Below are 56936 nucleotides of genomic sequence, written 5' to 3'. Positions count from 1 at the left end.
GGGAAAGTCTCGACGTCGGCGGCAGCGGGGGTGATCAGGTAGATTTGGGGAGCCATGTGTCGGAAGCACTCAACGCGGTTGGTGTCTACATGTGTCGCGATTTGGGCGACAAAGAGGACAGTCTTCCAATAGGGGAAGGGGGACCGAGGCGCAAAACAAAACGCGCGCCGAGCCCGAAGGATCAGCGCGCGTTCTGGTGACGTTGGGACGTCGGACGCCGGATCAGGCTGCCTGGTCGAGCGCCCCATCCCATGTGCCCAGTGCGGCCAGGGAGTTCATGTGTGCGCGATGGGTGAAGGCGGCCTGCGCTGCAGGGAAGTTCTCGCGCCGTCCGGCCCAGGTGCGCAGGGCCACATTCTGCAAGGCGCGACCATAGGAGAAGGTCAAGGGCCAGGGCTTGCCCTGGATCTGGTTCATCGCCGACAGGTGAGCGGTGGCTTCTTCGTCGGTCTGCCCACCCGAGAGGAAGGCGATGCCCGGCACCGCGGCCGGCACATGTTCGCGGAGCACGGCGACGGTCCGCTTGGCGACCTCATCAAAGCCGGGACGCTCACGGGAATTGACGCCGGGCAATACCATGTTGGGCTTGAGCAGCATGCCGCCCAGATCGACACCGGCCAGGCGCAGTTCCTTGAAGGTGTTTTCGAGCACGTCTCCGGTGACGGCGGCGCAGCGTTCCATCGAATGGTTGCCGGGATCGCCATCGCCGACCACTTCGGGCTCGACCACGGGCACGATGCCGGCCTCCTGGCAGAGAATGGCATAGCGGGCCAGCGCATGGGCATTGGCGCGGATGTTGTTGCGGGTGGGGGCGACGTCGTTGATGGTGATGACAGCGCGCCATTTGGCAAAACCCGCGCCCAGTTCGGCATAGCGGTGCAGCCGCTGGCGCAGGCCATCGAGACCTTCGGTAATCTTCTCGCCATTATCGCCAGGCATCGGGAAGGCGCCACGGTCGACCTTTATGCCGGGAATGACATCGGCATCGGCAAGAATGGCGCGGAACGCGGTGCCGTCGGCAGCGTGCTGTTCGAGGGTTTCCTCGGTCAGGATGACGCCGGAGATATAGTTGGTCATGGCATCGGTGGAGCGGAACAGCATCTCGCGATAGTCGCGGCGCAGGTCCAGCGAATTGGGAAGATTGATCTTGGCGAAGCGCTTGGCGATGGTGCCTTCGGACTCATCGGCGGCCAGGATGCCCTTGCCGGGCTCCATCAGCTTCTGGGCAATGGAATTGAGCGATTTGGACACGGTGGCACCTCAGGAATTGAACCTGTCCCGAGATTAGACTTTCGTTTGCTGGGCTGCGATTAGACCTAGGGTTATTAGACAAAAGGCCTATCTTGTATGGAAGAATGTCGCGCGTTTTGACGGGAGGACTTGGTTCTGCGGCGATGCTGGCATAACCTTGAGTTCTCGATCCGGCGCTTGGCGTCCCTTCCACTCACCACCAGGATAGCAAGATGAGCACGCAACCCCACGTGAGCTTCAACGATGGCCGTTCGATCCCGCAGATCGGGCTGGGCGTCTGGCAGACCCCCAATGATACTGCGGTCACGGCTGTCGATACGGCCCTCAAGGCTGGCTACCGGCATATCGACACGGCAGCGGTCTATCAGAACGAGGAGGGCGTGGGCGAAGGCCTGCGCGTTTCGGGTGTGCCGCGCGGCGAGATCTTTCTCACCACCAAGGTGTGGAACGATGATCAGGGATATGACGAGACGCTGCGCGCAATGGATGCGAGCCTGAAGCGGCTTGGCACCAGCTATGTCGATCTCTACCTCATCCACTGGCCGTCAGCCTATCGCGGCAAGTTCGTCGACACCTGGAAAGCGCTGATCCGGCTGCGCGAAGAAGGCAAGGCGCTCTCGATCGGGGTGTCCAATTTCGAGGGCGACTACATCGAAGAGATCGTGGCCGCCACCGGCGTGACGCCGGTGATCAACCAGATCCAGCTCCATCCCCGGTTTCAGCAGCGGGCAATGCGGCTCAAGCACGAAAAGCTGGGCGTGGTGACCGAGAGCTGGAGCCCGCTAGGCCAGGGCAAGCTGCTGGACGATCCGGTGGTGGCCAATATCGCTGCCCGGCACGGCAAGAGCGCGGCGCAGGTGATCATCCGCTGGCATATCGAAATGGGGTTGGTGGTGATCCCCAAGTCAGTCACACCCAGCCGGATCGTCGAGAATTTCCAGGTGTTTGACTTCAGCCTCAGCGGCACCGACATGGCGGCGATTGCCGGGCTGGATGATCCACAGGGCCGCCTGGGCTCCGATCCGCTGACGGCAAGGTTCTAGGTCGTTTCACGCCCAGATGACGCCGTTCCCGGGCCCCTCCCCCTTGGGGGAGGGACCCAAAGGCGTCGCCGACACCACAAAGGCCACGGGCGACGCCAGGGTGACGGGCGCTACTTCTTGAGCGCGTCGACGCCGGGGAGGGGCTTGCCCTCCATCCATTCGAGGAAGGCGCCGCCGGCGGTTGAGACATAGGTCAGGGCGTCCTTGACCCCGGCATGGGCGAGGGCGGAAACGGTGTCGCCGCCACCGGCGACCGAGACCAGCTTGCCATCATGGGTGCGCTTGGCGACGTGCTTGGCCAAGGCGACGGTGCCGGCGTCGAAGGGGTTCATTTCGAAGGCGCCGACGGGGCCGTTCCAGACCACAGTATTGGCATCGTCGATGGCGCCCATGATGCGCTCTATGGAGGAGGGGCCGATGTCCAGGATCATGCCGTCGGGGTCGATGGCGTCAACGCCATAAAGGCGGGTGGGGGTATCGGCCTTGAAGTGCCAGGCGACAACGGCGTCGATGGGCAGGATGATGGCGCAGCCGCTGTCGACAGCCTTTTCCATGATGCGGATGGCGGTCTCGGCCAGATCCTTTTCGCAGAGCGACTTGCCGATGTTGACGCCCTGGGCGTGCAGGAAGGTATTGGCCATGCCGCCGCCGATGACGAGGCCATCGACCTTGGTGACGAGGTTTTCCAGCAGGTCGATCTTGGACGAGACCTTGGCGCCGCCGACGATGGCGACGACGGGCTTCTTGGGGGCGCCCAGGCCGGCTTCGAGTGCTTCCAGCTCGGCCTGCATGGCCAGACCCGCGGCGGCCGGCAGCAGATGGGCCAGGGCTTCCGTGGAGGCATGGGCGCGGTGGGCGGCCGAGAAGGCGTCGTTGACATACACGTCGCCGAGGCTCGCCATGCGCTTGGCTAGTTCGACGTCATTGGCTTCTTCGCCGGGATGGAAACGGGTGTTCTCCAGCACGAGGACCGAGCCGGCGGGCGCGGCGTCGATGGCCTTCTGCGCGGCCGAGACATCGGTCCAGTCGGTGGCGACAAAGCCGACGGGATGGCCGGTCTGGTCGGCGACGGCGGCACAGACCTGTTCAAGCGAGAAAGCGGCGTCGACCTTGCCCTTGGGGCGGCCGAAATGGCTCAGCAGGATGGCCTTGCCGTCATGCTTGACGATTTCGCGGATGGTGGGGACGAGACGTTCGATCCGGGTGGCATCTGTGACCTGGCCATCGGCAACCGGGACGTTGAGGTCGGCCCTGAGCAGGACGCGCTTGTTGGTGAGATCGAGCTCGTCGAGGGTCTTGAACGTGGCGCTCATGGGTCGTGCCTCCCGGTGAAAGATTTGCCGTGGCGTAGCAGAGCGGCGCCGAAGGGGGAAGGCAAGTGTTTCAAAAAAGCAGGTGATCAGACAGGCAGCAGGGTCGCGCGAAGCGCATGGCCGATGAGGAACAGCGGCAGGGCCAGCAGGCTGTGGCCGAGCAGTTTGGCCAGGTCATCGACCAGCACATGGCGGGCGAAGCCATCGCTGGGCCAGGCGGCCAATCCCACCCGACGGCGAATCTGGCGATCGCGCAACAGGACGACCAGAGCGGTGAGCGCGGGCGGGACAGCAAGAAGGCCCGGCTGATCGCCGAGGCCGAGCAAGACTGGCGCCATGGGCAGTCCGGCCATGATGCGGCGGGTGAGGTGGAACATGATGTTGCCCCCAACGACATGAACGGCTCGATTTCTAGGGTGATTTGATGACCTGGCCATGACAGGCCGATTTCCCGCAATCGGGCTTGACCCCGCCCTTGGGGCAGGCCGGATAAGGCTGGCGAACAACACCAGAGAGGTGAGTCGTGAAGCCGACCCAACGCAGTCTCAAACACGCCGACGCCGCCCGCATGCTGGGCATATCCAGCAAGGCGCTGCGCCTATACGAAGATCGTGGCCTGGTGGTGCCAGGCCGTACGGCCGCCGGCTGGCGGGTCTATGGCCCGGCAGAACTGGCGCGGGCAGAAGATGTGGTGGCGCTGCGCGCGCTGGGCCTGAGCCTGGGTGAAGTGGAGCGCGTGCTGGGCGGCGATGGTCGCGACCTTGGCGCTGCCCTTGCCAGCCAGCAGAGCGTGCTCGAGGCGCGCATGCAGGGGCTGGGGGTGGCGCTGGCGCGGGTGCGCGAGCTGCGTGGCGGACTGGCCCGTGGCGCCGCGCCGGACATGGCATTGCTGCGCCGCCTGGATGGCGGTGCGCAGGGGCCGTCGGTAGCGTTTGATCTGCCCTGGCCCTGGGGCGGGGAGCGGTTTGTGCTGCCGCAGCTGGCCCGACTGAGCTTCATCATCGGCCCCTTGGGGAGCGGCAAAACGCGGCTGTCGCAACGGCTGGCAGACGAGATCGAAGGCGGGCGATTCCTGGGGCTCGACCGCAATGACGATGGCGGCGCGGCAGCGCAGCAGCGGTTCGACGCAGAGCCGGACTTGCGCGAACGCATCCTGCGTGCCGAAGCCTGGCTGGCCGACGAGGGCGCAACGCCGGGGCCCGCCTTGCGCTCTCTGCTGGTGCATCTGGACGGTTCGCCCGGAGACACGGTGGTCGTCGACATGGTGGAGGAGGGGCTCGATGAAGCCACACAGATGGCGCTGATCGCCCATCTCCGCGCGAGCCTGGCCAGTCTGCCACGCCTGATGCTGATGACCCGATCGAGCGCTTTTCTCGACCTGGGCTCGGTGCGCGCAGACGAGGCCATCATCCTTTGCCCGGCCAACCACAGCCCACCCAGCCTTGTGGCACCCTATCCGGGTGCGCCGGGTTTTGAAGCGGTTGAGACCTGCCTGGCGCCGCCGGAGGTGCGTGCCCGCAGTGCCGGCATGCAGGTGGTGCTACCGGCAGGGGCCTGATCAGTCGGCGCGGGCGAAGAGGCCGGGATAGTCCAGCACCAGGCCATCGCTATCGACCTCGAGCTTGCGCTCAAAACTGCTCTCTACCGACTGATAGCGGAAATGGGTGTCGTCGAGACGGGTATAGATCTGCTCGTCCCGGCGGACCGCGAGCGTGTCGGTGTCGATCCAGGCCATGGCGAAGCGTTGCGGCTGGCCGACTACCCAGTCGCAGCGCCAGATCGGCAGCGAATTGGTGAGCGGGGTGGCCGAGATGTCGATATCGACGCAACCACGCAGGGCCGGAATGGGTTCGGCGCGGTCATCGGACCAGTTGGCCGCGCCGTCACAGAACAGTTCGAGCAGTTTGCCGTCGGTGCGCTCGATGCGCAGGGTTCGGACTCGGTCGGCCTCATCGAGCTTGATGCGGTAGAACAGGCCATAGTCTGGCGTGATCAGCGTGGAGCGGACGCGGGTGTCCCGTGGTGTGGCCACCACATGGGCATGCTCAATGCTCTGGGCTTCAAGGCTGCGCCAGCGAATGGATCGATCAAGGCTCATGGTTCGCGCCTGTCGTGAGGAGTGACGCCATCATTGCCAAAGCCGATGGCGCTGACAATCTCGGCCAGAAAAAAGGGCGCCCCATGGGACGCCCTTTTCCGATTGGTTCAACTTCAGCCTAGAGGGTCTTGCCCAGCGCAACGGCGGTGTCGGCCATGCGGTTGGAGAAGCCCCATTCATTGTCGTACCAGCTCAGGATCGACACGAAATTGCCGCCCATCACCTTGGTCTGGTCGAAGGCCAGGGTGGAGGAGTGGCTGTCGTGGTTGAAGTCGATCGAGACATTGGCCTGGGTGGTGTAGCCCAGCACGCCCTTGAGCTCGCCATCGGCGTACTTCTTGATCGCGGCGTTGATTTCCTCAGCCGTCACATCGCGCTTGGCGATGAACTTGAAGTCGACGCATGAAACGTTCGGCGTGGGAACGCGGATCGACACGCCATCGAGCTTGCCCTTGAGATCGGGCAGCACCAGGCCAATGGCCTTGGCAGCGCCGGTAGAGGTTGGGATCTGGCTCAAGGCTGCAGCGCGGCCGCGATAGAGATCCTTGTGCATGGTATCCAGGGTCGGCTGGTCACCGGTGTAGGAATGGATGGTGGTCATCATTCCCTTCTCGATGCCGAATTCCTTGTGCAGCACATAGGCGACAGGCGCCAGGCAGTTGGTGGTGCACGAGGCGTTCGAAATCACCACGTCGTCCTTGGTCAGGCTCTGGTGGTTGATGCCGTAAACGATGGTCTTGTCGGCGCCGTCGCCGGGGGCCGAGATGATGACCTTCTTGGCGCCGGCCTTGAGGTGGGCACTGGCCTTTTCCTTGGAGGTGAAGATGCCGGTGCATTCGAGCGCAATGTCGACGCCCATGGCGGCGTGGGGCAGGTTGGCCGGGTCACGCTCGGCGGTCACCTTGATCGGACCACGGCCGACGTCGATGGTATCGCCATCAACGGTGACGGTGCCGTTGAAGCGGCCGTGCACGCTGTCGAAGCGGAACAGGTGGGCATTGGTCTCGACCGGGCCGAGATCGTTGATCGCCACGACTTCGATGTCGGTGCGGCCCGACTCGATGATAGCGCGCAGGACGTTGCGGCCGATGCGGCCAAAACCATTGATGGCGACGCGAATTGCCATGGAAAGACGCTCCTTGGGAGGGTTTAGGAGAAGGGAGGCTTGGCTCTCTTACAACTGTGCGGTGACGGCTTCAACAATGGCTTTGGACGTAATGCCAAAGTGGGCATAGAGCGCATCGATCGGGCCGGAGGCGCCGAAGCTGTGCATGCCCACAAAGCGACCCCTGTCGCCCAGCAGCTTGTTCCAGCTCATCTCGATGCCGGCCTCGATGGCGACGCGCGCCTTGGCGGACCCAAGCACCTCTGCCTTGTAGGCGTCGGACTGCTTGGCAAACAGCTCCATGGAGGGAACCGAAACCACGCGGGCCGTGATGCCCTGCTCCTGCAGCGCTTTCATGCCTTCGACGGCGATGGCGACTTCCGAACCGGTGGCGAAGATCACCGCCTGGGCATCCTTGTCGCCGGCCAGGGTATAGGCACCCTTGGCCGACTTGTTTTCGGCCGTGTACTCGGTGCGCACCGTGGGCAGGTTCTGGCGCGAGAGGGCCAGGATCGACGGGCGGTCAGCCGTTTCCATGGCGATCTGCCAGCATTCGGCGGTCTCCACCGCGTCGGCCGGGCGGAAGACCAGCAGGTTCGGAATGGCGCGCAGGGCCGACAGATGTTCCACCGGCTGGTGGGTCGGACCGTCTTCGCCCAGGCCGATGGAGTCATGGGTCATGACATAGATGACGCGCTGTTCCATCAGGGCCGACAGGCGGATCGACGGGCGGGCATAGTCGGTAAAGACCATGAAGGTGCCGCCATAGGGGATGAGCCCGCCATGGAGCGCAATGCCGTTCATGGCCGCGGCCATGCCATGCTCGCGGATGCCGTACATCATGTAACGGCCAGCGCGGTTGGTGGCGGTGAAGGGCTGGGTGTCGGGCGTGTTGGTGAGGTTGGAATGGGTCAGGTCGGCCGAGCCGGCCAGCGCCTCGGGCACAGCCTTGGTGATGACCTCGAGCGCCATCTGGCTGGCCTTGCGGCTGGCGACCTTGGGCTTGTCTTCGGTCAACTTCTTCTTGTGCGCATCCATGGCGGCGGCAAAGCCGGACGGCAGGGCGCCGGACATGCGGCGGGTGAATTCGTCCTTGTGGGGCGAGGCGGCCAGGCGCGCCTGCCACTCGCCACGGACGTTCTGGCTGCGGGTGCCGGCAGCGCGCCAGGCGTCGAGGATTGCAGCAGGAATCTCAAAGGCGGGATAGGTGATGCCCAGGGCCGCCTTGGCGCCGGCCAGTTCCTCGGCGCCGAGAGGCGCGCCATGCACTTTTTCGGTGCCGGCCTTCTTGGGTGCACCAAAGCCGATGGTGGTCTTGGCGGCAATCAGCGTGGGCTTGTCAGAGGCCTTGGAGGCGAGCAGGGCCTTCTCGATGGCGTCCTGATCGTGGCCATCGATCTCGATGGTGTTCCAGCCCGATGCCTTGAAGCGGGCGATCTGGTCGGTGCTGTCAGCGTTGGAGACGGCGCCGTCGATGGTGATGGAGTTGTTGTCCCAGATCAGGGTGAGCTTGTTGAGCTTGAGGTGACCGGCCAGGGCGATGGCTTCCTGGGAGATGCCTTCCATCAGGCAGCCGTCGCCGGCCAGGCACCAGGTGTGGTGGTCAACCAGGTCGCTACCGAACTCGGCAGCCAGCTTGGCCTCGGCAACGGCCATGCCCACGGCATTGCCGACACCCTGTCCGAGCGGGCCGGTGGTGGTCTCGATGCCTTCGGCGTGGCCATATTCGGGATGGCCGGCCGTGATGGCGCCGAGCTGGCGGAAATTCTTGACCTGATCGATGGTCATGTCCTTGTAGCCCAGCAGATAGAGGCTGGAATAGAGCAGCATCGAGCCATGGCCGGCCGAGAGGACGAAGCGATCGCGATCCGCCCACTTGCTGTCGGTGGGGTCGAACTTCATCACCTTGGTGAACAGGACGGTGGCGATATCGGCGCAACCCATGGGCAGGCCAGGGTGGCCGGAATTGGCTTTTTCGACCGCGTCCATCGACAGGGAGCGGATCGCATTGGCCAAATCGTTCTGCTGGGCTGTGTTCGTCATCGGGCGTGCGCTTTCTTCAGGGCTGAAAATCTGGGGAGAAGAGGCGCCGTAAGCCTCCTCCCAAAGGCGGGTTCGAGGCATAACAGGTTCGGATTGACTGTCAATGACAGTGCGCATGCCACCCGTGCCTGGGCGGTTGCAATGCGCGTGGGTGTCAGGCAGGCTGGGCGGGCCGGAATCGCCGCGTGTTGAGGACCGTAGCAGCAATGAGTGACACGGAACTTCAAGATGGATTGACTGCCGCCCAGGAGCGGTTTGATCGAGCCATTGCGCGGCTTGAACAATCCGTGACCGGTTTGAGCAATCGTATCCGCCAGCGCGAGCGTATCGAGGTCGACGTGCAAAGGCTGGTGCATGAGCGCGGTCGGCTGGCCACGGAACTGGACAAGACGGCGGCGCGGGCCAAGCGGCTGGACGACAGTGCGCATGATGTGTCGCGACGTCTGGTCGAGGCGATGGAAACCGTGCGCGCCGTTCTGGCCAAGGCGGAGTAGGCGATGCCCGAGGTCAATGTCGAGATCAATGGCCGCAAATATCGCATGGCCTGCGAAGAGGGCCAGCAACAGCACCTGATCGGGCTGGCCGAGCGGTTCAACAGCCATGTCGAGCAGCTCAAGGGCGCCGTTGGCGAGATCGGCGACAACCGGCTGACGGTGATGGCCGGCATCGCGGTGGTGGACGAGTTGGCCGAGGCCGAGCGGCGCATCAAGGCCCTTGAGACCGAAGTGCTGGTGCTGACCCGCGCCGGACAGGAAGTGGCCGCCGAGATCGAAGCCCTGGAAGCCAGCTTTGCCACGCGGTTGTCCGATGCTGCCCGGCTGATCGAGGGCGTGGCGGAAACGCTCGACGATACGGCGCCCGTTCCGCAGAACTGAGATTCTAGCGCGACGCCGATGACAGGGTCTGCATGAAGGCCTGTTCGATATCCATGCGTTCGAGCATATCGCGCACCACGGTATCGTCGAGTTCGCGCGCGTCGCGGGCGGCGAGCAGCCGGGCGCGGCGCCCTTCGAGAAGCTTGGCGCCAAGCGCAATGGACATGGTGGTGTCGAATTCCTGCTCGGTCTGCTGACGTCGGGCCGCCAGGCGCTTGGCCATGAACTCGGTGAGCCGGCGGACTTCGGGATCGAGTTCGGTGGCCAGATAGGCATCAAGGGTCTGGCGGTCAGCCTCGTCGCTGAGCTGCTGGGCCAGTTCGCTCTGGTGGCGCATGAACTGGCGCTCGCGTTCGTCCTCGAGCTTGAGGGTGCGGATCAGCCAGGGCAGGCTGAGGCCATGCACGACCAGGCTGGCGATGGTGACGAAAAAGGCGATGGCCAGAATGGCGTTGCGGCCTGGAAATGCGGTGCCCGCGGCGGTGACGGCGGGAATACCAGCGGCGGCGGCGAGGGTGACCACGCCGCGCATGCCGGTCCAGGCGATGACCAGGTTCTCCTTCCAGCCCAGCGGGGGCGGCGGGAGGGGTCTTGAGCCCCTAGGACCTTTCGGGACATCTGGACGTGCCGCTAGGCGGTCCATCACCAGGCGGTGGCGCCAGCGGCCCAGCACGGCTGTGCCGAAGACCCAGGCGAAGCGCACCAAAGTAGCCGCGACATAGATTGCGCCAGCGGCCAGCAACAGCTTGCCCATGTCATAGCCGGCCAATGAGGCATCGGTGATGACGAAGCGGAGCTGCAGGCCGATATAGGCGAATACGAAGGTTTCGAGCAGCGTATCGATGGTGCGCCAGAAATTGCGCTCCTGAATGCGCTCGGCATAGCCCGACTTGGCCGAGAGATGGCCCAGCGCAAAGCCGGCTGCGACCACGGCGAGGACGCCGGAGGCATGGATCTCTTCAGCGGCGAGATAGGCCGCAAAGGGCACCAGTACGGAAACGGCGGTGGCCAGCGAAGGATTGGAGAGCCTGCGGCGGGCCAGCTGCGCCAATTGGCCGATGACGATGCCGACAATGATGCCGACGACGGCGGCATAGAGGAAATAGAGCGGCGTGCTGGAAATGAAGGCGTGGGTGCCCGAGACAGCGGCGACAGCGACGGTAAAGAGCGTCAGTGCCGCCGCATCATTGATGAGGCTTTCACCCTTGAGAACGGTCATCACCGCCGCCGGGAGACCAACCTGACGGCCGATGGCGATGGCCGCCACGGCATCGGGCGGCGCCAGCACCGCGCCCAGCACGATGGCGGACGCCAGCCCCATGCCGGGGACAATCAGCGCCGCGACGAGCCCGACCAGGGCGGCGGAAGCAAAGACCAGGAACACACCCAGGTTGACGATCGACCCCAGGCGCTTGGCAAAGCTGGCAAAGGAGAAGTCGCTGGCCGCCGAGAACAGCATGGGCGGCAGGAAAACGCCCAGGATGATCTCGGGCGCCAATTCCAGCCGGGGCACGCCCGGGATGAACGAGGCTGCCAGGCCAATGATGGCGACCAGAAGCGCCGGTTGCGCATTGCGTCGCTCGGCGAGGCCCGTGATCACGATGGCGACGATGATGACGACAAGAATATGGGCAAGCATGCCTGGCTCCGCGCTGATCGCAAAACTGTGGTGACAGGCGCCGCCAAAAACAAGCGATGTGTTTGGCGATACCCTATGCAGCGCGGCATGGACGCACTATATCTGGTGCGCTGCCCGGTGCGTGAGGATACCAATATCCCCGGGGCCTTAACGATTCTCAGGGAGCTGTCCCTGGCCGGACCCGTGGGTTCGGACATACGGCGCCCACCTACGTAAAGTAGGTTCCGGGATCGCTTATCCCACGGCCAGGGTGGCTCCTAATTCAAGGCGGTTTGCAGCGCGGCGCATGGTGGACGAGACAATCGAAAAGGCCAAAGCTGCGCTGCGGATCACCGCTCATGCCAATCGCGCGGCGCTGACCGCCGAGGAGCGGGCCGAGGCCGCAAAGCTGGTTACCCGCCATTTCTTCGACAGCGTGAACCTGGCGCCAACCGATGTGGTGGCCGCCTATTGGCGCATTCGCGATGAACTTGATTGCCAGCCGATCCTGATCGGGTTGATGGACAGCGATTATACCGTGGTGCTGCCGGTGGTGATGGGGCCCGACCAGCCGTTGGACCTGCGCGTCTGGGAGCAGGGCGCCTCGCTTTATGAAGCCGGCTTCGGCACGCTGGCGCCATCGGAACTGGCACCGCGCCGCGAGCCCGATGTGGTGCTGATGCCGCTGCTGGGATTTGACAAACACGGCACGCGCCTGGGCTATGGCGGCGGCTATTACGACCGGACACTGGCCGCCATGCACAAGACGCCGCGGCTGGTCGGGCTGGCCTTTGCCGTCCAGGAACTGGACGAGATCCCGCGCGAGCCGCATGATGTGCCGCTCGACACCATCATCACCGAAGCCGGTGTCCGTCACTTCGGCGCCAGCGCATGAAGTTATTGTTTCTGGGTGACGTCATGGGGCGGGCCGGCCGCGACGCGGTCAATGAACGCCTGCCGGGCATCATTGCCAGGTACGGCTTTGATTTTGTCATCGTCAATGGCGAGAACGCCAGTCATGGCAAGGGGCTGACGGAGCCGCATTTCAACGCCATCCGCAATGCGGGCGCCGATGTGGTGACGCTGGGCGACCATGCGTTCGACCAGCGCGAGACCATCAGCTTCATCGAGCGTGAGACCACGCTGATCCGGCCCATCAACATGCCACCCGGAACGCCGGGGCGCGGCGCCATGTTCATCGAGGGGCGCAATGGCCACCGCGTGCTGGTGATCAATGCGCAGGGGCGGGTGTTCATGCCGCCGATCGATGATCCGTTCCGCGCCGTCGAGGCGGCGGTGGCGGCCTGTCCGCTGGGCGAGCAGGCCGATGCGATCGTGGTGGATTTTCACACCGAGGCGACCTCTGAAATCCAGGCCATGGGGCATTTCCTCGATGGCAAGGTGAGCCTGGTGGTGGGCACCCATACCCATATTCCCACCTCGGATCATCGCGTATTGCGCGGCGGCACGGCGCTGATGGCAGATGCCGGCATGTGCGGGGACTTTGACTCCATCATCGGCACCGATACGGACGAGCCTCTCAACCGCTTCCTGACCGGAATCCCGAGCGGGCGGTTCACGCCGGCCGAAGGAGAGGCCACGCTGTGCGGCGTGGCCATCGAGACCGATCCGCGCACGGGATTGACCAGGCGCGTGCTGCCGTTACGGCTTGGCGGGAGCCTGGCGCAGGCCGAACCGATTTTCGACTAGCGCTGTTCGGGCGGCAGATGCCGCAGACTGTGGCTGAAGGCCATGACCTCGTCGCGGCTGAAGCGCAGGCTACGTCGGGTAGTTGAGGCTGGGTGATGGCGGAGGCCTTCGCCGGGACGCCACTCGCCCCGCGGGCGGATGGGGCGGGGCTGGAAGCCGCCACCGCAATTGGGGCAGACATTGTGCAGCACGGTGTCGACGCAGTCGGCGCAGAAGGTACACTCGTAGCTGCAGATGCGGGCATTGGTGGCGTCGGGCGGCAGGTCAATGTCGCAGCATTCGCAATTGGGTCTGAGATCGAGCATGGCTGGCTCCTGTTGGCTCGACTGACTTGTCGCATGGATTGCCGCTGGCTATGTCCTGACAACATCCGGAACGGACCGGTCGTTTTCCGGCGGAGAAGCCATGCGCGAACCCGATGCCATCGACAGAGCGATCCTGGACCTGCTGTGCACGGACAGCCGACAACCGCTCAAGCAGATCGGCGCGGCCGTCGGGCTGTCGGTGTCGAGCGTGCAGGAGCGCATCGCCCGGCTGGTCGCAGACGGGCTGATCGCCGGCTATTCGATCCGCCGTGGCGCGGCCCTGCGCGGGGCGCGGGCCTATATGCTGGTGACAACGCTGGGTGCCCAATGCGCCGTGGTGGCGCCGCGTCTGGCGGGCATTGCCGAGATCGTGCGGTGCGACTCGGTGGCAGGAGAAACCGACATGGTGCTGCTGGTCGAAGCGGCCGACGGCGTGGCCCTCCAGGCGGTGCGCGATCGGGTGGCGGCGACCGAAGGGGTGGTGAGCGTGGTAACCCTGCCGGTGATGGTCGAGCGCTTCGCGCGCCAATAGGCCTTGACCCCGCGGTTCGCCGCGGCTTCACAAGCGACGCGGCCTTGCCTATAACGCGCCACCAACACCGCATCCAGAATACGAGGGGAGTGACCTATGGCAGGGCATTCACACGCCAAGAATATCATGCACCGCAAGGGCAAGAGCGACGCAGCGCGCTCGAAAGTCTTCTCCAAGCTGGCCCGCGAAATCACCGTGGCCGCCAAGCTGGGCATGCCGGACCCGGCCTTCAACTCGCGCCTGCGCCTGGCTGTGGTTAATGCCCGCGCCCAGTCCATGCCCAAGGACAATATCGACCGCGCCATCAAGAAGGCCATCGGTTCGGACGGCGAGAACTTTGAAGAGATCCGCTACGAGGGCTATGGCCCTGGTGGTGTTGCGATCATCGTGGAAACGCTGACCGACAACCGCAACCGCACCGCGTCCAACGTCCGCTCGTACTTCTCCAAGAATGGCGGCGCGATGGGGGAAACCAATTCGGTTGGTTTCATGTTCGACAAGGTCGGCGAAATCACCTACCCGGCCGCTGCCGGCTCTGAAGACAAGATCATGGAAGCAGCCATCGAGGCTGGCGCCGATGACGTCGAGAGCGACGAAGAGGGCCACTACATCACCACCAGCTTTGAAGCGATGGTTGATGTCGCCGCCGCGCTCGAGAAGGTTCTGGGCGAGGCCGAATCGGTCAAGGCCGTGTGGAAGCCGCAGACCAATACCGCCATCGACGCGGAAAAGGGCGCGACGCTGATGAAGCTGATCTCGACGCTCGAAGAAGACGATGACGTGCAGAACGTCTATTCGAACTTCGAGATGAGCGACGAGGACATGGCCAAGCTCGAGGGCTGATCGCTCCAGCGGCCATGCCATGTTTTGAATGACAGGGGGCGGCGCCAGTGGTGCCGCCCTTTTGCTATGCGGCTGCTGCCGGCTTGGGTGCCTGTGTTTGCTCAGGAGGAGCGGGTTGTTCCGCAGGGGCGGCGATGTCGACCTTGGCACCGTAGAGACGCTGATCGGCAAGGCGATAGAGGCCAGCTAGGCTGGGCTCTTCGGCGCTCGTGGCGTAGCCAACCGAGACAGAGAGCGGGCAGGCCTGGCCCAGGGGCCGAAACTCCAGCGCCGCGATGGCCTGCTGGACGTTGCGGGCCATGGCGTCTGCTGCCGCGGCGTCGGCGCCGGCTTTGAAGATGCCGAACTCTTCCCCGCCCAGCCGACCAATCAGCGCATCCTCAGGAGCCGCATCGCGCAAGGCGGCGGCGATCAGGCGGAGAGCCTCGTCCCCATTGTCGTGGCCAAAACGATCGTTGACGCTCTTGAAGGCGTCAGCGTCCAGGATCAGCAGGGCGCCGCCCTGGGCCGTGTCGGAGAGGGCGCGCGTGACACCATGGGTAAAGGCGCCGCGCGTCAGACACTGCGTCAACCAATCGGTGCTGGCCATGTGGCGGAGCTGCGCATTGGCGTGGCGCAATTGCTCGTGCTTGAGCAGCAGCACAAACATCATGGGGCCGCCAAGCAGAAGCGGGGTCACGATGGCCACGATCAGGCCCTGGACATTGATGCCGTTGGAAAAGGTTTCCATGATGGTGTTGGTGACGACCACCGAAAGGGCGACCGAGGCGGCATTGGCCAGCCCAAAGATACGCCACAGCCTGAGCCAAGCCTTCCGTGGAAGGATGGTCTTGATTTCGCTCATGATTCGATCCTGCATTCCCGCGGCGAATGCTAGGTCTGCATGTTGAAGAATGTGTTGCCTGGAAAGGTGTATATTTTCTGACTGTGGGTTATCCTGCGATGGTGTTGCCAGTTTGTTCACATAGTGTAGTTAGGGTGAAGGGTGACGACCAAGGAAGACACATGTCCCTACCGACACGAATCATCGGCATTGACCCCGGGCTGCGGCGCTGCGGCTGGGGCGTGATCGAAACCCTGGGTAACCGGCTGACCTTCGTTGGCGCCGGCACCGTGACGCCGCCTGTCGATGGCTCACTGGGCGAGCGCCTGGCGATCCTGTTTGCGGGCTTGGGCGACGTGCTGGACCGGTTCGCGCCCGATGAAGCGGCGGTGGAAGAAACCTTCGTCAATGCTGGGGCGCGATCAGCTCTCATTCTCGGGCAGGCGCGGGGCGTGGCCCTGCTGACGCCCGCGGCGCGCGGGCTGCCGGTTGCGGAATATGCCGCCAATCTGGTCAAGAAGTCGGTGGTGGGGACCGGGCACGCCGAGAAGGGACAGGTTGCACTGATGGTCAAGACGCTGATGCCCCAGGCCGATTTCAAGGGTGCCGACGCGGCTGATGCGCTGGCCATCGCGATCTGCCATGCGCACCACCGCGTCGCCCATCAGCGGCTGAGGGCGCTGGCATGATCGGCAAGCTCAAGGGGCTGGTGGACAGCTTTGGCGATGATCACGTGCTGATCGATTGCGGCGGGGTTTGCTACGAGGCGCATTGTTCGAGCCGGACGCTGCAGGCGCTGCCACGGGTTGGCGAAGCCGCCGTGGTGTTCATCGAGACCATCGTGCGCGAGGACATGATCCGGCTCTATGGTTTTTCGAGCGAAGCGGAGAAGGCCTGGTTCAACCTGCTGATGACCGTCCAGGGCGTTGGCGCGCGCGTGGCCCTTGCCATCCTTTCCGCCCTATCGCCATCGGAACTGTCGAGCGCCATTGCGCTGCAGGACAAGGCGATGATCGGCCGCGCCAATGGCGTGGGGCCAAAGCTCGCCGTACGGCTGGTGACCGAGCTCAAGGGCAAGGTGCCGGCCACGGGCGCCGTCGACGCCGGCACGCTGGGACTACAGGCTGCCCTGGGCGAGGGGGTGGCGCCGAGCGCCATCAGCGATGCGGTTTCGGCGCTGACCAATCTGGGCTATTCCAGCGCCCAGGCCTCGGCGGCGCTGGCACGCATCGTTGCCCGAGAGGGTGATAGCGTGCCGACCGAGAAACTGATCCGACTGGGCCTGCGGGAGCTGAGCACTTGATGGTCAGAAACTGGTCTGCCCTTCTAGCCGCATCAGCGCTGTTGGCACTCTATGTCTGGACATTCGCCGTCCTGGCAACCCTGCCCGTTTTCGTTGCTCTCAATATGAGTTGGGACTACTGGATGGGAACGGGGGCCTTCGCCGTAATAGGTGCAACGATGGCAATTTGGGCAATACTACTGCTGTTTCCTATGTTTTTTTGGATCGTAGGTCTGTTGCTCGTGGACAGGTTGGGCATGTCGAAGTCATGGTGGCAGCAGGTGACCTTGTCTGGCATTGCCGGAGGCCTTGGTTTGGTTGCCTATATCTTGCTGAGCTTGCTGATTTTGCGGGACAGCGATGGCTTGGCCTATGGCTTTTACTTCCTCGGTGCTCTCGTGCCGCTGGCCTGCATCCTAGCGTTTCCTATCTTTGCTCTGCTGTTCAAACGGTATCATCGCGCGTTCCGACTGAGCGTGCTTTTCAAAGAAGATGCAGGTGGTTGAGCAGTTGAGCAATCTTACCTCCCCCGCAGCCGGGCGCGACGATCCGCTGGATGTGTCCCTGCGCCCGTCCGGATTTTCCGAATTTGTCGGCCAGGCTGCGGCGCGGGCAAACCTCGAAGTGTTCATCCAGGCAGCCAAGCAGCGCGGCGCGGCCCTCGATCACGTGCTGTTCGTTGGCCCGCCGGGCCTGGGCAAGACGACGCTGGCGCAGATCATCTCCAAGGAACTGGGTGTCGGTTTTCGCGCGACGTCCGGCCCGGTGATCGCCAAGGCAGGGGATCTGGCGGCGCTGCTGACCAATCTCGAAGACCGCGACGTGCTGTTCATCGACGAAATCCACCGGCTCAACCCCGCCATCGAGGAAGTGCTCTATCCGGCGATGGAGGATTTTCAGCTTGATCTGATCATTGGCGAGGGGCCGGCGGCCCGCTCGGTGCGGATCGATCTGGCACGGTTTACCCTGGTGGGGGCGACGACGCGGGCAGGCCTCCTGACCACGCCGCTGCGCGACCGCTTCGGCATTCCGGTGCGGCTCAATTTCTACACGCCCGAGGAACTGGTGCAGATCGTGCAGCGCGGCGCGCGGCTGCTGGGCATGCCCATGGCACCCGACGGGGCGATGGAGATTGCCCGGCGCTCGCGCGGCACGCCGCGCATTGCCGGGCGCCTGCTGCGTCGCGTCACCGATTTTGCGCTGGTGGATGGTTCGGGCGAGATCACCCGGTCCATCGCCGACAAGGCATTGCTGCGGCTCGATGTGGATGCGCGGGGGCTCGACCAGCTGGACCGGCGGTATCTGACGACTATTGTCGATTTTTATGGCGGCGGTCCGGTCGGGATCGAGACGATTGCCGCCGCGCTCAGCGAGCCGCGCGATGCCATCGAAGAGATCGTCGAGCCCTATTTGATCCAGCAGGGCTTCATCCAGCGCACGCCGCGCGGGCGCGTGCTGACGGGCGCGGCTTTCCAGCACCTTGGCCGGAGCGTGCCGCAGGGTTTTGTCGGCGTCCAGTCGAGCCTGTTCGAGGAGCCCGACGCGTGAGTGGACGGACACTGCTGAGCTTTGCGGCAGAGGACACGCGCTTCAATTTCCGCGTGGCGGGGGCGGCGATCCGGGACGGTCATGTGCTGGTCGACCGGGAGGACGATGACGACTATTGCATGTTGCCCGGCGGCCGGGTCGAGATGGGCGAAACGACGGAACTGGCCCTGGCGCGTGAGATGGCCGAGGAGCTGGCAATGCCGGTTGGTCTTGGGCCCCTGCTGTTCACCTATGAGAGCCTTTATGGCCGCGCCGGCGAGCGCTATCACGAACTGGGGTTCGTCTATGGCATCGAACTGCCCGACGATGTTCGGCCGGGCGGGGCTCAGCCTTTCCTGGTGCGGGAAGACGAAGGGCATCTGCTGCAGTTTTCGTGGCTGCCGCTCGAAGGGCCAGCACTGATCGCGGCACAGCTCAAGCCGTCCTGGCTGCCGGGGCGGCTGCGGACGCATTCGGGACGGACCGAGCATGTGGTGTTCATCGAGGGGCAGGGGATAGTGTCCCAGCCATGACGCAGCACCACTTCCCCGTCCGCATCTATTACGAAGACACCGATTTCTCGGGTAATGTCTACCACGCCGCTTATCTCAAATTCTTCGAGCGGGGGCGCACCGAGTTCCTGCGTGATGCGGGCATCCACCATTCCGAACTGGCAGAGCAGGGATTGGCCTTTGCGGTGCGGTCGATGGACATCCAGTTCGATGGCGCGGCCCACATCGATGACCTGCTGACGGTCGTGACTGCCGTTGAGGCCATCAGTGGCGCGCGGCTGACCCTGATGCAGACGATCCTGCGGGGCGAGTCCGTCTTGACCCGCGCCCGCGTGGTTGTGGTGGCCATCAAGACCAGTGGTGCCGCCGCGCGCTTGCCCAAGGCCATCCTGGCCCGCTTCGCGCCGGAGGCCTGACTCCGCGCCTATTGCGGCGGTGGATCGAGTTTGATGGCCTTGAGCTTCTCGATACCCAGAACCTGGAGGGCGAGCTTCTCGTAGAAGGGCTCGGAGGTCCCGGATCGGATCTTGTGCAGGAAGTACTTCTCGAACCCAACCTTGGCAGTGTGGACCCATTTGCCGGAGGCCGCCCAGTTCACATTGCGCGGCGGAATTTGCGGCTGAGCGACAAAGGCCACGCCTCCGTCGCCGAAGTCGGCCAGACAGATGGCATTCCAGGTGGCCTCGGCCTGCACCGGCTTGCCGGCGACCAGGTTGGCGATGTTGTGGGCGGTGGCGGTGACCATGGATTCGATCATGAAGCCGGTCTTGGGCACACCCACCGGCACCGCTGTCTTGCCGATCGGCGGGATGGCGACACAGACGCCAATCGAGAAGACGTCGGGGAAGGTGGGGTTGCGCTGGTATTTGTCGGCCAGGATGAAGCCGCGCGGATTGGTGAGGCCTTCGACGCCGCGAACCGCGGACACGCCCCGGAAGGCCGGCAACATCATGGCATAGACAAAGGGCACGTCGTGTTGGCGCAACACGGCTCCATCGTCACCGATCTCGGAGGCCTGAACCTTGCCATCGGCGAACTTGTCCACCCTGGCGTTGCAGATCCACTTGATGTGGTGCTGGCGCATTTCGCTCTCGAGCAGGCCCTTGGTGTCGCCGACGCCATCAAGGCCCAGGTGGCCGATATAGGGTTCGGAGGTGATAAAGGTCATGGGCACCCGGTCGCGCACCTTGGCGTCGCGCAGGGCCTTGTCGAGGATGAAGGCGAACTCATAGGCCGGGCCGAAACAGGATGCGCCCTGCACGGCACCGATGACGACGGGGCCGGGATTGGCCACCAGACGATCGAAGGCCGCCTTGGCGGAGGCGGCATGGTCGACAAAGCAGACGGACTGGGTCTGGTTGTCGGGACCAAAGCCTTCAATCTCGTCGAAGGCCAGTTCCGGGCCGGTGGCAATCACCAGGTAGTCATAGTCGAGCGCCGTATCGTCCAGCAGTTCGATACGCTTGGCCTGGGGATCGACCCGGTGGGCGCCCTGCGGGTGGAAATCGATCCGGCGCCGCGCAAAGACCGGGGCCAGGTCTATCTCGACATCGGATCGGTCACGCCAACCGACGGCAACCCAGGGATTGGAGGGAACGAAGGAATAGGTCGGACCCTTGTTGACGACGGAAATCCTGTGCTCCAGCCCCAGCCGGTCACGCAGTTCATAGGCCATTATGGTGCCGCCGAGGCCAGCGCCCAGTACAACGATATGTGCCATTCCATTCCTCCTGTTGTACCGACCCCTGCGACGCACAAAAGGCCTCAAAGTGGTGCGGTTCCTCATGACAGTGTGAGCCCTGCCAGTTGCGCCGGCCTTGATCTGTCACAAGCGATGCCAGCGCCCTCCCCGAGCGTTCAGCATGAATAAGAATATTATAATGTTCGTAAGTAAAACGCCAGCCTATGCCTGCGTCGGCCATGACGCGGATGTGAGAACCGGTTGTGAGCCTTTGTTAACCAATCCTTGACCATAATTGCGGCAAAGCAGTTTCGTGTCTGGATGTGCCGCCTCAAAGGACTGGTTTTCCGGGCATTTCTCTTAATTTTGACAGATTTCGACCGCATCGGCTGATGGCTGAGGGTCGGGTGCGTGGGCCGGACCGAGAAGGATCACTACATGGAAGCCATGGACGCTGTGGGTGCCGTCGTGCCGCACACCGATTTTTCCATCTGGGGCCTGTTCTGGGCCGCCGACTGGATCGTCAAGGCCGTGATGCTGGGGCTGCTGGGTGCCTCGATCTGGTGCTGGGCCATCATCATCGACAAGACCATCGTCTATCGGCGCACCAATGCGGAAATGAACCGCTTCGAGCGGACGTTCTGGTCCGGGCAGTCGCTGGAAGAGCTGTACCAGATGCAGTCCGAGAAGCCCTCGGGCGGCATGGGCGCGGTGTTTGTCGCAGCCATGAAGGAATGGAAGCGCAGCCACGAGCAGAATGCGGCAAGCTTTGTGGGCATGCAGCAGCGCCTGGACAAGGTGCTCGACGTGGCGATCAACCGTGAGAGCGAGCTTCTGGAGAAGCGGCTTGGGTTCCTCGCGACCATCGGCTCGGCCGGCCCGTTCATCGGCCTGTTCGGCACGGTGTGGGGCATCATGAATGCCTTTACCGCCATTGCCGCCTCGTCCAGCACCAATCTGGCCGTTGTGGCCGGCCCGATTGCCGAAGCCCTGTTCGCCACGGCCATTGGCCTGGTGGCTGCCATTCCGGCCGTTATCGCCTATAACAAGCTGTCCGCCGACGCTGCCAAGATGGTGGGCCGGCTGGAGGGCTTTGCCGACGAATTCTCCACCATTCTCAGTCGCCAGCTCGAAGCACGGAGCCGCTGATATGGGCATGGGCACAGCAGCGGGTGGCTCCGGCGGCAGGGGCCGCCGCGGTCGCAAGAAAGCGGTGATGAGCGAAATCAACATCACGCCCATGGTGGACGTGATGCTGGTGCTGCTGATCATCTTCATGGTGGCGGCGCCGATGATGACGGCGGGCGTGCCGATCGATCTGCCCAAGACGGCCGCCAATGAGCTGCCCAGCCAGACGCAGCCGATCACGGTGGCCGTGACGCCCGAAGGCACGATCTATGTCGATGAAGACGTGGTGTCGGAAGCCGATCTGGTCAGTGCCGTCAGCGCCAAGGCGACCAATGGCACCGAGGACCGCATCTTCCTGCGCGGCGACACCACGGCCAACTATGGTTCGGTGATGCGTGTGATGGGTATCCTGTCTGCGGGCGGCTTCAGCAAGATCGGTCTCATCACCGAGCGGGAACCGGGCTAGTCCAGTGCGCATTGGCGTAACCGCATCGATCATCGCTCACATTGTCGTGCTGACAATCGGCCTGATCAACCTGGGGTTTCAGGAGCCGTTGACGCCTGTCGTGGAATCCATCTCGGTGGATCTCGTCCCTGTTGAAGAATACTCCAATATCCGCGCCGGCCAGCTCGACAGCACTGTTGTCGATACGCAGACGCCATCCATCGTTGAGGATGACAAGCCCGCCGAGATATCCCAGCCGACCGGCAACACCGAGCAGGACCAGGTGACGCCGTCGCCAGCTGATGTGCCAACGCCGGCACCGGTGACCAATGCGGCGCCGGCGCCGCAGACGACGCCCGAGCCGGCGCCTGTGCCCGAACCGCAGCCAACGCCGGAACCCACGCCAGCGCCTGAGCCGGAACCGACGCCGACGCCGGAGCCGGTCGAGGCGCCCGTGCCTGCCACGCGCCCGACACCCGCACCGACCCCGACACCCGCACCGACGCCGGAGCCGACTCCCGCGCCCGAACCAACACCGGAGCCAGCGCCGGAGCCGACGCCTGAACCCACGCCCGAGCCCGCCACTCCAGCAGTGGCCGCACCCGTGCCGGCATCGCGCCCGAGCAATCTGGAGCAGAAGCGGCAGCAGTTCGCGGCCGCTGAAGCCGAGCGGAAAAAGAAGGAAGAGGAAGAGCGCAAGCGTGCCGCCGCCGCTGCCGCCGCCGAAAAGGCTGCCCAACAGCAAGAGGCTGCTCCGCAGCTGGACGCGGCCCTGGCGGACGATATCTCGGCCATCATCAACAATGACAAGACCACCGGCGGCACGACCGGCAGCGGCGGCTCACCGACGCTGGGCGATACCACCGGCACCTCGGCACGGCTGAGCCAATCGGCCATCGACGGGCTGGTTGCACGGATCAAGACATGCTGGAACCTGTTGCCGAGCGACATCAACAGCGGCATGAATGTGCGACTGCTGGTGACGATGAACCCGGATCGCAGTGTTGCCAGCACGCAGATCGTTTCGGCTGATCCTTCGCCAGCCGGTGGCGCCGTGGCGCGCGCGGCGCAGCGCGCCGTGACACAATGCGGCCCATACGACATGCTCTCTGCTGACGCATATGACGAATGGCGGCAGATCGAAGTGGAACTGCGCCCATGACTTCACCACTGGCGGCATCGATGACTGAGCGCCTGACTTGGAATTTGCACGCGGCTGCGACCCTGATGATCGCCCGCGACCAGACTGGAGACGACACATGACCCTGATCACGCGGCGCAACGCCCTCAAAATGGGCCTGGCGGGCGGAGCATTGCTGGCCGGTTCCTCGCTGGCCATGGCGCAGTTGCGCATCGTGGTGGAAGGCGCCAACTTCCAGCCGCTGCCCATCGCCATTCCGGACTTTGCCTCTTCCGATCCGGCTTTCGGCAAGGAGATTGCCGAGATCGTGCGCAATGATTTGCGCCGGTCCGGCCTGTTCCTACCCCTCGATCCGGCGTCGCTGCCGGTGCAGGTGGGCGATGTGAATGCAACGCCTGACTTCAACACGTGGCGCACGGCCAATGTCGACGCGCTGGTGATGGGCGGCGTCGAACGCGGCGGCCAGATTTCATCGTCGGTGCGCGTCTGGGATACGCAGCAGGCGTCCCAGGTGGTGGGCAGCAGCTACAATACCGATCCCAATTCCAGCCGCCGCGTCGCCCATATCATCGCCGACGCCATCTATGCGGCGCTCGCCGGCAGCTCGGGCTATTTCGATACGCGCGTGATCTATGTCGCCGAAAGCGGCCCCAAGGCCAATCGTGTGCGGCGCCTGGCGATCATGGACCAGGACGGCGCCAATGTGCAGTATCTGACCGATGGCCAGTCCATGGCGCTGACCCCGCGCTTCTCGCCCAATGGCGACCTGGTCACCTATATGAACTTTGCCGACGGCAATCCGCAGGTCTATCTGCTGCAGCTCTCGAGCGGACGGCAGCAGCGGCTGGCCAATGTGGGCGCTATGACGTTCGCACCGCGCTTTTCGCCCGATGGCGGCACGGTGGCCTTCTCGGTAGAGCAGTCGGGCGCGACCAATATCTATGTGACCAGCGTGGGCGGCGGTCAGCCGACGCAGCTGACCTCTGGCGCCGCTATTGATACCGGCCCATCCTATTCGCCCGATGGCAGCCGCATCGCTTTCGAAAGCGACCGCGGCGGCTCGCCCCAGATCTACATCATGAGCTCGGGCGGCGGAAATGCGCAGCGCATCAGCTTTGGCCAGGGCAGCTACTCGACGCCGGTCTGGTCGCCCAAGGGGGATCTGATTGCCTTCACCCGCCAGTCGGGCGGGCAGTTCAACATCGGCATCATGGCGCCGGACGGCTCGGGGGAGCGCATGCTCTATACGAGCTTCCATGCCGAGGGTCCGACATGGGCGCCCAATGGGCGCGTCATCATGTTCTTCCAGGATCCGGGCGGCAATGACGGCCCCAAGCTGATGAGTGTAGACATCTGGGGCCGCAATCTGTTGACGATTCCGACTGAAAGCTATGCGTCCGATCCGTCCTGGTCGGGGCTGCGGTCCTAAAGCCCCTGCCGCCTGCTCATTGAAGGGGCAGCGTGCACTGCTCGGTGAGTGCGCAATCCCTCTCACCGGCTTCGGAATGCCGTCTCACCCAACCCTAGACCTCGCCTCGCGCGTCGAGGCAAGACAGGACAGATCATGGCTGCCACTATTCTCGCACCGACGCCGCCGATGGGGTGGAACAGTTGGAACAGCTTTGCCACCACGATCAATGAGGCGCAGGCGCTCGAGACGGCCGCCATCATGGCCGAAAAGCTACTGCCGTTCGGCTATGACGTTTTTACCATTGATATCCAGTGGTATGAACCAGCCGCCCAGAGCTACACCTACAATGCCAAGCCTGTCCCCACGATGGACGGCCATGGACGGGTGACGCCGGCGCTCAATCGCTTTCCGTCCGCTGCCAATGGCGTGGGTTTTTCGGCCATTGCCGACAAGGTGCATGCGCTCGGGCTAAAGTTCGCCATCCACATCATGCGCGGCATTCCCAGGCTGGCCGTTGAACAGAACCTGCCGATCCTGGGCACCAATCTGCATGCCGCCGACATCGCCGACACGTCCAGCATCTGCAGTTGGAACCCGGACATGTATGGCGTGGACATGAGCAAGCCTGGGGCGCAGGCCTACTACGACTCGATCTTTGCGCTCTATGCATCCTGGGGCGTCGATTTCATCAAGATGGACGACATGAGCCGGCCCTATGATGCCCATGCGCCCGAAATCGAGGCGGCAGCGCTGGCGATCCGCAACTCGGGTCGGCCGATGGTGCTGTCGCTGTCGCCAGGCGAAACGCCGCTGCTGCGGGGTGCGCATGTGCAGCAGCATGCGCAGATGTGGCGGATCAGCGACGACTTCTGGGACGATTGGGCCATGCTCGATGCCCAGTTCACGCGGCTGGAAAACTGGAATCCCTGGCGCCGTGCGGGAGCCTGGCCCGATGCCGACATGCTGCCACTGGGACGGCTTGCGCTGGGAGACCGGGACACGCTTTTCACGGCAGACGAACAGCAGACATTGATGACGCTGTGGGCCATTGCGCGCTCGCCGCTGATCATGGGCGGGGACTTGCGGCATCTCGACGAGAAGACCCTGGCGCTGCTGACCAATCGCGCGGTGATCGCGGTGAACCAGCATTCGTCGGACAACCAGCCGCACTTCGAGCTGGACGGGACCCGTATCTGGAGCGCGCTGGCTGACAATGGCGATCATTATCTCGCACTGTTCAATACGGGCAAGTCGGCGAAGGCCGTGCCGTTCAAGCTGTCGCGGCTGGGGATCAGTGGCGCGGTGTCCGTGCGGGACCTTTGGAGCGGGGCGGACGTCGGTACGGCTCGCGATGTGATCTCGACCACCCTGCCATCGCATGGGTCGGCGCTCTATCGCCTGTCGTCCACAAAGGTCTAGATCTGGCTCTGCTGCAGCACGGCGTTTAACCCTATTGTGATCTCGCCAGCAGGTGTGATGGATATGCATCATCACAAAAAAGCCCGGAGTTCTGCCACATTTGCGCCTTGGTAGGCGAAGATTAACCACGCTGGCATACCGGGCCTTAAGACTAACCACGGTAAAACGCGTCCTCAAGATTTCCGTCTATCCAGGAGCCCCTCGTGGTCATTACCGCACCCATCAACACTGCATTGCGCGCTATCGCCATGCTCTTTTTTGTCGTGGTCGTCGCGGCATGTTCCCGTACGCCCGATGCCATGCCGACGGGTGTTGGCAATCTGGGCCCAGGCGGCGGCGCACCCGGCAGCCAGCAGGAATTTCTGGTGACCGTGGGTGACCGCGTGTTCTTCACCACCGACTCCAGCGCGCTGACCACCGAGGCCATGGCTACGCTGGACAAGCAGGCCGCCTGGCTCAACCAGTACCAGAACTACCGCATCATGATCGAAGGCCATGCCGACGAGCGTGGTACCCGCGAATACAACATTGCCCTGGGCGCGCGCCGCGCCTCGGTGGTGGTGAACTATCTGGTGTCCAAGGGCGTCAACGGCCAGCGCATCACGAGCCAGTCGTTCGGCAAGGAGCGTCCGGTGGCGATCTGTAACGACATCTCCTGCTGGAGCCAGAACCGCCGCGCCGTCACCGTGGTGCAGTAAACCTATCGGCGTCCCTGCGGGGGCGCCCATTCCATCCAGTGCAAACTGGAGGCAAGAGCGCCCGGAGCCTGTTAAATGGCCCGGGCGCTTTCTTTTGACCAAAATTGGCCTTTATTTCCCGGTCACCGACAGGTCATGGTCCTGACCTAGGGTCAGGACAGCGGAGGCTCACAATCTTGACGTTACATTTCCCAGCAAAAATCCATGTGCTCGTGGCTGGCGCCACAGCCCTGGCCATCGGGGTGGCGACGCCAGCCCTGGTCAATGCAGCGATGTTCAACACGCCACCGGCCAATGTCGGCGCAGTGCGCAGCGATGCCGCCGACGACCGCGTCCTGGTCGCCCAAGGGGCGGACGCCGCCCAGCTGATGGTGCGCCTGCAGCAGCTCGAGGAACAGAATCGCCTGCTCAACGGCCAGATCGAGGGCCTGACTTTCCAGCTCACCCAGCTGCAGGAAATCGTCAACCGCATGCAGGAAGACAATGAGTTCCGTTTCCAGGCGCTGGAAGGCGGTGCTGGGGGAAAAACTGATGCGGCAACCCAACCGGGCGGCGTGACGCAGCCCGAGGCGTTGCCGCAGAACCCGGCCAGCACAAGCGAAGATACCAGCGCCGTGCCGCTGACAGACATTCCCGAGCAGGGTGTCAAACCCCTGCCGGGAGAGGCTGAAATCGACCCGACCTTTGCCGAAGGTACCGATGTGCCCATGGATTCGGTCGGGACGTCTGCCGATCCGCTGGTGGGCACCGGCGCAACCGGCGGTGTGGACCTGGTCACCGGCGAGCCGCTCAACCTTAACTACGACCCCTCGCAGGTCAAAACCGACAATGCCGATGCCGACGCCCAGTTTGCAGCCGGCGTAGAAGCCATCAAGGCAGGGGACTATGCCTTTGCCGAGGACCAGTTCACGCAGTTTCTGTCGCTCTATCCCGACAACGAGCAGGCGACCGAGGCTTCAAACCTGCTGGGCGACGCTCTGATGAATCGGGGCGCCTATAGCGAGGCCGCCGACGTGCTGCTCAATGCCTTCCAGAAGGCGCCGGAGAGCCCCAGGGCACCCGATCTGCTGCTCAAGCTGGGCATGTCCCTGGCCGGGGCCGGCGAACGCGAAACTGCGTGTCGCACGCTCTCGGAGATCGACAAGCGCTACACAGCGCTCAGCACCGAGTTCGTCACGCGGCTGGCCGCGGAGAAGGCTCGCGCCGAATGCCCGCCCGCCTAGGCCCCGATCTGCAGTCGCCGGCCGATCTTGAGCGCCTGTTTGCCGGCGTGGCCGAGCAGGCGCGCATCGGGCTGGCGGTTTCTGGAGGCGCAGACAGCCTGGCCTTGATGCTGCTGGCGGCGCGCTGGGCGACGGGGCGAGGCGTTCGACCGCGCTTGAAGGTCTACTCGGTCGATCATGGGCTCAGGCCCGAAGCTGCCGACGAGGTCGCCATGGTGCTCTCGGTTGCGCAATCGCTCGGCCTGGACGCGCAGGGCCTGGTCTGGGCCGGCCCCAAGCCTGCGTCGGGCGTGCAGGAGGCAGCGCGGCAAGCTCGGTATGGCCTGATGGCTGACGCCATGGCCCGGGATGGCATTTCGGTTCTGCTGACGGCGCATCATTGCGATGATCAGGCCGAGACGGTGCTGATGCGGCTTGCCCATGGCAGTGGCGTTGATGGACTGAAGGGCATGACGCCGTTTGCCAGGATGGGAACCATCACCATTCACCGGCCTTTGCTGGGGGTGGAGTCCACCGCTCTCCATGCGCTGGTGCGCGAGGCTGGGTTGACCCCGGCGGCCGATCCCTCCAACGGCGATCCTCACTATGAGCGCGTGCGCTGGCGCCAGGCGATGCCCGAGCTGGCGCGACTGGGTCTGGACGCGGCGACGCTGGCCCTGTTTGCAGAGCGCATGGGCGAGGTCGATGTGGCATTGACCCAGATGTCGGACGCCTGCTTTGCCGAACTGGTGACGCTGGACGGCTTTGGCAGTGCCCGCATTGCCCTGGCACCGTTCATCGAACTGGGCGCGGCGGTGTCGACGCGCATCCTGGGCCGGGTGCTCAATATCGTGGGTGGCCGCCAGCGACCGCGGGCCCTGGGGCAGGTGGAGCGCTTGCGCCAGACCATCGTGACCCAGTCCCTGCCGCGCTCGACAACGGGGCTGGGCTGTGTGGTGCGGCTCAAGGATGGCGCCATTCTCGTCGCCCGCGAGCCAGGGCGTCGACAGCCGGACGATGCGATCCTGCTGCCGCAGGGCGAGCTGGTGTGGGACCAGCGCTTCCGCATCATCAACAGATCGTCAGATACCGACCTGACTGCCAGTGTCGCCGAATACCTGCCACGGCACCGGCTGGAGGACATTCTGGGCTGCAGGGTCACGGCACCGGCCGAGGCACTGCGCACCGCGCCTATCGTGCGTGACGCGGCTGGCGGCGTGCTGTCGCTGGGTGGATGGTCGTTCGATGAGCGGATTGATGTCCACCTGCTGGTGGACTGAAGCCAGGTTGCGCACCGCGTCCCTGCCAAGGGGACATTAACGGTGCGCTGCGATAGAACTGGACGGGGGGAACAAAGGGACGCAGGTGTGGCCCTTGTAACGCCCCAATGCCGGACATACATTCGGCAAACGCGCCGCGCCGACCCGCGCAGCCTTCTCCGGGACAGGATTGATGAACGGAAATTTCCGCAACTTCGCCATCTGGCTAGTCATACTCTTCATGCTGATGGGGCTGTTTCAGGTCTTCCAGTCATCGACACGGTCTGTTTCGGTTGCTGACAAGAGCTACAGCCAGTTCGTCACGGACGTTGAAAACGGCCGTGTTCAGGCTGTGACCATCACCGACAACGTGGTGTCCGGCCAGCTTTCAGATGGCACGCGGTTTGAAACCGTGCTGCCCGATGGCGCCGACATCATCTCGCGGCTTGAATCCAAGAATGTCTCGATCACGGCCCGTGCGCCGGAATCGAGCCCGTTCTGGACGATCCTGCTGTCGTCCTGGTTGCCGTTCATCGTCATCATCGGCGTTTGGTTCTTCTTCATCCGGCAGATGCAGGGCGGCGGAAAGGGCGGCGCGATGGGCTTTGGCAAGTCGCGCGCCAAGCTGCTCACGGAAACCCATGGCAAGGTGACGTTCGAGGACGTGGCCGGTGTGGACGAGGCCAAGCAGGACCTTGAGGAAATCGTCGAGTTCCTGCGCGATCCCGGCAAGTTCCAGCGCCTGGGTGGCCGTATTCCGCGCGGTGTGCTGCTGGTGGGCCCTCCGGGTACTGGCAAGACGCTGCTGGCCCGTTCGGTGGCTGGCGAAGCCAACGTCCCCTTCTTCACCATTTCGGGTTCGGACTTCGTTGAAATGTTCGTCGGTGTGGGCGCCAGCCGCGTCCGCGACATGTTCGAGCAGGCCAAGAAGAACGCGCCCTGCATTATCTTCATCGACGAAATCGACGCCGTCGGTCGCCAGCGTGGCGCCGGCTTGGGTGGCGGCAATGACGAGCGTGAACAGACGCTCAACCAGCTGCTGGTCGAGATGGACGGCTTTGAGGCCAATGAAGGCATCATCCTGATTGCGGCGACCAACCGTCCCGACGTGCTGGATCCGGCGCTGCTGCGCCCCGGTCGTTTCGATCGTCAGGTCGTGGTGCCCAATCCGGATGTGTCGGGCCGCGAGAAGGTGCTCAAGGTGCATGTGCGCAAGGTGCCGCTGGCCCCCGATGTGGACCTCAAGGTGCTGGCCCGCGGTACGCCGGGTTTCTCGGGCGCTGACCTGATGAACCTGGTCAACGAGGCAGCCCTGATGGCGGCACGGCGCAACAAGCGCTTTGTCACCCATGCCGAGTTCGAAGACGCCAAGGACAAGATCATGATGGGCGCAGAGCGCCGCACCATGGCCATGTCTGAGGACGAAAAGAAGCTGACGGCCTATCACGAAGCCGGGCACGCCATCATCGCGCTCAAGGTTGCCGGGATCGACCCGATCCACAAGGCCACCATCATCCCGCGCGGTCGTGCGCTGGGCATGGTGATGACGCTGCCCGAAAGCGACAGCTATTCGTTCTCCAGGGAAAAGGCGCTGGCCCGGTTGACCATGCTGTTCGGCGGTCGTGAGGCCGAGATCATCAAGTTTGGTCCGGACAAGGTCACCAGCGGTGCCTCCGGCGATATCCAGATGGCGACGAGCCTCGCCCGCTCGATGGTGATGGAATGGGGCATGAGCGAGAAGCTCGGCCGCGTCCGCTACAAGTCGAACGACCAGGAAGTGTTCCTGGGCCATTCGGTGACGCAGTCCACCAATATGAGCGACGACACCGCGCGGATCATCGACCAGGAAGTGCGCAAGCTGATCGAGGATGGCGAAGCTTCGGCCAAGCAGATCCTGACTACCTACCACGATCAGTGGGAGGCGATTGCCCAGGCGTTGCTCGAATATGAAACGCTGACCGGCGATGAGCTGCGCGCCCTGATGGAAGGCCAGCAGCCGATCCGTCCGGACGACAGCGGCCCCTCCAACAAGGCCAGCGGCGTGCCGTCAGCCGGCAAATCGGGCAAGAAGCGCCCCGATGCGCCACCGGAAGGTGGCCTGGAGCCGCAGCCCGGCAGCTAATCGGGAATGAATGTTACCAGGGGCCGCCGCAAGGCGGCCCTTTTGCATGGGCGCAATTTGAGCTATGCCCCCAACAGATCAACGTTCTCGGCGAGCGCAACGCGCGGCCCAGGAGGAGAGCAGGCAATGGTTCGCAAGTATTTTGGTACCGACGGCATTCGTGGCATGGCCAATGGTCCCAAGCTGACGCCGGAACTGGCGCTCAAGGTCGGCATGGCCGCGGGGCAGAAGTTCGTCCGCGGCGACCATCGCAACCGTGTTGTGATCGGCAAGGACACCCGGCGCTCGGGCTATATGATCGAGCAGGCGCTGACCGCTGGTTTCACCGCCGTGGGCATGGATGTCTATCTGCTGGGCCCGATGCCGACGCCGGCGGTGGCCATGCTGACGCGCTCGCTGCGCGCGGACCTGGGCGTGATGATCTCAGCCTCGCACAATCCTTTCGAGGACAATGGCATCAAGCTGTTCCGCCCCGATGGCTATAAGCTTAGCGACGAAATCGAGCTCGAAATCGAGCGGCTGATCGACAGCGACATGTCCAAGTCGCTGGCGCATGGCCGCGATATTGGCCGGGCGCATCGCGACGAGGAAGCCCGTACGCGCTATATCGAATATGCCAAGCGCACGCTGCCGCGCGGCACGGATCTGGCCGGGTTGCGCGTGGTGCTCGATTGCGCCAATGGCGCCGCCTACAAGGTCGCCCCGATCGCGTTGTGGGAACTGGGCGCCGAGGTCTTCACCATCGGCGACAAGCCCGATGGCTTCAACATCAACGACAAGGTTGGCTCGACCGCGCCCGAGGCCGTTGCGGCCAAGGTGCGCGAGATGCGCGCCGACGTGGGCATTGCGCTCGATGGCGATGCTGACCGCGTGATCATCATCGACGAGAAGGGCAATGTGGTGGACGGCGACCAGTTCATGGCCGTCATCGCCGAGAGCTGGCTGCGCCGCGAAATGCTGGTAGGCGGCGGCATTGTTGCCACCGTCATGTCCAACCTTGGCCTGGAACGCTATCTGGGCACGCTGGGCCTGACGTTGGAGCGCACCCAGGTGGGCGACCGCTATGTGCTCGAGGCGATGCGCAACAAGGGCTTCAATGTGGGCGGGGAACAGTCCGGCCACATAATCCTCTCAGACTTCACCACCACGGGCGACGGGCTGGTGGCGGCCCTGCAGCTGCTGGCCGTTCTGCAGCAAGACCAGCGGCCGGTGTCGGAAATCTGCGCGCGCTTTGCCAAGGTTCCGCAGCTGCTGCGCAGCGTGAAATTCAAGGCGGGCAAGCCGCTGGAGCACAAGCAGGTGATCGCCGCCATTGCCGATGGCCAGGCCATGTTGGGCAGTGGTGGCCGGCTGGTGGTGCGTGCGTCGGGCACCGAGCCGGTGATTCGCGTTATGGGCGAGGCCGATAATGAGGACCTGGTGGCCACCGTTGTGGCCCAGATCGAGGCCGCCATCCGCGAAAGCGCGCCAAGCGCTTGATTCGATTTTTTTATTTGGAGACGCCAGCACTTTGAGGCTGCGCAACTGTGAAGACAACGTGGTTAAGGTCTTAGGTTAAGTACGCCTTAAGGAAGTTGTTGGATATTGGCTGCAATCGATTGATGTCGAGGCAACCAAAGGACGTTTTCACATGCGCAAGCTTATCGCTGCGATCATGGTGGCAGGAGCCGCCCTCGTCGGTGGTCAGGCGATTGCCGCCGACTTGCCCTATTATCCACCCGTGATCGAAATTCCGGACGTCGACTACGGCGTTCAGGGTTCCTTCTACCTGCGCGGCAGCGCGGGCGCCAATGCCCTGTGGGCCAAGGAAGCCTATGCCAACGAGTGTCTCGCCTGTGGCGGGGTGCCGGTGAAGACGGCCTTCCCGTTTACGGCCATGGGCTACGGCTATAGCGTTGGTGCCGGTATCGGTTACGAAACCGGTACGGGCCTGCGCTTCGACGCCACGGTCGACTATGTCGGCAATGAAGGCCTCAAGGTCACCAAGAGCGCTGCCTATGGCGCCCGTGCCGGTGACTACACGGTCAAGCTGCGCTCCACCATCGCCCTGGCCAACGTCTACTATGACTTCTCCTTCGGCGGCGACCACGGTTATGGCGCAGCTGGCGGTGCCTTTGGCTATGTTGGTGCCGGCGCTGGCGCGGCCTTCAACAATATCGACGTGACCACCCCTCCGGGTGTCGTTGTCCCCTCGGGTGGCAACACGGCATTTGCTGCTGCCGGCATGGTCGGCGCTGGCTATGACTTCGGTGCGGTTGTGGCCGACGTGGGCTACCGCGGCGTCTATATCAGCCAGCTGTCCAACGGCGCTGCCGCCGCTGACCTGGTCACCTCGGACCACAACTGGCTGCATGAAGTGCGCGGCACGATCCGCTACCGCTTCAACTAACCGGTTCGGCCCAAGCGGCCACCCGTCTCGCATCATGAAACCGGCGCCTTGCGGCGCCGGTTTTTTTGTTTTGCGACCTGCTGGACAGGTCTGGTGAGCCATGTACAGCTTTGGCAAAAGGGAGAGCTCTATGAAAATCCTGGTGATTGGCGCTGCGGGCATGGTTGGGCGCAAGCTTGTGGCTGCGCTGACGGAGGCAGGGACAGTGGGCGGACAGGCCATTTCGTCGCTGACCCTCGCCGATGTCATCGCGCCGCCCCCGCCGGGCGGCACTTTGCCCCACACGCTGGTGGCGGCCGATCTGTCGCTGCCGGGCGTAGCAGAAGAGCTCATTTCTGATCGCCCCGATCTCATCTTCCACCTTGCGGCTATTGTTTCGGGGGAGGCCGAGGCTGATTTCGAAAAGGGCTACAGGATCAACCTCGACGGCACGCGGCTGCTGCTCGAGGCGATCCGGCGCAATAGCGCCGACGAACCCTATTGCCCACGGCTGGTGTTTACGTCGTCCATCGCCGTGTTTGGAGAGCCGCTCCCCGCGGTTATCGGCGACACGCACCAGCATACGCCGCTGACGAGCTATGGCACCCAGAAGGCCATTTGTGAGCTGCTGCTGTCCGACTACTCCCGCCGTGGCTTTGTGGACGGTGTTGGCATTCGCCTGCCCACCATAGCGGTGCGGCCAGGCAAGCCGAACAAGGCGGCCTCGGGTTTCTTCTCGGGCATTATCCGGGAACCGCTGGCGGGCCAGGAGGCATTGCTGCCGGTCGACGAGACCGTCCGCCACTGGTTTGCCAGCCCGCGGTCGGCCGTCCGATTCCTGCTGCATGCTGCCGCGCTCGACACCAGCCGTCTTGGCGCGCAGCGCAACCTTTCCATGCCGGGCCTGGCCGCCACCGTAGGTGAGGAGATCGAGGCCCTGGGGCGCGTTGCCGGGCCAAAGGCGGTTGCCCTCATCCGTCGCGTCCCGGACCCGGTGGTCGCCAAGATCGTCGCTGGCTGGCCACAGGCGTTTGACGCCCAGCGGGCCCGCGAACTGGGGTTTGTCGGCGAGACCAGCTTTGACGAGATCATCCGCATCCATATCGAGGACGAGCTGGGCGGCGCGATCAGCTAGGCTGGTGCGCGCCCTGGCATCAGGCCAAGGGTATTGATTCTCAAAGACGCCTGAGTGTGTTGCGGGGGCAGGCTCGGTGTCCCCGCAACAGGCGATGGTCAGCTGACGCGGGCGCCGCTGGCGTCGAAGAGATGCACGACGTTGAGGTCCGGCATGACGCGCAGCGTGCTGCCGGGAGCGGCATCAATGCGCTCCCGGAAAATCGCACTGACAGGCTGCTTGCCGATGCGGCCGATCACCTGGGTTTCCGATCCCGTAGGCTCGAGCACCACAACGTCCATGGCGATGCCGTCGGGATCAACCCGCAGGTTTTCCGGTCTGATGCCATAGGTCGTTGCCTGGGGTGCATTGGCGATGGTGGGCAGCATAATGCCATCGGCCGTCTGGAACCCGTCAGAGGTCGTTTGCCCGGTGATGAAGTTCATCGAGGGTGAGCCGATGAAGCCGGCGACAAAGGTGTTGACCGGACGGTCATAGAGTTCGAGCGGGGTGCCCATCTGCTCGATGACGCCATCGCGCATCACCACGATCTTGTCGGCCATGGTCATGGCCTCGACCTGATCGTGGGTGACATAGATGGTGGTGGTCTTGAGCCGCTGGTGCAGTTCCTTGATCTCGGACCGCATCTGCACGCGCAGCTTGGCGTCGAGGTTGGACAGCGGCTCGTCGAACAGGAAGACCTGAGGATCGCGCACGATGGCCCGCCCCATCGCCACGCGCTGGCGCTGGCCGCCGGACAGCTGGCGGGGTTGGCGGTCGAGAAGATTGGTCAAACCCAAGATGTCGGCAGCGCGATTGACCTTCTCGGTGATCTCGGCCTTTGGCACGCCCTTGAGCTTGAGCGAAAACGCCATGTTCTGCTCAACCGTCATGTGCGGATAGAGGGCGTAATTCTGGAAGACCATTGCGATGTCGCGGTCCTTGGGCGGCAGGTCGCTGACGATACGGTCGCCGATGCTGATGTCGCCCGAGGTGATCTCCTCCAGCCCGGCGATCATCCGTAGCAAGGTGGATTTTCCACAGCCTGACGGCCCCACGAGAACGACGAATTCACCGTCCTGAATATCGATCGAAATGCCCTTGAGCGCTTGAAAGCTACCGTAGTGCTTTCCGGCATTGTCGATAATGACCTTGCCCATAGAAATCTCCCTCTTCCCTGCGGTCACCAGCTCCCTGGGCCGCCTCCTGCCACTCCCAAAGCCGCCGGATTTTCCGGCAAACTACCGTGGGCACGGCTTTTTTCCTCACGGTTGCATCCTGCCGGCATCGCGTCAATGCAGTCCGGCCGTGTTGGAACGGTCCGTTGCGAAGCTGGCAGTCACGACTTGTCTTAGCGTAATTCGACGTGTAGCCTCAATTATGTTGATGGTTAGTTTTATCATCGATGAATGGGTGCGCAATGCGCATTCGATGGGGAGAGCGCGAAGCGCCGCCCATCTCAGGGAGGTTGAGAATGGCACACGAGGATTCGCCACGCCGGCGGAAGTCCCTGTTGCGCAAGGTCGTCGACAGCCGAATTCTGCTGCTGATGTGCGCCCCGGCTATCGTGTTTTTCGTCGTGTTCAATTATGCGCCGCTGCCGGGCATCTGGATCGCGTTCACGAACTTCAATTACCGCGACGGCATCTTCGGCAGCCCGTTCGTCGGGTTCAAGAACTTCGAGTTCCTGTTCAAGTCCGGACAGCTCTGGATGCTCACCCGGAACACGATTCTCTATAATCTGGCGTTCATCATCCTGGGAAACATCCTGCAGATCGCCATCGCGATCATGCTCAACGAAATCCGGCTGAAGTTCTTCCGCAAGATCAGCCAGGGGGTGATGTTCCTGCCCTTCTTCATCTCGGCCGTGCTGGTCGGCGTGATCGCCTTCAACCTGCTCAACTACGACACCGGTGCGCTGAACGCGCTGATCAAGCAGACCGGTGGCGATCCCATCAAGATCTACAGCACGGCCGGGCTGTGGCCGATCATCATCATCATGGTGCATCTATGGCAGAGCACCGGCTATGGCTCGATTGTCTATTTCGCTGCGATCATGGGCATCGACAAGGGGCTCTATGAAGCGGCCGCAATCGATGGCGCCTCAGCCTGGCAGCGCATCCGCCATGTCACCCTGCCCAGCCTCAAGCCGACCTTCATCATCCTGGTGCTGTTCTCGCTGGGCGGCATCATGCACGGCAATTTCGGGCTGTTCTGGAACCTGGTCGGCAACAATGCGGCGCTGTTCCAGACCACCGACATCATCGAAACCTCGGTGTACCGCATGGTGCTCTCGCAGAACAATTTCACCACCTCGACGGCAGTGGGCCTGTACCAGTCCCTGTTCGGTTTCGCGCTCGTGATGATCGCGAACGGCATCGTGCGAAGGATAAACAAAGACTATGCACTCTTCTGACGCCAAGACTGCCCGGACCATGGTTGAGGCCGTGAGCGTCGAGGCGGGCAAGAGTTCCAACGCCACACCGCGGCGCCGTCGTGCGATCAAGCTCGACACCGGCGATCTGGTGCTGCAGGCATTTTCCTACCTGACGGTGGGGCTGTTCGCGGTCTTCTGTCTGTTGCCCTTCGTCATGATGCTGTCAGCGTCCCTGTCGAGCGAGGCCGAGATCCGGCGCAGCGGCTTTGGTCTGTTTCCCAAGGATTTCACGCTGGCGGCGTACCAGTACATTTTCAACGCTCCCCAGCAGATTATCGGTAGCTATGTCGTCACGGTGGTGATGACAGTGACCGGCACGGCCATCGGCCTGTTCGTCATCGCCATGACGGGCTATGCGCTGAACCGGAAGGATTTTCCGTTCCGCGACCATGTGTCGTTCTTCATCTATTTCACCACGCTTTTCTCGGCAGGGCTGGCGCCGACCTTCCTGTGGGTGGCGCGCGTGCTCGACCTGCGCGGCAGCTATCTGGCGGTGTTCCTGCAACTGCTGATGACGCCGTGGCTGATCATCCTGATGAAGAATTTCATGCGCACGGTGCCCTATGAAATTGTCGAATCCGGCAAGGTCGACGGGGCCGGTGACTTCCGCATCTTTGCGCAATTGTGCCTGCCGATGATGAAGCCGGCGCTGGCAACGATCGGCCTGTTCCTGGCGCTGAGCTACTGGAACGAGTGGTATCTGTCCTCGCTCTATCTGGGCAGCACGGTCGAGTTCAAGCCGCTGCAATATCACCTGTACAATCTGATCAACACAGCCAATGCGCTGCGCAATTCGGTGGCTGGCTCCAATGTCAGCATCACCGATCTGCCCACCAACACATTGAAGATGGCGAGCGCGATCGTGGCCACCGGCCCGATCCTGCTGCTCTACCCCTTCGTCCAGAGATACTTCGTCAGCGGGATCGCCATCGGCGCGGTGAAAGGATGAGGCGAATGGTTCTGAATGAAGTGACCTCACCGCACGCCTGAAACAAAAAATGGAGGAGCAGGCAATGAACAGAAGACGTGTCTTAGCAATCGGGGCGGCCATGCTGGCCCTTGGGACCAGTTCGGCAAGCATGATGAGCAGTGCGTTTGCTCAGGACGCACCGGTCGAAATCACCATGCTCACGATGGGCAACAAGCCCACCAACGGGCGTCTGGAGGCCATGCTCGAGAAGCTCAATGAGCGTCTGATCGCCCAGGCCAATGCCAAGCTCAACCTGTTCTACATCGAATGGGCGGACTGGCAGACGCAGTACAATGTGCAGTTGCTCTCCGGCGACGACAATGTGGACCTTGTCGCGACCGCGACCGACTGGCTCTATGCCTGGGAAAACGCGGAGAAGGGCGCCTTCCTGCCGCTGTCGGAAGACATGCTCAAGACCCATGCCCCCAAGACCTGGGCTCAGGTTGACGCCGCCGGTCACTGGGACCTGACCAAGCTGGCCGACGGCAATATCTATTTCATGCCGGAAGACAACTACACCCAGTACACCAACCACGGGTTCTTCTACCGCGGTGACTGGGCCAAGGAAGCCGGCTTCGAAAATGGCGAGATCACCAAGTTCGAGGACTTCACCAAGTATTTCGAATGGGTGAAGGCCAACAAGCCTGACGCCTATCCCTGGGATGTCGCGGGCGCCAATGAAGCCGCGCTGACCGGCTACATGCAGGGCCACACCGACTTCCAGACGCTGCAGGGCGTCAGCGCCGGCAATTATGCGCCGTTCCAAACCAAGGCGTCCGACCCCTACACGATCACCTCCTGGTATATGGAAGGCGATGCCCTGATCGAGGCGGCCAAGCTGGCCAAGCAGTGGAACGACATCGGTGTCTGGCGTGAAGACGCGCTGAACTATGATGGTGACACCCGCGAAGAGTTCTACGCCGGGCTGACCGGTGCAGAGCAGCACCACACGCAGACGTTCGTCACCCAGATCGTCCACAACATGAACGCCAAGCAGCCCGGCTCCGACCCCAAATTCTACTACTGGGGCGAGGAAAACGGCAATTTCTTCAAGGACATCTTCACCCACGGTGCGATGGCGGTGAGCACCTATTCGCGGAACCCCGAGAAGGCGCTCGAGGTCTATGACCTCATCCGCAACGACAAAGAAAACTACATGCTGTTCAACTATGGCATCGAGGGTGAGGACTACATCATCCGCGAGGATGGCGTGCTGGATCGCCCGGAAGGCTTCGACTCCTCGACCATGTCGCTCGACACCAACTACTGGTGGGGCCGCATGGATGAGTTCGAGCCCGCTCGTACCACCGATGCGCCCAACAAGGCTGAACTGATCGACGAACTCAATGCCACTGCCAAGGATTACCCGTACTCGACGCTGATCATCAACAAGTCGGCGATTGAACCCACGCTGGCCGCCATGGCCGGTGTGCTGTCCGAGTACATCCCGCAGTTGCAGTACGGCAAGTTCGAGGATCCGGCTGCCGCCGTGGCCGAAATGCGCGAGAAGCTGGCCGCGGTCGGCTACGAGGACGCACGCGCATCGATCCAGGCTGATATTGATGCCTGGGCGACTGCTCGCGGGCTGAAATAGGTCTCAGGACCCTGACGGGCGGGGCCGCATGGGTGCGGTCCCGCCTGACACATCGCCAACAAAAGCGGTCGAAGGAATAGCGTGTGGTTAGCCTTTTTTCCGCAGATTCGACACTCATGCGCGGGCTCACCCGGCTCGCCGACATGATGATCCTCAATCTGCTGTTCCTGGTCACCTCGATACCGGTGTTCACGCTGGGCGCTTCGCTGACGGCCCTCAACTTCACCGCAATGCGGATCGGAACGGGCGAGTGCCTTTCGGTCTCGGCGGACTATTTCCGATCGTTCCAGCAGAATTTTCGTCAGGCGACCGTGATTGCCCTGGTGCTGGCCTTCCTGGCTGTGGTGCTGGCGGCCTGGGACCAGGTGATCTCGGCGCTGCCGCTGCCAGGCGAGGCCACGCTGGCGCTCCAGGCGGTGTGGTACGTCCTCGCCTTCAACCTGGTGCTCACTACGCTGTTTGTGTTTCCCTATCTGGCCCGGTTCGAGGGGCGCAGCGTTGATGTGCTGCGCAATGCCCTGATGCTGGCCTGGCGGCATTTGCCGAGCGCAGTGGCGTCTCTGGCGGTCATCGCAGGCGCTGTCGGCCTCACGCTGTTTTATCCCCATGCAACCGGCTACGGCCTGTTGTGGCTGCTGCTTGGCTTCTCGGCCATCGCCGTGGCCAGCGGTTTTCTCTTCACCCGTATTTTCCAGCTCTACATTCCCAATACGCGACCCGATTCCAGATAAGGCCCAACCGACACATGCACGCACTCAATATCAGCCGCTGGGCTTTCACCCTCTCGGACCAGCCGGATGCCTGGATGAAGGGCCATGACGACAGGTCCTGGCAGTCCGTTGTCGTGCCGCATGACTGGAGCGTGGCGCAGGAGTTTTCGCCTGCCTGGTCCAGCGGCACGGGCTATCTGCCAGGCGGCATCGGCTGGTATCGGGCGCATGTGTCCCTGGCGCAGCTTGGGGACCTCGCGGACAAGCATGTCCGGCTGGTGTTCCACGGCGTCTACAAGAACGCCGACGTCTGGGTGAACGGCTACCATCTTGGCAGTCGACCGTCCGGCTATGCCGAGTTTTCCTTTGATCTGTCCGAGATTGTTTCCTACGCCAATAGCGACGACCTCGTCGTGGCGGTGCGTGTCGCCCATACCGAGATTTCGGATTCGCGCTGGTACAATGGCGCCGGCATCAATCGGCGCGTCGAGATCGAGGTGCATGAGCAGGTGCGCCTTGCCGAGCATGGCAGCGCCTTTGTGACCCTGGACGCCAATGCCGATGTGGCGAGCGTCCAAATCACCCAGACCATCATCAACGACACGGCGCAGGCGGCGGCAGTGCGCGTGCAGCATGCTCTGCGTTCGCTGACCTCAGGTCGGGTGCACAGCTATGACGCAGAGGCTTCGCTGCCGGCCGGGGAAGCCTCGGATGTCCGCGTGACGGGGAGCGTGCCGCAGCCAGAGCTGTGGTCGGACACCAAGCCGCATCTTTATGAACTCACCACCACCCTGCGCTGGACGGACGCGGGCGCTGAACGCCAGGCGGTCTATACGGATATCGTAGGTATCCGCACGTTCAGGTTCGATGCCAATGAGGGCTTTTTCATCAATGGCGAGGCGCGCACGCTCAAGGGCGTCTGCCTGCATGAGGACGCTGGCGTGCTCGGCACGGCGGTGCCGGCCGGCGTATGGTTGCGCCGGCTACTCAAGCTCAAGCAGATGGGCTGCAATGGCATCCGCATGTCGCACAATCCGCACTCGCCCGAGCTCTATCGGCTGTGCGACGCGATGGGGTTTTACGTCATCGATGAGGCTTTCGATGAATGGGAGAACGCCAAGAACAAGTGGTGGCAGGGACACAATGTCTATCCGCCACGGCACCAGGGCTATGCCAAGGACTTCCAGGCGTGGCACCAGCGCGACCTCGAAGCCATGGTGGATGCCCATCGCAACCATCCCTCGATCATTGCCTGGAGCGTTGGCAACGAGATCGACTATCCCAACGATCCCTATGCCAGCGCCCTGTTTGCCGAGATGACCGGCAACAATGACGCGCGCAAGACGGCGCGGCAGCGCAGCTATGACCCTAACCGTCCGGACGCGCGACGCCTGCCGACCATTGCCAGGCGCCTGGTCGAAATCGTCAAGGCCAAGGATGCCACGCGGCCGGTCACGCTGGGGGCAGCCTATCCCGAATTGTCCAGCCGCACGGGGTTGACCGGTCTCTTCGATGTGATCGGCTACAACTACAAGGAGCATCTGTACGCGGACGACCACGCCCGCTTCCCCGACCTGCCGATCATGGGCAGTGAGAACGGGCATCGCTATACCGACTGGCTGGCGGTGACCGAGAATGACTATATTTCCGGGCAGTATCTGTGGACTGGCATCGACTATCTGGGCGAGGCGCATGGCTGGCCCATTCATGGGTCTGGCGCGGGCCTGTTGACCGTCGCGGGATTTGAAAAGCACACATTCCACCTTCGCCGCAGCTGGTGGACGGACGCGCCGGTGGCGTATCTGGCGACGCGACCGCATGTCGAAGCGGACGAGAAGAACTTCTGGTCCCATCCCATCGGGCGGCACTGGGGCGAGGAGGGCGGTGACACGGTCGAAATCCTCTGCTTTGCCAATGGTGAGCCGCGGCTGCGCTGTGGCGGCGAAGTCCTGCCGCTGACACGCGACGACGAGAACGGCTATTGGAGCACCATTGTGACGCCGCGCCGCGATGCGCTGGTGCTGGAAGTGCTGCGCGACGGCCAGGTGGTGGCCCGGGACGAGCTGAGCGCACGCGGGGTGGCGGCGCGGATCGAGGCAAGCATCTGGGCGGCGCCTGCGGATGCCCTGCGGGCCTGTGCCGATGCGGGCCTGGCCATGGACGAGGTTGTCCAGATCGAATGCGTCCTCAGGGACGCCGCCGGCGCTGTGGCCAATGACGAGCGTCTTATCAGCGTCGAAGTGTCCGGCGGCGACCTGCTGGGGCTCGAGAATGGCGACCTCGCCGACAACACGCCCTATGCTGCGCGCAGCCGGCTCAGCTACGAGGGCCGCCTGATCATCTTCGTGCGCCCCAGCGCAGAGACGAGCGTGCGCATTTCGGCCTCCGGCCTGCCTGATGTCCGAGTGACGTGCGGCCAGGCTGGTGCGGGGGGACTGACATGCTGATCGACCTGAGCAACAAGGTCGCCATTGTCACCGGTGCCGGACGCGGCATCGGCTACGAGATCGCAACGACACTGGCCAGCGAAGGCGTGACCGCTGTGATCACAGATATCCGCCAGGACCTGCTCGATGCCGCGGCGGCGGAATGGTCTCGGAATGGCTGGGCGGGGTTGCAATTGCTGTGCGACGTGCGCAAGCCGGACGACAACCGCGCTGTCGTTGCGGCCGTGGATGCGGCGTTCGGGCGGATCGACATCCTGGTCAACAATGCCGGCGTCGCCAATGGCGGTCGGGTCGAGAGCCTGTCCGAGGACAATTGGGACCTCAATTTCGACATCAATCTCAAGGGCACGTTCCTGATGTGCCAGGCCGTCATCCCGGTCATGAAGCGCCAGAAATCGGGGCGCATTCTCAATGCGGCGTCGTTTGCGGCGATCATGCCGTCGATCGGCTCGGCGGCCTATGCCGCGTCCAAAGCCGGCGTCGAGAGCTTCACCCGCGTGCTGGCGGGCGAGCTGGGCGCGCATGACATCACGGTGAACTGCTATGCGCCCGGCATGATCCCGACGGCGATGAACGGATTTGCCGATCGCACGGCGGCCGAGCAGGAGCGTCTGCTCGACACGCTGACACTGCGGCGCTGGGGCAGCCCGAAAGACGTTGCCAATCTGATCTGCTTTTTGTCCTCGGACCTTGCCGCCTACATTACCGGCACCATGATCGATGTGTCGGGTGGCAAGTTCGCGACCCAGATGCCCTGGGTTGCGCACCGGGAGCCTTAGCCACACGCACCACAAGGGGGCCAGAATTGGGGGGCGGTGTCGCCTTAGAGAATGCCCATAGCACGCATGTTCGCGGCGGAGCGACGGATCATGTCCAGTTCATAGGTTGCCAACGCGGCATCGTCGCCCTTTTCCCAGGGCGTGCGGTAGTCGGCATCGGCGGCGAGGGCATTGACGGTGGTTGCCGCAAGGCAGCGCGCCAGCGCGGCTTCGTCGCGCGGGGGATAAAGGCGCCACCAGGCGTCGGTCAGCAGGCGGACATGTCGCGCTTCGAGCGCGGCCAGCTCCATTACCGCCGTCACCTCGTCGCGGAACGCGCCGATGACAGCGAGGATTTCGGTAAAGGGCACGGCGCCGTCGCCAAGCGCGCAACGCACCAGGCGGAAGCCTTCGGGGGTGGGCTGCACGGTGTAGTCCTTGAGATGGATGTGCCGCACATACGGCGCGATCACCGCGGTGAAGTCGAGCGGCGCCTCGCCGACCGGAAACGAATTGCCCGTGTCATAGGTGATCCCCACGGAGGGGCCGAGATCCTGGCACAGGGACACCAATTCACGGCTGGTGAAATCCTGATGGTTCTCAATGGCCAGCGTCTTGCCGGCGGCATCGGCGAGGTGGGCAAACTGTCCAAGCTCGTTGCGCACGGCCGCCACACGATCGGGCCAGGGTGGGGTGCAAACGGCGCGATCCCCGCACAGTACGGTGGTCAGCGCCAGCCGGATGGTGGGGGCGTCCAGGGCGGCGGCAATCTCCAGCTGGCGCGCGAACAGCGATGGCGCCAGACGGGCACTCACGATGGGTATCATGCCCAGCGCGACAAGCTCGTGCCGCAGGGCGTCCAGTTCGGGCGCGGACATCGACAGCAGCACGCCATCCCAGAGCTCGATGGATCGCGCGCCAAATTCGCGCGCCAGCGCGATGTAGCCGGGCAGGCCGGCCGGGTGCGGATTGGCGCGCGGCGTCCCGGCGGCGTGCAGACCCAGATGGTAGGACAGGCCATAGGGGTTCAGACCAGTATGAAGTCGCACGGGCGCAGGCTCCGCAGATTGCATGGCGTCGGGCCAGATCACGCGGGGCGGGTGCCTGGGGGCAACCAACCGACATTTTCCGGGCCCTTCGGCGACACTGTAGTCTGCGGTTGGGCAAATCAGAAGTGGCCGGAAGCCGGCCAATGCGATAGCTGGTGGCGACCGCGATATCGGGCTTTGGCGGTCCAGGAGTGAGCATGGTTGTTCAAAGGCGGACCTCTCGCGACATTCGCAACGAATCCCGGCTGGATGTGCTGCATACGGTGCTGTCGGCACGCGAAACGACGCGCAACGAAATCGTGCGGGCGACCGGGTTGAGTCCGGCCACGGTTGCCACCGTGGTCGGCGAGTTGCTGGCACAGGGGATCGTTGCCGAGACCAAGGTGCGGCCGGGCCGCAGCGGCCGGCCGACCGCAACGCTGGGCATGAATGCCGCGCGCGGCTTCATCATCGGCATCGACGTTGCCGAGACCTATGTGCGCGCCGTGCTGTTCGACACCGCACTCAACCAGCTGGCCTTTGCCGATGGCGATGGCGGCGAGCGTGTGCCGGACGCCGACGCGGTCGTTGAGGGCATCGGTCGCCTGGTGGACAAGCTGCTTGAGGAACAGGGCATATCGCGATCCGATGTCCTGGGGGTCGGCGTGTCGCTGCCCGGGCTGGTGCAGGGGCCGTCCGGCCCGTCGGTGATCGTGCCGCTCTGGGCCTGGCAGAATGTCGAGACGGAGCGCTTGCGCGAGCGGCTGGCGCTGCCTTTGGCGATCGACAATCCGCTCAAGGCGAGTGCCACGGCCGAGCTCTGGCTTGGACGGGGGCGCTACCGCTCGAGCCTGGCAACAGTAAACCTCGGGACGGGCGTGGGGGCCGGCATTGCCCTTGAGGGGCGTATCCTGCGCGGAGCCACCAATTCGGCCGGCGAATGGGGGCACTCACTGCTGGTGCTCGACGGGCGGCTCTGCCGTTGCGGCCGCAAAGGCTGTGTGGAGGCCTATGTCGGCGCGCCGGGCATCCAGCAGACGCTGCGCGATATCGATCCCACCCATCCGCTCGCGGGCGTCGACCTGCAGGGCGATTTCATCGAGGCTGTCGCCGCCGCCGCGAACAGCGACAAGACCGACCCGGTGATTGCCGAGACAATTGCGCGGACAGCCTATTATCTGGGCTCGGCGCTGGCCGACCTCGTCGCCATCGTCAATCCAGAAGTGGTGACGCTCACCGGCTGGACAACCTGGGCGCTGAGCGAGCATCTGCTGCCCGCGACCCTGCGTCATCTGCGGGAGCAGGCACCGGGCCAATCGGGCCAGGATGTGCAGGTGACGGTTTCGGCGGTGCGCGGCAATTCGGCAGCCACCGGCATCGCCATTATTGCCCTGGAACGCTTCCTCGCCGACGCCGGCCTACTGACCACCAATGTGCCGATCGCGCTCTAGCAACAGGGCACCGTGATTGCTGCGACAAAAGAGTGATTGACGCCCGAACGGGCCAGGCGTATTTGCAGCCTCAGGACATCTCGCCCTAACGCGAGACGCATAGACCTGGGAGGGTCGCTGAAGATGGCTGATATGCCCCTGACCGCGCCGGCGGTGAAACCGGCTAATCCGAATTTTTCGTCGGGCCCCTGTGCCAAGCGTCCTGGCTGGACGGTTGAGGCGCTGGTCAATGCGCTGGTCGGTCGTTCGCACCGCTCCAAGCCGGGCAAGGCCCGCATCCAGCGCGCCATCGACCTGACGCGCGAACTGCTCGAAGTCCCCGCTGACTATCGCATCGGCATTGTGCCGGCGTCCGACACCGGCGCCGTGGAAATGGCCATGTGGGGCATGCTGGGCGCCCGTGGCGTGGACATGCTGGCCTGGGAAAGCTTTGGCGAAGGCTGGGTCACCGATGTGACCAAGCAGCTCAAGCTGGACGATGTGCGCCTGCTCAAGGCGCCCTATGGCGAAATCCCCGATCTGGCGCAGGTCGATTTCGAGCGCGACGTGGTGTTCACCTGGAATGGCACGACCTCGGGTGTGCGCGTGGCCAATGCCGACTGGATCGCGGCTGACCGCAAGGGCCTCACCATCTGTGACGCGACCTCTGCGGCGTTTGCGCAGAAGCTCGATTTCGCCAAGCTCGATGTGGTGACCTTCTCCTGGCAGAAGGCGCTGGGTGGCGAAGGCGCGCATGGCGTGCTGATCCTGTCGCCGCGCGCCGTGGAACGGCTCGAGACCTATAAGCCCGAGCGTCCGCTGCCCAAGATCTTTCGCCTGACCAAGGGCGGCAAGCTGCTTGAGGAAGTGTTCGAGGCCGCCACGATCAATACGCCCTCGATGCTGTGCATCGAAGACGCGATCGATGCGATGGAATGGGGCAAGACGGTGGGTGGCCTCAGCGCCATGCAGGCCCGGGCCGATGCCAATTTCAAGGTGCTGGCCGACTGGGTCGCCAAGACCGATTGGGTCGCGTTCCTCGCCAAGGACGAAGCCAACCGCTCCAATACCTCGGTGTGCCTGTCGATTGTCGATCCGGCGATCACGGCGCTGGACGATGCGGCCCAGGCGGCCTTTGCCAAGGCGATCGTGGCGCGGCTCGACAAGGCCGGCGTGGCCTATGACATCGGCGCCTACAAGGACGCTCCGTCCGGCCTGCGCATCTGGGCTGGCTGCACGGTGGAAGCTTCCGATCTGGCGGCGCTGGTGCCCTGGCTCGACTTCGCCTTCGCCGAGGAAAAGGCCGCACTCAACAAGGCCGCTGCCTAGTCGCTTCGCAGACGACATGCCCCCGTCATTGCCCGGCCGGTCCGGGCAATCCATGGACCACCCGGACCAGCCGGGTGGTGACGGCGGCGGAACCACCCGATTTCACTGATGCGGCGCTGATCGAACGGCTGCCGCGACCACATTGGAAAGCCAAGACATGCCCAAAGTTCTCGTTTCCGACAAGCTCAGCCCCACCGCCGTCCAGATCTTCAAGGACAATGGCGTGGAGGTCGACTATCTGCCCGATCTGGGCAAGGACAAGGAAAAGCTGCTCGAAGTGATCGGCCAGTATGATGGCCTGGCCATCCGCTCGGCTTCCAAGATCACCGAAAAGATCATTGCCGCCGCGACCAACCTCAAGGTGATCGGTCGCGCCGGCATTGGCGTGGACAATGTCGATATTCCGGCAGCCACCAAGAAGGGCATCATCGTGATGAATACGCCCTTCGGCAATTCGATCACGACGGCAGAGCATGCCATCGCCATGATGTTTGCACTGGCCCGCCAGCTGCCGGAGGCCGATGCCTCCACCCGCGCCAGCAAGTGGGAAAAGAACCGCTTCATGGGTGTCGAGGTGACCAACAAGACGCTGGGCCTGATCGGGGCGGGCAATATCGGCTCGATCGTTGCCGACCGCGCCATTGGGCTCAAGATGAAGGTCATCGCCTTCGACCCCTTCCTGACTCCGGACCGCGCGCAGACGCTGGGCGTGGAAAAGGTCGAGCTGGACGAACTGCTGTCGCGCGCCGACTTCATCACGCTGCACACGCCGCTGATCGATGCGACGCGCAACATCATCGACGCCAAGGCCCTGGCCAAGACCAAGAAGGGCGTGCGCATCATCAACTGTGCGCGTGGCGGGCTGATCGACGAGGCGGCGCTTTATGAGGCGCTCAAGTCCGGCCATGTCGCCGGCGCGGCGCTGGACGTGTTCCTCGAAGAACCCGCCCAGAACAATCCGCTGTTCGAGCTGCCCAATGTGATCTGCACCCCGCACCTGGGCGCAGCAACCACCGAAGCGCAGGAGAATGTGGCGCTGCAGGTGGCAGAGCAGATTTCGGCCTATCTGATGAGCGGCGAGATCACCAATGCGCTGAACTTCCCGTCGATCTCGGCGGAAGAAGCGCCGATCCTGACCCCCTGGGTCAAGCTGGCGGAGAACCTGGGCCTGTTTGCCGGCCAGCTGACGGAAACGGCGATCAAGGGCATCAAGATCGAGTTCGAGGGCAATGTCGCCCAGCTCAATACCAAGCCGATGATCGCGGCGGCCATCAATGGCGTGCTCAAGCCCTCGCTGGGCGACATCAACATGGTGTCGGCGCCCCAGATCGCCAAAGATCGCGGCATCACCGTCGAGACCACCAATCGGGACCGCCAGGGCGCCTATGAAGGCTATATCCGCCTGACGGTGACGACCGAGCGGCAGGAACGCGGCGTAGCCGGGACGCTGTTTGCCAATGGCAAGTCGCGCATCATCCAGGTCAAGACCATCAACATGGAAGCCGAGCTGACCCCGTCCATGCTCTATGTGACCAATGAGGACAAGCCGGGCCATATCGGCCGCCTGGGCACACTGCTGGGCAAGCTGGGCATCAATATCGCCAACTTCAACCTCGGCCGCGCCGATGTTGGTGCCGACGCCATCGCGCTGGTGTCCATCGATGGCACGCTGACCGAGGCCCAGCTGGCCGAGATTGCCGGTCTGGAAGGCGTCAAGCAGGCCAAGTCGCTGCGGTTCTAGGCGTCGCGTCAGCCGAGATGAATACAAGGGGTCGGTGCTTTTGCACCGGCCCTTTTGCTATGCCGTCAGCGTTTGCGCCGCGCGGCGTACTCAGCCATGACAATGCCAGCGATGATGATGGCGGCCGCCATGAAGTGGTAGGGTTCGGGCCGTTCGCCCAGAATGATGATCGACCCAAGGGCGCCAAAGACCGGGATGAGATTGTGGCTGGGGGCGGCGCGGTTGGGGCCGACCAGCTCCACGCCACGGGCGTAGAAGACCTGGCTGAACATGGATGGGAAGATCATCACATAGACCAGGACGGCCCAGACCTTTGGCGAGGCCTGGGGCAGGGTGGCGAAGCTGCCCAGTCCGGTGCCGAACAGCTGCAGCAGCACCAGCGAGGTGAGGGCTGCGCCGGAGAAGGCTATCGCCATAAAGCTCATCAGATGCACCGGCGGCCGGAAGCGCAGCGCCAGCGTATAGGCGGCATAGGCGAGGCAAGCGAGGATGACGAAGCCATCGCCGATGTTGACGTCGAGCGTCAGGATGCGGCCGAGGTCACCATGGGTGGCCGTCAGGGCAACGCCGGTGATGGCGATCATCACGCCCACGATCTGCAGGGGCGTGGCGCGCACGCGGAAGACAATGAAATTGGCGGCCAGGATGATCATGGGCAGGGAGCCCTGTTCGATCGAGGAGTTGACGGCCGTGGTCGTGGTCAGCCCGACATAGAGCAGGCCGTTGAAGAGGGCATAGCCCACTGCACCAAAGCTCATCAGCAAGGGCCAGGCACGCCGGATCACCGGCCAGTCGGCCTTCAGGAACCGCCAGGCGAAGGGCAGGATGAAGAGCGTGGCACCGACGCAGCGGCTGGCCAGCAGCAGGAAGGGGTCCATTTCGCCCACAACCATCTTGGCCGCAACGACATTGCCGCCCCAGAACATGGGCGCCAGAATGAGCATCAGATAGGGCTGATCGAGCAATCGAGCGGATATGCCGCGATTTTGGTGGTCCTGCGGCTTTGTCATAATTGCCCGGTTGATGTATGGACATTCGGACTTAGCAGTTATTCGGCCACGATCAAACCCATCCAAGCGTGTGGCCGGGGGGACAGACGTCCAAATCAGTGAAGGGCGACCTCTGTGTCGGCCCCTTTGTTTCGCGCCTATCCTGGAGAAGGTTTTTCAATGGCTAATGTGGTTGTCGTCGGCTCGCAGTGGGGCGACGAGGGCAAGGGCAAGATCGTGGACTGGCTCAGCGAGCGCGCCGATGTGGTGGTGCGCTACCATGGGGGCCACAATGCCGGCCACACGCTGGTCATCGATGGTGTGAGCTACAAGCTGGCGCTGCTGCCCTCCGGTCTGGTGCAAGGCAAGCTCTCGGTCATCGGCAATGGCGTGGTGGTCGATCCGCACCACTTCGTCACCGAGATGGAAAAGCTGCGCGGGCAGGGCGTCAAGATCACGCCGGAAATCCTGCGCATCGCCGACAATGCTCCGCTGATTCTGTCGCTGCACCGTGAACTGGATGCCATCCGCGAGGATTCCAACTCGGGCCTCAAGATCGGCACCACCAAGCGCGGCATCGGCCCCGCCTATGAGGACAAGGTTGGCCGCCGTGCCATCCGCCTGATTGACCTCAGCGAACCCGACACGCTGATGGTCAAGATCGAGCGCCTGCTGTCGCACCACAATGCGCTGCGCCGCGGCATGGGCCTGGTCGAGATTTCGGCCCAGAAGATCTATGACGAGCTGATGGAAGTGGCGGCACAGATCCTGCCGTTCATGGATCGCGTTTGGCAGGTGCTGGATGACAAGCGCAAGGCCGGCGCCCGCATCCTGTTCGAAGGCGCCCAGGGCGCGCTGCTGGACAATGACCACGGCACCTATCCCTTCGTGACCTCATCCAACACGGTCGCCGGCCAGGCAGCCGCAGGCTCGGGCCTGGGGCCCACGGCCATCGGCTATGTGCTGGGCATTACCAAGGCCTATACCACCCGCGTCGGCGAGGGCCCGTTCCCCTGCGAGCTGGACGATGACATCGGCCGCCACCTGGCGACGGTCGGCCGGGAAGTGGGCGTCAACACCGGGCGGCCGCGTCGCTGCGGCTGGTTCGATGCCGTGCTGGTGCGCCAGACCGTCAAGACCTCGGGCATTTCGGGCATTGCCCTGACCAAGCTGGACGTTCTGGATGGCCTAAAGGAGATCAAGGTCTGCGTCGGCTATGAGCTGGACGGATCACGGATCGATTACTTGCCTGCCTCAATGGGAGCGCAAGCGCGGGTTAAGCCAATATATGAGACGCTTGAAGGCTGGTCGGAAACGACCGCCGGGGCGCGCAGCTGGGCTCAGCTGCCGGCCCAGGCCATCAAGTATGTCCGGTTCATCGAAGAGCAGATCGGTGCCCCCGTGGCCATGCTGTCGACGAGCCCGGAACGGCTCGACACCATCCTGGTGGTTGACCCATTCCAAGACTGAGTTTTTTTGATACAACACGTCGTGGACATCGTGAGTACCAAGTAACCAATGGCGGACTACAAAGAGCTGTTGCGCCGGGCCATCTCGGCGCTGCCGGAGAATAACGGAGCCGCCCGACGGGCGGTCTACGAGAAAGCGCGTTCCGCACTGGTTGGCCAGTTGCGTGCGATCACGCCGCCTTTGCCGGCGCGCGACATCACCCAGCACCGGCTGCAGCTCGAAGATTGCATTCGCCAGGTTGAGCAGGAGGCCAGCGAGGCCGTCATCATGCTCGGTCGCGACGCGGCGCCCGCGCCGCGTCCGGTGTTTACGCCAGCGGCGAGTGCGGCGTCCGTCGCCGATACCCGCCCTGCGGAACTCAAACCCGTCGACACCAAGCCGGCAGAACACCGGCCATTCGAATCACGGCCGGTGGAAAGCAAGCCGGCCGATATCCGGCCCATCGAGGCCCGCAGGACGGAACCTGCGCCGGCGCCGACGCCGTCCTCCCAACCCGTTGAGGCAGCCACGCCACAGGCAGAGCCTTCGATAGAGACCGCCAAGCCGACATCCTCCATGTCGATCGAGGAGATCATCGAGCAGGCAGCGTCCACCGGCGGCGCCAAGATCGAGACCGTCGACACACCGACCAAGCCAGCCGAGCCGGCGCCAATGCCAGCGGCCACGCGCCCGGAGACAGCGCGGACCGAACCCGTGCTGCCGGGCTCCAATGTTCGCCCGCTCGATCCGGCGAACCGTCCTGCGCCGTTCGAACCGCGTCGCACGGTTCCGCCGCTGGCGCCCGCCAATTCTGCTGAGCCGATTCGTTCGCCCGGCCGCATCGAACCGTCCGCGACGCCGCGCCACATGGGAGCAACTGCACCGGCGGCTGCCGCAGTGGTGCCTGCCCTTTCGGCCATTCGCGAAGTCGATCTCGAGATTGTCGAGCCCGACGCCGCTGAAGCTGAAGGCGCCATCGAGCGCGCGATTGAAACACTCGATCGTGAGGCCCGTGGCGAGTCGACCGTTGTGTTGGCGCCGGTATCGTCGGCTGACGCCGACAAGATTGCCGCCGCGCAGATTGACGATGCCGATGACAGCGGCTTTACCGCCCCGCGCGAGTCGCGCGCCGTCTCGGGCCTGACGATCTTCCTGATCGTCTTTGCCGTGCTGCTGGTTGGGGTGAGCGGCGCCGGCCTGTGGGCGTGGCGCGAAGGCTATATCCCCGTCGACCAGATGTTCAGCCAGGCGCAGACTGCCCCGGCAGAAGCCCCTGCGACCGCGACCACAACGCCGACACTTGATCCGGCACCTGCCGAAACCGTGGCGACGGATTCGGTGGCCACGCCGGGCAATACGGCTACAGCCACAGCGACAGGGCCATCGACGACACTCGAGGGGCTTGAACCGGATTCCCGGCTTGAACCCACACCCGAGCCCGTGGTGCCAACCGGCAATGAGACCGTACTGCCCTCGATCGGCAATGCGGACGGCAAGAGCGAAGAACGCCTGCCCGGCCAGGATGCGTCCACGGTCGCAGCCAATGACCCTGCAGCATCGGTTGATCCGGCCGTATTGGCCGGCAGCCAGTCGCTGCTGCTGGAAGCCAGCTCATCTGGCACGACGGGTGCTGTTCCGTTCTCGGGGACGGTGGAGTGGAGCGAGGGCGTCGACGAGCTCAACCTGCCGACGCTGGTCGCGCATGCGAGCATTCCCGCCCGCAATCTGGGCGTCAACATCACCATCCGCAAGAACTCCGATCCGAGCCTGCCGGCGAGCCATCTGATGGAAGTGGACTTCGAGGTCAGCGACAGCTTTATCGGTGGCACGATTGCCAATCTGCCCGGTGTGCTGCTCAAGAACCAGGAACTGGTGGCCGGTACGCCGCTGGTGGGGGCTTCGGCCCGTGTTGTGGGGAATTCCTTCCTGTTCGCGCTCAGCGCGGCGCCGGATGATGCCGCCACCAACAAGGAGCTGCTGGAGAGCCGCAAGTGGATCGACCTGGCCGTGGTCTATGGGACCGGCCGGAACGCCATCGTCACCATCGAAAAGGATGATGACGCGCAGGCCCTGTTCACCAAGGTCTTCGACGCCTGGGACAAATAGGATCGCGGCTAGGTTGCGATCAACGTCCCGTCTGCAATGACATAGCGACGGCTGGCGATGGCGGCGATGTCGTCGGCATGGTGGCTGACGAGGATCGTGTGCCAGCCCCTGTCACGCGTCAACGTCAGCACAAGATCGCGGATCGTGGCGCGGGTGGCGTCGTCGAGCGCCGAGAAGGGCTCGTCGAGCAACAGGACCGGTCGATTGCGCAATAGGGTGCGGGCGAGCGCAGCGCGCTGCTTCTGCCCGCCCGACAGGGTGGACGCGCGCTGATGATCAAGGCCGACAAGGCCCACATCTTCCAGAGCGGCGCGCACCTTCTGATCGGCCTCATGGCGTGAGGTGCGGGCCGGCAGGCCGAGGCGGACATTGCTGTCGGTGCGCAAATGATCGAACAGGCTCTGCGCCTGCAGCAGCAGCGAGACCGGGCGCTCCTCAGGGGGCAGCGGCAGCAGGTCACGCCCGTCCAGCGTCATGGTCCCCGCCGTGGGCGTCAAGAAGCCGGCCAGCAGATCGAGCAGGGTGGATTTGCCGGCGCCGCTGGCGCCGGAGACGGCGGTGATCTCGCCGGGCGCGGCCAAGAGGCTGAAGACATAGGGCTTGACCTGACCGGGATGGGCAAAGGTCAGCTGGTCAACGCGCAGCATTGGCAATCCTCTCGAACAGTTTGGGCAGGCCGACAAAGGCCAGCACGGTGCCGACCAGGAGGACGGCGGCAATGGCCGCGGCGTCGTTGCTGCGATAGCTGCCCAGGGCACGGAACATCAGCAGCGGCAGGGTCTGGAAATCCTGGGTGCCAAACAGGGCAATGACGCCCAGATCGCCCAGCGAGAAACAGAAGGCGAGGGCGAGCATGACGCCGATGTCGCGGCCGAGCAGGGGATATTCCACGGCCATGAACTGGCGCCAGCCCGAGAGGCCCAAGGTGCGCACCAGCTTGCCGCGGGTGGCGGCGATGGCCTGCAGGGGTGGACCGAGCGTGGCCATGGCAAAGGGCAGGGCCAGCAGGCTGTTGCCCAGGATGACCACGGCGGGTGCAGCGCTGGCCGGTGACAGGCCGAGATTGCGCACCAAAAGGAAAAAGCCCAGCGAGAGCACGACCGCCGGGACGGCGAGATAGGCGAAGGCCGGCACGCCGAGCAGGGTGCGGATGGGGGCGTGGGGCGTGGCGGCGCGGCCCAGGGCAAGGCCGAGCGCCAGCAGCAGGGTGAGCAGGGCCGAGGCGCTGCCGACCAAGAGGCTGCTGAGACTGGCCCACCAGAAGGCGGGTTGGGTCAGGACAGCGCCGAAGCCGGCGGTGACGCCATCGACCAGAACGGCGGCCAGCGGCAGACCGAAGCCGATGGTGCTCAGGGCCAGGACCAGGACTTGCAGCAGGCGGGCGGTGGCGCCGTCGCGCCAGCTTGGCGGCACCGAGGCGCCAAAGCTGGCGGGGACCGGCGCAAAGGCGGCGGCGATGAGGATCACGCCCGAGCAGACAGCGATCTGGGTCAAAGCCAGATAAACGGCGCCCAGCAGATCGAAATCCTGTCGCACGGCGGCGTAGATGGCGACTTCCAGCGTCTGGTTGGCGGGGCCGCCGCCGAGCAGCAGGACAATGGGAAAGCTGGTGAAGGCGAGGAGGAAGATGATGGCGGCCAGACCAGGGAGGCTGCCGCGCATCGCATGCCAATCGAGAATGGCAAAGCGCTGCCAGGCCGAGAGCCCCAGCGACTGGCCCGTCTTGAGGCTATCGGGCGCGATGGCGTCGAGACGGGCCAGCAGAATGCGGGCGGCGAAGGCGCCGTCGAGGATGACATGGGCAAACAGGATTCCACCCAGGCCAAAGGCCGGGTTGCCGATCGACTGGCCAAAGAGCGACTGGCTGAGCTGGTTGATCCAGCCACTGCGGCCCCAGATGGAGAGCAGGCCAAAGGCCACCACCATGCCGGGCGTGACGATGGCCGAGGCAAACAGGCCCACGACCAGATCGCGGCCAGGAAAGCGCAGGCGGTTGAGGGACCAGGCCAGGGCAATGCCGACAGCCAGCGAGAGCACGGTGGTGAGCCCGGCCTGGATCGCGGTCATGCGCAGCAGATGCGGGATGTCGACGCGACCGGAGCCGCCATTGGAGGCGCCAGCCGCGGCGAGGATGGACCAGAGCACCAGCGCCACAAGGCCCGCGATGGCCAGGGCCAGCAGCGCGGCTGTGGCCGTGCGGAACGGACGGGGTGGCAGGGTGGTGGTCGTCAGTTTGGCGGGCATGGTGTTCCCAATGTGAGCCAGGCCGCGGCGCCTCCCGCTGCGCGATGCAGGAGAGGCGCCGCGGCGCGGCGGCAGCGGGCCTGGCTACTGGATGGCCTTGAGCATCTCGTCGATCCAGGCCTGGCTGTTGGCCTCGATCTCGGCGTCGGTGAGCGTCAGCGTCTTGGCCGGCTGGGGCAGGGTCGCGTAGGTCGGGTCGAGCTGGTCGCCCAGATCGGTCACGGGCAGCATCCAATTGGTGGTGGGGATGATCTTCTGGCCCTCGACCGAGGTCAGGTAGGCCAGGAACTGCCGGGCGAGATCCTGGTGCTTAGACGACTTGAGAATGCCGGCCACTTCGGTCTGGGCCAGGTGGCCCTCGTCGAACAGGGCGGCGTGGATGGTCTGATCGTTCTCGGAGATGATGTGGTAGGCCGGCGAGGTGGTGTAGCTCAGCGCCATGTCGGCTTCGCCGGTGAGGAAGAGATTGTAGCTCTCGCTCCATTCGCGGGTGACGGTGAGGATATGCGGCTTGAGGCCAGCCCAGATCTCGGCGGCGCGGTCGCCATAGGCGGCCTTGACCCAGAGCACCAGGCCCAGGCCGGGCGTTGCCGAGCGCGGATCCTGAATGGCGATCTTGAAATCGGCCGGCAGGGCAATCAGCTCCTCGAAGGATTTCGGCGGCGTCTTGACCGTGTCGCTGTCGTAGACAAAGGCGAAATGGGCATAGTCGAAGGGCACGAACTGGGCGTCGGTCCAGGGCTCGGGCAGCGTCAGGCTGGAGAGGTCGAGACCATGGTCGGCAAAGAGGCCGGTGTCGCGGGCTTCTCCCGCAATGGCTGTGTCGAGCCCGACGA

Annotated in this window: 54 protein-coding genes and 1 other RNA gene (2 of these 55 running past the window's edge); 38 read left to right on the top strand and 17 right to left on the bottom strand. The window is 63.9% G+C overall.

The features are described from left to right. Positions 1-56, bottom strand: the start of a protein-coding gene (locus tag K1177_RS11840) for a thiamine phosphate synthase (RefSeq protein WP_224703495.1). 541 nt of this gene lie to the left of the window's left edge; 56 of the gene's 597 nt are visible here — the first part of the coding sequence; it begins with the start codon at positions 54-56; its stop codon lies beyond the left edge, outside the window. A gap of 166 nt (positions 57-222) precedes the next feature. Continuing rightward, positions 223-1251: a class I fructose-bisphosphate aldolase gene (locus tag K1177_RS11835; protein WP_224703494.1), complete on the bottom strand. Its 1029-nt coding sequence runs from the start codon at positions 1249-1251 to the stop codon at positions 223-225. A gap of 212 nt (positions 1252-1463) precedes the next feature. Between K1177_RS11835 and K1177_RS11830 the strand changes: the two genes are divergently transcribed. Continuing rightward, entirely contained in the window at positions 1464-2294 is an 831-nt protein-coding gene (locus K1177_RS11830; RefSeq protein ID WP_224703493.1) for an aldo/keto reductase, read from the top strand. Positions 2295-2404: 110 nt separating this feature from the next. On the opposite strand, the gene K1177_RS11825 is transcribed toward K1177_RS11830, so the two are convergent. Together K1177_RS11825 and K1177_RS11820 are read right to left on the bottom strand one after the other, a co-directional pair. Beyond that, complete coding sequence (locus tag K1177_RS11825) at positions 2405-3607, bottom strand: phosphoglycerate kinase (protein WP_224703492.1); 1203 nt, start codon at positions 3605-3607, stop codon at positions 2405-2407. Between the two features lie 86 nt (positions 3608-3693). Continuing rightward, a complete protein-coding gene (locus K1177_RS11820; protein ID WP_224703491.1) occupies positions 3694-3984 on the bottom strand; it encodes a hypothetical protein in 291 nt (96 codons plus the stop codon). A gap of 146 nt (positions 3985-4130) precedes the next feature. On the opposite strand from K1177_RS11820, the gene K1177_RS11815 reads away from it, so the two are divergent. After that, on the top strand, positions 4131-5165 hold the full coding sequence (locus tag K1177_RS11815) for a MerR family transcriptional regulator (protein WP_224703490.1): 1035 nt from the start codon (positions 4131-4133) through the stop codon (positions 5163-5165). On the opposite strand, the gene K1177_RS11810 is transcribed toward K1177_RS11815, so the two are convergent. The 3 genes from K1177_RS11810 to tkt all read right to left on the bottom strand — a co-directional run bounded on the left by K1177_RS11810 (position 5166) and on the right by tkt (position 8853). After that, positions 5166-5705, bottom strand: coding sequence for a putative glycolipid-binding domain-containing protein (locus tag K1177_RS11810; RefSeq protein ID WP_224703489.1), 540 nt, complete (start codon positions 5703-5705; stop codon positions 5166-5168). Between the two features lie 118 nt (positions 5706-5823). Further along, the gene (gene gap, locus K1177_RS11805; RefSeq protein ID WP_224703488.1) at positions 5824-6831 is read right to left on the bottom strand and encodes a type I glyceraldehyde-3-phosphate dehydrogenase; all 1008 of its coding nucleotides are present in this window, start codon (positions 6829-6831) and stop codon (positions 5824-5826) included. 48 nt (positions 6832-6879) lie between these two features. After that, the gene (gene tkt / locus K1177_RS11800; RefSeq protein WP_224703487.1) at positions 6880-8853 is read right to left on the bottom strand and encodes a transketolase; all 1974 of its coding nucleotides are present in this window, start codon (positions 8851-8853) and stop codon (positions 6880-6882) included. A 206-nt stretch (positions 8854-9059) separates the two neighbouring features. On the opposite strand from tkt, the gene K1177_RS11795 reads away from it, so the two are divergent. Together K1177_RS11795 and K1177_RS11790 are read left to right on the top strand one after the other, a co-directional pair. After that, the gene (locus tag K1177_RS11795; protein ID WP_224703486.1) at positions 9060-9347 is read left to right on the top strand and encodes a DUF4164 family protein; all 288 of its coding nucleotides are present in this window, start codon (positions 9060-9062) and stop codon (positions 9345-9347) included. 3 nt (positions 9348-9350) lie between these two features. After that, positions 9351-9728, top strand: a complete 378-nt coding sequence (locus K1177_RS11790) for a cell division protein ZapA (protein WP_224703485.1) — start codon at positions 9351-9353, stop codon at positions 9726-9728. 4 nt (positions 9729-9732) lie between these two features. On the opposite strand, the gene K1177_RS11785 is transcribed toward K1177_RS11790, so the two are convergent. Next, complete coding sequence (locus K1177_RS11785; RefSeq protein WP_224703484.1) at positions 9733-11367, bottom strand: cation:proton antiporter; 1635 nt, start codon at positions 11365-11367, stop codon at positions 9733-9735. A gap of 104 nt (positions 11368-11471) precedes the next feature. Between K1177_RS11785 and ssrS the strand changes: the two genes are divergently transcribed. From ssrS to K1177_RS11770, 3 genes are all read left to right on the top strand, one after another. Beyond that, a non-coding RNA gene (gene ssrS / locus K1177_RS11780) (6S RNA) lies at positions 11472-11628 on the top strand. Positions 11629-11653: 25 nt separating this feature from the next. Then, a complete protein-coding gene (locus K1177_RS11775; protein WP_224703483.1) occupies positions 11654-12241 on the top strand; it encodes a 5-formyltetrahydrofolate cyclo-ligase in 588 nt (195 codons plus the stop codon). After that, the gene (locus K1177_RS11770; RefSeq protein WP_224703482.1) at positions 12238-13056 is read left to right on the top strand and encodes a TIGR00282 family metallophosphoesterase; all 819 of its coding nucleotides are present in this window, start codon (positions 12238-12240) and stop codon (positions 13054-13056) included. Before K1177_RS11775 ends, K1177_RS11770 begins: the two co-directional genes overlap by 4 nt. On the opposite strand, the gene K1177_RS11765 is transcribed toward K1177_RS11770, so the two are convergent. Beyond that, complete coding sequence (locus K1177_RS11765; RefSeq protein WP_224703481.1) at positions 13053-13361, bottom strand: DUF1272 domain-containing protein; 309 nt, start codon at positions 13359-13361, stop codon at positions 13053-13055. The two genes, K1177_RS11770 and K1177_RS11765, sit on opposite strands and share 4 nt — an antisense overlap. Positions 13362-13461: 100 nt before the next feature. On the opposite strand from K1177_RS11765, the gene K1177_RS11760 reads away from it, so the two are divergent. Then, positions 13462-13893, top strand: a complete 432-nt coding sequence (locus K1177_RS11760; RefSeq protein ID WP_224703480.1) for an Lrp/AsnC family transcriptional regulator — start codon at positions 13462-13464, stop codon at positions 13891-13893. Positions 13894-13989: 96 nt separating this feature from the next. Next, positions 13990-14736 carry a YebC/PmpR family DNA-binding transcriptional regulator gene (locus K1177_RS11755; protein WP_224703479.1) on the top strand — a complete coding sequence of 249 codons (747 nt, stop codon included), beginning with the start codon at positions 13990-13992 and terminating at the stop codon, positions 14734-14736. A 64-nt stretch (positions 14737-14800) separates the two neighbouring features. Here K1177_RS11755 and K1177_RS11750 read toward each other — a convergent pair whose 3' ends face one another. Next, positions 14801-15580 carry a GGDEF domain-containing protein gene (locus K1177_RS11750; RefSeq protein ID WP_224703478.1) on the bottom strand — a complete coding sequence of 260 codons (780 nt, stop codon included), beginning with the start codon at positions 15578-15580 and terminating at the stop codon, positions 14801-14803. A gap of 161 nt (positions 15581-15741) precedes the next feature. On the opposite strand from K1177_RS11750, the gene ruvC reads away from it, so the two are divergent. The 6 genes from ruvC to ybgC are packed head-to-tail and all read left to right on the top strand — an operon-like array spanning position 15742 to position 19296. Continuing rightward, the gene (gene ruvC, locus K1177_RS11745) at positions 15742-16248 is read left to right on the top strand and encodes a crossover junction endodeoxyribonuclease RuvC (protein ID WP_224703477.1); all 507 of its coding nucleotides are present in this window, start codon (positions 15742-15744) and stop codon (positions 16246-16248) included. Further along, the gene (gene ruvA / locus K1177_RS11740) at positions 16245-16862 is read left to right on the top strand and encodes a Holliday junction branch migration protein RuvA (protein ID WP_224703476.1); all 618 of its coding nucleotides are present in this window, start codon (positions 16245-16247) and stop codon (positions 16860-16862) included. Before ruvC ends, ruvA begins: the two co-directional genes overlap by 4 nt. Then, on the top strand, positions 16862-17347 hold the full coding sequence (locus tag K1177_RS11735) for a hypothetical protein (protein WP_224703475.1): 486 nt from the start codon (positions 16862-16864) through the stop codon (positions 17345-17347). Before ruvA ends, K1177_RS11735 begins: the two co-directional genes overlap by 1 nt. A gap of 46 nt (positions 17348-17393) precedes the next feature. After that, on the top strand, positions 17394-18389 hold the full coding sequence (ruvB, locus tag K1177_RS11730; RefSeq protein ID WP_224703747.1) for a Holliday junction branch migration DNA helicase RuvB: 996 nt from the start codon (positions 17394-17396) through the stop codon (positions 18387-18389). Next, positions 18386-18901, top strand: coding sequence for an NUDIX hydrolase (locus tag K1177_RS11725; protein ID WP_224703474.1), 516 nt, complete (start codon positions 18386-18388; stop codon positions 18899-18901). The genes ruvB and K1177_RS11725 overlap by 4 nt, the downstream gene beginning before the upstream one ends. Then, positions 18898-19296: a tol-pal system-associated acyl-CoA thioesterase gene (gene ybgC, locus K1177_RS11720; RefSeq protein WP_224703473.1), complete on the top strand. Its 399-nt coding sequence runs from the start codon at positions 18898-18900 to the stop codon at positions 19294-19296. Before K1177_RS11725 ends, ybgC begins: the two co-directional genes overlap by 4 nt. Positions 19297-19304: 8 nt before the next feature. Here the strand turns inward: ybgC and K1177_RS11715 are convergent, their stop codons facing one another. Beyond that, positions 19305-20600, bottom strand: coding sequence for an NAD(P)/FAD-dependent oxidoreductase (locus tag K1177_RS11715; protein WP_224703472.1), 1296 nt, complete (start codon positions 20598-20600; stop codon positions 19305-19307). A gap of 408 nt (positions 20601-21008) precedes the next feature. Between K1177_RS11715 and tolQ the strand changes: the two genes are divergently transcribed. From tolQ to denD, 12 genes are all read left to right on the top strand, one after another. Beyond that, on the top strand, positions 21009-21710 hold the full coding sequence (gene tolQ, locus K1177_RS11710; protein ID WP_224703746.1) for a protein TolQ: 702 nt from the start codon (positions 21009-21011) through the stop codon (positions 21708-21710). 1 nt (position 21711) lies between these two features. Next, complete coding sequence (tolR, locus tag K1177_RS11705; RefSeq protein ID WP_224703471.1) at positions 21712-22155, top strand: protein TolR; 444 nt, start codon at positions 21712-21714, stop codon at positions 22153-22155. Positions 22156-22159: 4 nt separating this feature from the next. Further along, positions 22160-23296: a hypothetical protein gene (locus tag K1177_RS11700; protein ID WP_224703470.1), complete on the top strand. Its 1137-nt coding sequence runs from the start codon at positions 22160-22162 to the stop codon at positions 23294-23296. 97 nt (positions 23297-23393) lie between these two features. Continuing rightward, a complete protein-coding gene (tolB, locus tag K1177_RS11695; RefSeq protein ID WP_224703469.1) occupies positions 23394-24704 on the top strand; it encodes a Tol-Pal system beta propeller repeat protein TolB in 1311 nt (436 codons plus the stop codon). A 135-nt stretch (positions 24705-24839) separates the two neighbouring features. After that, on the top strand, positions 24840-26105 hold the full coding sequence (locus tag K1177_RS11690; RefSeq protein ID WP_224703468.1) for a glycoside hydrolase family 27 protein: 1266 nt from the start codon (positions 24840-24842) through the stop codon (positions 26103-26105). A gap of 209 nt (positions 26106-26314) precedes the next feature. Continuing rightward, the gene (gene pal, locus K1177_RS11685) at positions 26315-26803 is read left to right on the top strand and encodes a peptidoglycan-associated lipoprotein Pal (protein ID WP_396120158.1); all 489 of its coding nucleotides are present in this window, start codon (positions 26315-26317) and stop codon (positions 26801-26803) included. Positions 26804-26979: 176 nt separating this feature from the next. Continuing rightward, a complete protein-coding gene (gene ybgF / locus K1177_RS11680) occupies positions 26980-28026 on the top strand; it encodes a tol-pal system protein YbgF (protein ID WP_224703467.1) in 1047 nt (348 codons plus the stop codon). Beyond that, positions 28011-29285, top strand: a complete 1275-nt coding sequence (tilS, locus tag K1177_RS11675; protein ID WP_224703466.1) for a tRNA lysidine(34) synthetase TilS — start codon at positions 28011-28013, stop codon at positions 29283-29285. The genes ybgF and tilS overlap by 16 nt, the downstream gene beginning before the upstream one ends. A gap of 172 nt (positions 29286-29457) precedes the next feature. After that, positions 29458-31386, top strand: a complete 1929-nt coding sequence (gene ftsH, locus K1177_RS11670) for an ATP-dependent zinc metalloprotease FtsH (RefSeq protein ID WP_224703465.1) — start codon at positions 29458-29460, stop codon at positions 31384-31386. 126 nt (positions 31387-31512) lie between these two features. Beyond that, on the top strand, positions 31513-32865 hold the full coding sequence (gene glmM / locus K1177_RS11665) for a phosphoglucosamine mutase (RefSeq protein WP_224703464.1): 1353 nt from the start codon (positions 31513-31515) through the stop codon (positions 32863-32865). Positions 32866-33016: 151 nt separating this feature from the next. Next, entirely contained in the window at positions 33017-33775 is a 759-nt protein-coding gene (locus K1177_RS11660) for a hypothetical protein (protein ID WP_224703463.1), read from the top strand. Between the two features lie 130 nt (positions 33776-33905). After that, complete coding sequence (gene denD, locus K1177_RS11655; RefSeq protein ID WP_224703462.1) at positions 33906-34889, top strand: D-erythronate dehydrogenase; 984 nt, start codon at positions 33906-33908, stop codon at positions 34887-34889. 98 nt (positions 34890-34987) lie between these two features. Here denD and K1177_RS11650 read toward each other — a convergent pair whose 3' ends face one another. Continuing rightward, positions 34988-36028: an ABC transporter ATP-binding protein gene (locus K1177_RS11650; RefSeq protein ID WP_224703461.1), complete on the bottom strand. Its 1041-nt coding sequence runs from the start codon at positions 36026-36028 to the stop codon at positions 34988-34990. Between the two features lie 314 nt (positions 36029-36342). Here K1177_RS11650 and K1177_RS11645 point away from each other — a divergent pair, with 314 nt between their 5' ends. From K1177_RS11645 to K1177_RS11620, 6 genes are all read left to right on the top strand, one after another. After that, on the top strand, positions 36343-37284 hold the full coding sequence (locus tag K1177_RS11645) for an ABC transporter permease (RefSeq protein ID WP_224703460.1): 942 nt from the start codon (positions 36343-36345) through the stop codon (positions 37282-37284). Continuing rightward, positions 37271-38254, top strand: coding sequence for a carbohydrate ABC transporter permease (locus K1177_RS11640; protein WP_224703459.1), 984 nt, complete (start codon positions 37271-37273; stop codon positions 38252-38254). The genes K1177_RS11645 and K1177_RS11640 overlap by 14 nt, the downstream gene beginning before the upstream one ends. Positions 38255-38318: 64 nt before the next feature. Next, positions 38319-39869, top strand: coding sequence for a DUF3502 domain-containing protein (locus K1177_RS11635; protein ID WP_224703458.1), 1551 nt, complete (start codon positions 38319-38321; stop codon positions 39867-39869). 116 nt (positions 39870-39985) lie between these two features. Further along, entirely contained in the window at positions 39986-40600 is a 615-nt protein-coding gene (locus tag K1177_RS11630; protein ID WP_224703457.1) for a YesL family protein, read from the top strand. Between the two features lie 14 nt (positions 40601-40614). Continuing rightward, positions 40615-43026 carry a glycoside hydrolase family 2 TIM barrel-domain containing protein gene (locus tag K1177_RS11625; RefSeq protein ID WP_224703456.1) on the top strand — a complete coding sequence of 804 codons (2412 nt, stop codon included), beginning with the start codon at positions 40615-40617 and terminating at the stop codon, positions 43024-43026. Then, the gene (locus K1177_RS11620; RefSeq protein ID WP_224703455.1) at positions 43020-43805 is read left to right on the top strand and encodes an SDR family NAD(P)-dependent oxidoreductase; all 786 of its coding nucleotides are present in this window, start codon (positions 43020-43022) and stop codon (positions 43803-43805) included. Before K1177_RS11625 ends, K1177_RS11620 begins: the two co-directional genes overlap by 7 nt. Before the next feature lie 44 nt (positions 43806-43849). Here K1177_RS11620 and K1177_RS11615 read toward each other — a convergent pair whose 3' ends face one another. After that, complete coding sequence (locus tag K1177_RS11615; protein ID WP_224703454.1) at positions 43850-44833, bottom strand: sugar phosphate isomerase/epimerase family protein; 984 nt, start codon at positions 44831-44833, stop codon at positions 43850-43852. Positions 44834-45030: 197 nt separating this feature from the next. Here K1177_RS11615 and K1177_RS11610 point away from each other — a divergent pair, with 197 nt between their 5' ends. From K1177_RS11610 to serA, 3 genes are all read left to right on the top strand, one after another. Further along, entirely contained in the window at positions 45031-46263 is a 1233-nt protein-coding gene (locus tag K1177_RS11610; protein ID WP_224703453.1) for an ROK family transcriptional regulator, read from the top strand. Between the two features lie 132 nt (positions 46264-46395). Next, complete coding sequence (locus K1177_RS11605; protein ID WP_224703744.1) at positions 46396-47571, top strand: phosphoserine transaminase; 1176 nt, start codon at positions 46396-46398, stop codon at positions 47569-47571. A gap of 157 nt (positions 47572-47728) precedes the next feature. Further along, positions 47729-49312 carry a phosphoglycerate dehydrogenase gene (gene serA, locus K1177_RS11600; RefSeq protein ID WP_224703452.1) on the top strand — a complete coding sequence of 528 codons (1584 nt, stop codon included), beginning with the start codon at positions 47729-47731 and terminating at the stop codon, positions 49310-49312. Between the two features lie 65 nt (positions 49313-49377). Here serA and K1177_RS11595 read toward each other — a convergent pair whose 3' ends face one another. Next, on the bottom strand, positions 49378-50322 hold the full coding sequence (locus K1177_RS11595) for a DMT family transporter (protein WP_224703451.1): 945 nt from the start codon (positions 50320-50322) through the stop codon (positions 49378-49380). Between the two features lie 159 nt (positions 50323-50481). On the opposite strand from K1177_RS11595, the gene K1177_RS11590 reads away from it, so the two are divergent. Beyond that, positions 50482-51771: an adenylosuccinate synthase gene (locus K1177_RS11590; RefSeq protein ID WP_224703450.1), complete on the top strand. Its 1290-nt coding sequence runs from the start codon at positions 50482-50484 to the stop codon at positions 51769-51771. Positions 51772-51819: 48 nt separating this feature from the next. After that, positions 51820-53856: a hypothetical protein gene (locus K1177_RS11585; protein ID WP_224703449.1), complete on the top strand. Its 2037-nt coding sequence runs from the start codon at positions 51820-51822 to the stop codon at positions 53854-53856. An 8-nt stretch (positions 53857-53864) separates the two neighbouring features. On the opposite strand, the gene K1177_RS11580 is transcribed toward K1177_RS11585, so the two are convergent. The 3 genes from K1177_RS11580 to thiB form a co-directional block, all read right to left on the bottom strand. Then, complete coding sequence (locus K1177_RS11580; RefSeq protein WP_224703448.1) at positions 53865-54503, bottom strand: ATP-binding cassette domain-containing protein; 639 nt, start codon at positions 54501-54503, stop codon at positions 53865-53867. Then, positions 54490-56100: an ABC transporter permease family protein gene (locus K1177_RS11575; RefSeq protein WP_224703447.1), complete on the bottom strand. Its 1611-nt coding sequence runs from the start codon at positions 56098-56100 to the stop codon at positions 54490-54492. The genes K1177_RS11580 and K1177_RS11575 overlap by 14 nt, the downstream gene beginning before the upstream one ends. An 84-nt stretch (positions 56101-56184) precedes the next feature. Continuing rightward, a protein-coding gene (gene thiB, locus K1177_RS11570) for a thiamine ABC transporter substrate binding subunit (RefSeq protein WP_224703446.1) crosses the window boundary here: on the bottom strand, positions 56185-56936 show its 3' portion. 253 nt of this gene lie beyond the right edge of the window; 752 of the gene's 1005 nt are visible here — the last part of the coding sequence; its start codon lies beyond the right edge, outside the window — the gene reads right to left on this strand; its stop codon occupies positions 56185-56187.

Source organism: Devosia aquimaris (assembly GCF_020169335.1).
In the GTDB taxonomy this organism is placed as follows: domain Bacteria; phylum Pseudomonadota; class Alphaproteobacteria; order Rhizobiales; family Devosiaceae; genus Devosia; species Devosia aquimaris.
Note: the sequence above shows the minus strand (reverse complement) of the source record. Positions and strands in the feature narration are given on the sequence as shown.

Coding starts and splice junctions, on each gene's coding strand:
- K1177_RS11830 (WP_224703493.1), top strand. CDS start 1,464: ATGAGCACGCAACCCCACGTGAGCTTCAACGATGGCCGTTCGATCCCG.
- K1177_RS11825 (WP_224703492.1), bottom strand. CDS start 3,607: ATGAGCGCCACGTTCAAGACCCTCGACGAGCTCGATCTCACCAACAAG.
- K1177_RS11820 (WP_224703491.1), bottom strand. CDS start 3,984: ATGTTCCACCTCACCCGCCGCATCATGGCCGGACTGCCCATGGCGCCA.
- K1177_RS11810 (WP_224703489.1), bottom strand. CDS start 5,705: ATGAGCCTTGATCGATCCATTCGCTGGCGCAGCCTTGAAGCCCAGAGC.
- gap (WP_224703488.1), bottom strand. CDS start 6,831: ATGGCAATTCGCGTCGCCATCAATGGTTTTGGCCGCATCGGCCGCAAC.
- tkt (WP_224703487.1), bottom strand. CDS start 8,853: ATGACGAACACAGCCCAGCAGAACGATTTGGCCAATGCGATCCGCTCC.
- K1177_RS11795 (WP_224703486.1), top strand. CDS start 9,060: ATGAGTGACACGGAACTTCAAGATGGATTGACTGCCGCCCAGGAGCGG.
- K1177_RS11790 (WP_224703485.1), top strand. CDS start 9,351: ATGCCCGAGGTCAATGTCGAGATCAATGGCCGCAAATATCGCATGGCC.
- K1177_RS11785 (WP_224703484.1), bottom strand. CDS start 11,367: ATGCTTGCCCATATTCTTGTCGTCATCATCGTCGCCATCGTGATCACG.
- K1177_RS11775 (WP_224703483.1), top strand. CDS start 11,654: ATGGTGGACGAGACAATCGAAAAGGCCAAAGCTGCGCTGCGGATCACC.
- K1177_RS11770 (WP_224703482.1), top strand. CDS start 12,238: ATGAAGTTATTGTTTCTGGGTGACGTCATGGGGCGGGCCGGCCGCGAC.
- K1177_RS11765 (WP_224703481.1), bottom strand. CDS start 13,361: ATGCTCGATCTCAGACCCAATTGCGAATGCTGCGACATTGACCTGCCG.
- K1177_RS11760 (WP_224703480.1), top strand. CDS start 13,462: ATGCGCGAACCCGATGCCATCGACAGAGCGATCCTGGACCTGCTGTGC.
- K1177_RS11755 (WP_224703479.1), top strand. CDS start 13,990: ATGGCAGGGCATTCACACGCCAAGAATATCATGCACCGCAAGGGCAAG.
- K1177_RS11750 (WP_224703478.1), bottom strand. CDS start 15,580: ATGAGCGAAATCAAGACCATCCTTCCACGGAAGGCTTGGCTCAGGCTG.
- ruvC (WP_224703477.1), top strand. CDS start 15,742: ATGTCCCTACCGACACGAATCATCGGCATTGACCCCGGGCTGCGGCGC.
- ruvA (WP_224703476.1), top strand. CDS start 16,245: ATGATCGGCAAGCTCAAGGGGCTGGTGGACAGCTTTGGCGATGATCAC.
- K1177_RS11735 (WP_224703475.1), top strand. CDS start 16,862: ATGGTCAGAAACTGGTCTGCCCTTCTAGCCGCATCAGCGCTGTTGGCA.
- ybgC (WP_224703473.1), top strand. CDS start 18,898: ATGACGCAGCACCACTTCCCCGTCCGCATCTATTACGAAGACACCGAT.
- K1177_RS11715 (WP_224703472.1), bottom strand. CDS start 20,600: ATGGCACATATCGTTGTACTGGGCGCTGGCCTCGGCGGCACCATAATG.
- tolQ (WP_224703746.1), top strand. CDS start 21,009: ATGGACGCTGTGGGTGCCGTCGTGCCGCACACCGATTTTTCCATCTGG.
- tolR (WP_224703471.1), top strand. CDS start 21,712: ATGGGCATGGGCACAGCAGCGGGTGGCTCCGGCGGCAGGGGCCGCCGC.
- tolB (WP_224703469.1), top strand. CDS start 23,394: ATGACCCTGATCACGCGGCGCAACGCCCTCAAAATGGGCCTGGCGGGC.
- K1177_RS11690 (WP_224703468.1), top strand. CDS start 24,840: ATGGCTGCCACTATTCTCGCACCGACGCCGCCGATGGGGTGGAACAGT.
- tilS (WP_224703466.1), top strand. CDS start 28,011: ATGCCCGCCCGCCTAGGCCCCGATCTGCAGTCGCCGGCCGATCTTGAG.
- ftsH (WP_224703465.1), top strand. CDS start 29,458: ATGAACGGAAATTTCCGCAACTTCGCCATCTGGCTAGTCATACTCTTC.
- glmM (WP_224703464.1), top strand. CDS start 31,513: ATGGTTCGCAAGTATTTTGGTACCGACGGCATTCGTGGCATGGCCAAT.
- K1177_RS11660 (WP_224703463.1), top strand. CDS start 33,017: ATGCGCAAGCTTATCGCTGCGATCATGGTGGCAGGAGCCGCCCTCGTC.
- denD (WP_224703462.1), top strand. CDS start 33,906: ATGAAAATCCTGGTGATTGGCGCTGCGGGCATGGTTGGGCGCAAGCTT.
- K1177_RS11650 (WP_224703461.1), bottom strand. CDS start 36,028: ATGGGCAAGGTCATTATCGACAATGCCGGAAAGCACTACGGTAGCTTT.
- K1177_RS11645 (WP_224703460.1), top strand. CDS start 36,343: ATGGCACACGAGGATTCGCCACGCCGGCGGAAGTCCCTGTTGCGCAAG.
- K1177_RS11640 (WP_224703459.1), top strand. CDS start 37,271: ATGCACTCTTCTGACGCCAAGACTGCCCGGACCATGGTTGAGGCCGTG.
- K1177_RS11635 (WP_224703458.1), top strand. CDS start 38,319: ATGAACAGAAGACGTGTCTTAGCAATCGGGGCGGCCATGCTGGCCCTT.
- K1177_RS11630 (WP_224703457.1), top strand. CDS start 39,986: ATGCGCGGGCTCACCCGGCTCGCCGACATGATGATCCTCAATCTGCTG.
- K1177_RS11625 (WP_224703456.1), top strand. CDS start 40,615: ATGCACGCACTCAATATCAGCCGCTGGGCTTTCACCCTCTCGGACCAG.
- K1177_RS11620 (WP_224703455.1), top strand. CDS start 43,020: ATGCTGATCGACCTGAGCAACAAGGTCGCCATTGTCACCGGTGCCGGA.
- K1177_RS11610 (WP_224703453.1), top strand. CDS start 45,031: ATGGTTGTTCAAAGGCGGACCTCTCGCGACATTCGCAACGAATCCCGG.
- K1177_RS11605 (WP_224703744.1), top strand. CDS start 46,396: ATGCCCCTGACCGCGCCGGCGGTGAAACCGGCTAATCCGAATTTTTCG.
- serA (WP_224703452.1), top strand. CDS start 47,729: ATGCCCAAAGTTCTCGTTTCCGACAAGCTCAGCCCCACCGCCGTCCAG.
- K1177_RS11595 (WP_224703451.1), bottom strand. CDS start 50,322: ATGACAAAGCCGCAGGACCACCAAAATCGCGGCATATCCGCTCGATTG.
- K1177_RS11590 (WP_224703450.1), top strand. CDS start 50,482: ATGGCTAATGTGGTTGTCGTCGGCTCGCAGTGGGGCGACGAGGGCAAG.
- K1177_RS11585 (WP_224703449.1), top strand. CDS start 51,820: ATGGCGGACTACAAAGAGCTGTTGCGCCGGGCCATCTCGGCGCTGCCG.
- K1177_RS11580 (WP_224703448.1), bottom strand. CDS start 54,503: ATGCTGCGCGTTGACCAGCTGACCTTTGCCCATCCCGGTCAGGTCAAG.
- K1177_RS11575 (WP_224703447.1), bottom strand. CDS start 56,100: ATGCCCGCCAAACTGACGACCACCACCCTGCCACCCCGTCCGTTCCGC.